This is a genomic window from Herbaspirillum sp. SJZ107, assembly GCF_006715485.1.
Taxonomy (GTDB): Bacteria; Pseudomonadota; Gammaproteobacteria; order Burkholderiales; family Burkholderiaceae_D; genus Telluria.
The window spans coordinates 1,426,709-1,482,910 of record NZ_VFNH01000002.1 but is presented as its reverse complement, the minus strand read 5'-3'; the positions used below and the strand labels follow the sequence as shown (position 1 = coordinate 1,482,910).

Annotated in this window: 49 protein-coding genes and 4 tRNA genes; 13 read left to right on the top strand and 40 right to left on the bottom strand. The window is 65.6% G+C overall.

The features are described 5' to 3' along the window. Window positions 1-80: 80 nt before the first annotated feature. Entirely contained in the window at window positions 81-668 is a 588-nt protein-coding gene (locus FBX97_RS16345) for an AAA family ATPase (RefSeq protein WP_255517490.1), read from the bottom strand. A gap of 132 nt (window positions 669-800) precedes the next feature. Between FBX97_RS16345 and FBX97_RS16340 the strand changes: the two genes are divergently transcribed. Beyond that, on the top strand, window positions 801-1,373 hold the full coding sequence (locus FBX97_RS16340; protein ID WP_141833366.1) for a GNAT family N-acetyltransferase: 573 nt from the start codon (window positions 801-803) through the stop codon (window positions 1,371-1,373). Here FBX97_RS16340 and FBX97_RS16335 read toward each other — a convergent pair. The 7 genes from FBX97_RS16335 to FBX97_RS16305 form a co-directional block, all read right to left on the bottom strand. Then, the gene (locus tag FBX97_RS16335; RefSeq protein WP_255517533.1) at window positions 1,330-2,463 is read right to left on the bottom strand and encodes a PA0069 family radical SAM protein; all 1,134 of its coding nucleotides are present in this window, start codon (window positions 2,461-2,463) and stop codon (window positions 1,330-1,332) included. The genes FBX97_RS16340 and FBX97_RS16335 overlap by 44 nt on opposite strands. Before the next feature lie 187 nt (window positions 2,464-2,650). Further along, window positions 2,651-3,310, bottom strand: a complete 660-nt coding sequence (locus tag FBX97_RS16330) for a tRNA-uridine aminocarboxypropyltransferase (RefSeq protein ID WP_141833364.1) — start codon at window positions 3,308-3,310, stop codon at window positions 2,651-2,653. Window positions 3,311-3,341: 31 nt separating this feature from the next. Then, window positions 3,342-3,965 carry an NADPH-dependent FMN reductase gene (locus FBX97_RS16325; RefSeq protein WP_141833362.1) on the bottom strand — a complete coding sequence of 208 codons (624 nt, stop codon included), beginning with the start codon at window positions 3,963-3,965 and terminating at the stop codon, window positions 3,342-3,344. Between the two features lie 74 nt (window positions 3,966-4,039). Next, window positions 4,040-5,452 carry an efflux transporter outer membrane subunit gene (locus FBX97_RS16320; RefSeq protein ID WP_255517489.1) on the bottom strand — a complete coding sequence of 471 codons (1,413 nt, stop codon included), beginning with the start codon at window positions 5,450-5,452 and terminating at the stop codon, window positions 4,040-4,042. Further along, the gene (locus FBX97_RS16315; protein WP_141833360.1) at window positions 5,449-6,609 is read right to left on the bottom strand and encodes an HlyD family secretion protein; all 1,161 of its coding nucleotides are present in this window, start codon (window positions 6,607-6,609) and stop codon (window positions 5,449-5,451) included. The genes FBX97_RS16320 and FBX97_RS16315 overlap by 4 nt, the downstream gene beginning before the upstream one ends. 33 nt (window positions 6,610-6,642) lie before the next feature. Further along, entirely contained in the window at window positions 6,643-8,385 is a 1,743-nt protein-coding gene (locus FBX97_RS16310; RefSeq protein WP_141833358.1) for an MFS transporter, read from the bottom strand. Then, entirely contained in the window at window positions 8,382-8,813 is a 432-nt protein-coding gene (locus FBX97_RS16305; protein ID WP_185748609.1) for a MarR family winged helix-turn-helix transcriptional regulator, read from the bottom strand. The genes FBX97_RS16310 and FBX97_RS16305 overlap by 4 nt, the downstream gene beginning before the upstream one ends. Window positions 8,814-9,057: 244 nt before the next feature. Between FBX97_RS16305 and FBX97_RS16300 the strand changes: the two genes are divergently transcribed. Continuing rightward, entirely contained in the window at window positions 9,058-10,272 is a 1,215-nt protein-coding gene (locus FBX97_RS16300; protein WP_255517488.1) for a dienelactone hydrolase family protein, read from the top strand. A 140-nt stretch (window positions 10,273-10,412) separates the two neighbouring features. Beyond that, the gene (locus FBX97_RS16295) at window positions 10,413-11,642 is read left to right on the top strand and encodes a triacylglycerol lipase (protein ID WP_185748607.1); all 1,230 of its coding nucleotides are present in this window, start codon (window positions 10,413-10,415) and stop codon (window positions 11,640-11,642) included. A gap of 5 nt (window positions 11,643-11,647) precedes the next feature. Here FBX97_RS16295 and FBX97_RS16290 read toward each other — a convergent pair whose 3' ends face one another. Further along, window positions 11,648-13,591 carry a PAS domain-containing sensor histidine kinase gene (locus tag FBX97_RS16290; protein ID WP_141833353.1) on the bottom strand — a complete coding sequence of 648 codons (1,944 nt, stop codon included), beginning with the start codon at window positions 13,589-13,591 and terminating at the stop codon, window positions 11,648-11,650. Between the two features lie 401 nt (window positions 13,592-13,992). On the opposite strand from FBX97_RS16290, the gene FBX97_RS16285 reads away from it, so the two are divergent. Continuing rightward, on the top strand, window positions 13,993-16,257 hold the full coding sequence (locus tag FBX97_RS16285; protein WP_141833351.1) for an ATP-binding protein: 2,265 nt from the start codon (window positions 13,993-13,995) through the stop codon (window positions 16,255-16,257). A 23-nt stretch (window positions 16,258-16,280) separates the two neighbouring features. Further along, window positions 16,281-16,739 (top strand): response regulator, encoded by a 459-nt coding sequence (locus FBX97_RS16280; protein WP_141833349.1) that lies wholly within the window; start codon window positions 16,281-16,283, stop codon window positions 16,737-16,739. 96 nt (window positions 16,740-16,835) lie between these two features. On the opposite strand, the gene FBX97_RS16275 is transcribed toward FBX97_RS16280, so the two are convergent. From FBX97_RS16275 to FBX97_RS16250, 6 genes are all read right to left on the bottom strand, one after another. Next, window positions 16,836-18,461 carry a response regulator gene (locus FBX97_RS16275; RefSeq protein WP_141833347.1) on the bottom strand — a complete coding sequence of 542 codons (1,626 nt, stop codon included), beginning with the start codon at window positions 18,459-18,461 and terminating at the stop codon, window positions 16,836-16,838. 210 nt (window positions 18,462-18,671) lie between these two features. Then, entirely contained in the window at window positions 18,672-19,004 is a 333-nt protein-coding gene (locus FBX97_RS16270; RefSeq protein WP_141833345.1) for an HNH endonuclease, read from the bottom strand. Window positions 19,005-19,071: 67 nt separating this feature from the next. Further along, window positions 19,072-20,484 carry an MFS transporter gene (locus FBX97_RS16265; protein WP_141833343.1) on the bottom strand — a complete coding sequence of 471 codons (1,413 nt, stop codon included), beginning with the start codon at window positions 20,482-20,484 and terminating at the stop codon, window positions 19,072-19,074. 167 nt (window positions 20,485-20,651) lie between these two features. Then, a tRNA-Asn gene (locus FBX97_RS16260) sits at window positions 20,652-20,727 on the bottom strand. Window positions 20,728-20,781: 54 nt separating this feature from the next. Then, window positions 20,782-21,885: an acyl-CoA dehydrogenase family protein gene (locus tag FBX97_RS16255; RefSeq protein WP_141833340.1), complete on the bottom strand. Its 1,104-nt coding sequence runs from the start codon at window positions 21,883-21,885 to the stop codon at window positions 20,782-20,784. A gap of 82 nt (window positions 21,886-21,967) precedes the next feature. Further along, window positions 21,968-22,043: transfer RNA gene (locus tag FBX97_RS16250), tRNA-Asn, on the bottom strand. 157 nt (window positions 22,044-22,200) lie between these two features. Between FBX97_RS16250 and purT the strand changes: the two genes are divergently transcribed. Continuing rightward, the gene (gene purT / locus FBX97_RS16245) at window positions 22,201-23,427 is read left to right on the top strand and encodes a formate-dependent phosphoribosylglycinamide formyltransferase (protein WP_141833338.1); all 1,227 of its coding nucleotides are present in this window, start codon (window positions 22,201-22,203) and stop codon (window positions 23,425-23,427) included. Between the two features lie 104 nt (window positions 23,428-23,531). Next, complete coding sequence (locus tag FBX97_RS16240; RefSeq protein WP_141833336.1) at window positions 23,532-25,586, top strand: ATP-binding protein; 2,055 nt, start codon at window positions 23,532-23,534, stop codon at window positions 25,584-25,586. Here the strand turns inward: FBX97_RS16240 and FBX97_RS16235 are convergent. The 5 genes from FBX97_RS16235 to FBX97_RS16215 all read right to left on the bottom strand — a co-directional run bounded on the left by FBX97_RS16235 (window position 25,583) and on the right by FBX97_RS16215 (window position 28,271). Beyond that, complete coding sequence (locus FBX97_RS16235; protein ID WP_141833334.1) at window positions 25,583-26,056, bottom strand: RES family NAD+ phosphorylase; 474 nt, start codon at window positions 26,054-26,056, stop codon at window positions 25,583-25,585. The genes FBX97_RS16240 and FBX97_RS16235 overlap by 4 nt on opposite strands. Further along, on the bottom strand, window positions 26,053-26,499 hold the full coding sequence (locus FBX97_RS16230) for an antitoxin Xre/MbcA/ParS toxin-binding domain-containing protein (protein ID WP_141833332.1): 447 nt from the start codon (window positions 26,497-26,499) through the stop codon (window positions 26,053-26,055). Before FBX97_RS16230 ends, FBX97_RS16235 begins: the two co-directional genes overlap by 4 nt. 276 nt (window positions 26,500-26,775) lie before the next feature. Then, a tRNA-Asn gene (locus FBX97_RS16225) sits at window positions 26,776-26,851 on the bottom strand. An 86-nt stretch (window positions 26,852-26,937) separates the two neighbouring features. Continuing rightward, a tRNA-Asn gene (locus FBX97_RS16220) sits at window positions 26,938-27,013 on the bottom strand. A 46-nt stretch (window positions 27,014-27,059) separates the two neighbouring features. Next, on the bottom strand, window positions 27,060-28,271 hold the full coding sequence (locus tag FBX97_RS16215; RefSeq protein WP_141833331.1) for an amino acid aminotransferase: 1,212 nt from the start codon (window positions 28,269-28,271) through the stop codon (window positions 27,060-27,062). 106 nt (window positions 28,272-28,377) lie between these two features. Here FBX97_RS16215 and uvrB point away from each other — a divergent pair, with 106 nt between their 5' ends. Further along, a complete protein-coding gene (gene uvrB, locus FBX97_RS16210; protein WP_141833329.1) occupies window positions 28,378-30,474 on the top strand; it encodes an excinuclease ABC subunit UvrB in 2,097 nt (698 codons plus the stop codon). A gap of 107 nt (window positions 30,475-30,581) precedes the next feature. Here uvrB and FBX97_RS16205 read toward each other — a convergent pair whose 3' ends face one another. Continuing rightward, a complete protein-coding gene (locus FBX97_RS16205; RefSeq protein WP_141833327.1) occupies window positions 30,582-31,169 on the bottom strand; it encodes an NF038129 family PEP-CTERM protein in 588 nt (195 codons plus the stop codon). 21 nt (window positions 31,170-31,190) lie between these two features. Beyond that, window positions 31,191-32,732: an endo-1,4-beta-xylanase gene (locus FBX97_RS16200; protein WP_221631814.1), complete on the bottom strand. Its 1,542-nt coding sequence runs from the start codon at window positions 32,730-32,732 to the stop codon at window positions 31,191-31,193. Between the two features lie 372 nt (window positions 32,733-33,104). On the opposite strand from FBX97_RS16200, the gene FBX97_RS16195 reads away from it, so the two are divergent. Next, entirely contained in the window at window positions 33,105-33,599 is a 495-nt protein-coding gene (locus tag FBX97_RS16195) for an RICIN domain-containing protein (RefSeq protein ID WP_185748606.1), read from the top strand. Between the two features lie 18 nt (window positions 33,600-33,617). On the opposite strand, the gene FBX97_RS16190 is transcribed toward FBX97_RS16195, so the two are convergent. Continuing rightward, window positions 33,618-34,139, bottom strand: coding sequence for an FKBP-type peptidyl-prolyl cis-trans isomerase (locus FBX97_RS16190; protein WP_141833323.1), 522 nt, complete (start codon window positions 34,137-34,139; stop codon window positions 33,618-33,620). A gap of 46 nt (window positions 34,140-34,185) precedes the next feature. Next, window positions 34,186-34,782 (bottom strand): MarC family protein, encoded by a 597-nt coding sequence (locus FBX97_RS16185; RefSeq protein WP_141833321.1) that lies wholly within the window; start codon window positions 34,780-34,782, stop codon window positions 34,186-34,188. Window positions 34,783-34,874: 92 nt separating this feature from the next. Here FBX97_RS16185 and FBX97_RS16180 point away from each other — a divergent pair, with 92 nt between their 5' ends. Then, entirely contained in the window at window positions 34,875-35,441 is a 567-nt protein-coding gene (locus FBX97_RS16180; protein ID WP_141833319.1) for a hypothetical protein, read from the top strand. A gap of 126 nt (window positions 35,442-35,567) precedes the next feature. Here FBX97_RS16180 and FBX97_RS16175 read toward each other — a convergent pair whose 3' ends face one another. From FBX97_RS16175 to ndk, 16 genes are all read right to left on the bottom strand, one after another. After that, window positions 35,568-36,110 carry a phosphoribosyltransferase gene (locus FBX97_RS16175; protein ID WP_141833317.1) on the bottom strand — a complete coding sequence of 181 codons (543 nt, stop codon included), beginning with the start codon at window positions 36,108-36,110 and terminating at the stop codon, window positions 35,568-35,570. A 93-nt stretch (window positions 36,111-36,203) separates the two neighbouring features. After that, entirely contained in the window at window positions 36,204-37,514 is a 1,311-nt protein-coding gene (locus FBX97_RS16170; RefSeq protein ID WP_141833315.1) for an adenylosuccinate synthase, read from the bottom strand. A 3-nt stretch (window positions 37,515-37,517) separates the two neighbouring features. After that, window positions 37,518-38,672: an ATP phosphoribosyltransferase regulatory subunit gene (locus FBX97_RS16165; RefSeq protein ID WP_141833313.1), complete on the bottom strand. Its 1,155-nt coding sequence runs from the start codon at window positions 38,670-38,672 to the stop codon at window positions 37,518-37,520. A gap of 197 nt (window positions 38,673-38,869) precedes the next feature. Beyond that, a complete protein-coding gene (gene hflC, locus FBX97_RS16160; RefSeq protein ID WP_141833311.1) occupies window positions 38,870-39,748 on the bottom strand; it encodes a protease modulator HflC in 879 nt (292 codons plus the stop codon). Next, a complete protein-coding gene (gene hflK / locus FBX97_RS16155) occupies window positions 39,748-41,145 on the bottom strand; it encodes an FtsH protease activity modulator HflK (RefSeq protein WP_141833309.1) in 1,398 nt (465 codons plus the stop codon). Before hflK ends, hflC begins: the two co-directional genes overlap by 1 nt. Before the next feature lie 7 nt (window positions 41,146-41,152). Continuing rightward, entirely contained in the window at window positions 41,153-42,334 is a 1,182-nt protein-coding gene (gene hflX / locus FBX97_RS16150) for a GTPase HflX (RefSeq protein ID WP_141834571.1), read from the bottom strand. Window positions 42,335-42,366: 32 nt separating this feature from the next. Next, on the bottom strand, window positions 42,367-42,603 hold the full coding sequence (gene hfq / locus FBX97_RS16145) for an RNA chaperone Hfq (RefSeq protein ID WP_036168820.1): 237 nt from the start codon (window positions 42,601-42,603) through the stop codon (window positions 42,367-42,369). A gap of 167 nt (window positions 42,604-42,770) precedes the next feature. Then, the gene (gene der, locus FBX97_RS16140; protein WP_141833307.1) at window positions 42,771-44,114 is read right to left on the bottom strand and encodes a ribosome biogenesis GTPase Der; all 1,344 of its coding nucleotides are present in this window, start codon (window positions 44,112-44,114) and stop codon (window positions 42,771-42,773) included. A gap of 9 nt (window positions 44,115-44,123) precedes the next feature. Then, window positions 44,124-45,278 (bottom strand): outer membrane protein assembly factor BamB, encoded by a 1,155-nt coding sequence (gene bamB / locus FBX97_RS16135; RefSeq protein WP_141833305.1) that lies wholly within the window; start codon window positions 45,276-45,278, stop codon window positions 44,124-44,126. 165 nt (window positions 45,279-45,443) lie between these two features. Continuing rightward, window positions 45,444-46,109, bottom strand: a complete 666-nt coding sequence (locus tag FBX97_RS16130; RefSeq protein ID WP_141833303.1) for a tetratricopeptide repeat protein — start codon at window positions 46,107-46,109, stop codon at window positions 45,444-45,446. 34 nt (window positions 46,110-46,143) lie between these two features. Further along, window positions 46,144-47,490: a histidine--tRNA ligase gene (gene hisS, locus FBX97_RS16125; protein ID WP_141833301.1), complete on the bottom strand. Its 1,347-nt coding sequence runs from the start codon at window positions 47,488-47,490 to the stop codon at window positions 46,144-46,146. A 176-nt stretch (window positions 47,491-47,666) separates the two neighbouring features. Beyond that, window positions 47,667-48,938, bottom strand: a complete 1,272-nt coding sequence (gene ispG / locus FBX97_RS16120) for a flavodoxin-dependent (E)-4-hydroxy-3-methylbut-2-enyl-diphosphate synthase (protein ID WP_141833299.1) — start codon at window positions 48,936-48,938, stop codon at window positions 47,667-47,669. Window positions 48,939-48,963: 25 nt separating this feature from the next. Further along, the gene (locus FBX97_RS16115) at window positions 48,964-50,010 is read right to left on the bottom strand and encodes a helix-turn-helix domain-containing protein (protein ID WP_141833297.1); all 1,047 of its coding nucleotides are present in this window, start codon (window positions 50,008-50,010) and stop codon (window positions 48,964-48,966) included. A gap of 10 nt (window positions 50,011-50,020) precedes the next feature. Further along, on the bottom strand, window positions 50,021-50,836 hold the full coding sequence (gene pilW / locus FBX97_RS16110; RefSeq protein WP_141833295.1) for a type IV pilus biogenesis/stability protein PilW: 816 nt from the start codon (window positions 50,834-50,836) through the stop codon (window positions 50,021-50,023). Beyond that, on the bottom strand, window positions 50,836-52,005 hold the full coding sequence (rlmN, locus tag FBX97_RS16105) for a 23S rRNA (adenine(2503)-C(2))-methyltransferase RlmN (protein ID WP_141833293.1): 1,170 nt from the start codon (window positions 52,003-52,005) through the stop codon (window positions 50,836-50,838). Before rlmN ends, pilW begins: the two co-directional genes overlap by 1 nt. Window positions 52,006-52,124: 119 nt before the next feature. Beyond that, window positions 52,125-52,550 carry a nucleoside-diphosphate kinase gene (gene ndk / locus FBX97_RS16100; RefSeq protein WP_141833291.1) on the bottom strand — a complete coding sequence of 142 codons (426 nt, stop codon included), beginning with the start codon at window positions 52,548-52,550 and terminating at the stop codon, window positions 52,125-52,127. Window positions 52,551-52,795: 245 nt separating this feature from the next. On the opposite strand from ndk, the gene FBX97_RS16095 reads away from it, so the two are divergent. The 3 genes from FBX97_RS16095 to FBX97_RS16085 all read left to right on the top strand — a co-directional run bounded on the left by FBX97_RS16095 (window position 52,796) and on the right by FBX97_RS16085 (window position 56,062). Further along, window positions 52,796-53,479 (top strand): Bax inhibitor-1/YccA family protein, encoded by a 684-nt coding sequence (locus tag FBX97_RS16095; RefSeq protein WP_141833289.1) that lies wholly within the window; start codon window positions 52,796-52,798, stop codon window positions 53,477-53,479. Window positions 53,480-53,598: 119 nt separating this feature from the next. Then, on the top strand, window positions 53,599-53,934 hold the full coding sequence (locus FBX97_RS16090; protein ID WP_141833287.1) for a hypothetical protein: 336 nt from the start codon (window positions 53,599-53,601) through the stop codon (window positions 53,932-53,934). A gap of 94 nt (window positions 53,935-54,028) precedes the next feature. Beyond that, window positions 54,029-56,062, top strand: coding sequence for a TonB-dependent receptor (locus FBX97_RS16085; RefSeq protein ID WP_141833285.1), 2,034 nt, complete (start codon window positions 54,029-54,031; stop codon window positions 56,060-56,062). The last annotated feature ends 140 nt before the right edge of the window (window positions 56,063-56,202 follow it).

Below are 56,202 nucleotides of genomic sequence, written 5' to 3'. Positions count from 1 at the left end.
TTATATCGTAAGATACATCTTAAGATATACTTGGAACTCGATGAAGTCAAGCGCCTGTCGCGCCGCGTGCGCTGTCCGCGTCAGGCGCTACTGCCCTTCAGCACGCGCCGCACCTGCGCCGCCCGCTGCTCGACGCTGCCGCGCACGACGGTATGGAGAATGCCGCGCGCCTGCAGGTCCTCGATGACCAGCCGCTGGATGCGGCCGCGCCACGCTTCGTTCTCGCGCACGTCCTGTTCTTCATAAGGGATGTCGTCGGCGCAGACGAAGGTGTGCGCGTAGCGGGTGCGGCAATCGTCGGCGCAGCGCAGCAGCTCGGCCGGCGGCGGATCGCCGACCTGGCGGAACTGGATGCCGAGTAGCAGCGTGGTGAGTGCATTGGTATCGACGAACAGCCAGCGGCGCGCATGCGGCAAGGCGGCGTCTTCGGCCTGGCGGTGCTTGACGGCGATCTCGACATAGTCGCCGGCATCCAGCCTGCCCTGCTTTTCTTCCCAGATGAAGCGGCCGATCTCGGGAACGGAGACGGTGCCGTAGGCGCGCGCCAGGTACTCCGACAAGGTCGATTTGCCGGTCGACTCGGCGCCGACGAAGACCACGCGCTGCGCTTCCCGTGTTTCTGCTTGTTGTACCTGCTCCACCATAGTGCCGTCCGAAGATGAAAACACGCATCCTAGCCGACGCTACAGCCACAGACAACTCGGCATTTACAGCTCAGCAATCATGTCGCGGTGCTACACCGCAGTGCTACACTCGTGTGACCGCCACCATTGCCGGTGTCATGCCGGCAAGCCGCCACCATGACCGAACTGACCAGCGCCGGCTTCGTGCTCCGTTCCTTCCTTGCCGACGACGCCCCTGCCTTTGCCGCCGCGGTGCAGGAATCGATGGCGACGCTCGCCCCGTGGATGCCCTGGGCCGAGTCCGGCTTCGACGAAGCGCAAGCCCTGGCCTGGTTTGCCGCCTGCGACGCCGCCCGCGCGGACGGCAGCAGTCACGAGTTCGGCATCTTCCGCAAAGGCGTGTTTGTCGGCGGCGCCGGCCTGAACCAGCTTAATCCGGCGCACGCCCTGTGCAACCTCGGTTACTGGGTGCGCACCTCGGCACAGCGGCAAGGCGCTGCCTCCGCCGCGGTAGTGGCGCTGGCGCAGCATGCCTTTCGCGACCTGCACCAGACGCGGGTGGAAATCGTCGTCGCCGAAGGCAACGATGCCAGCCTCGGCGTGGCGCGCAAGGCCGGTGCCGTCCACGAATGCCTGGCGCGCAATCGCCTGGTGCTGCACGGCGCGCCGGTGGCCGCCCACGTCTTTTCCCTCGTGCCGGGCGATCTCAGAACAGATCCATCTGCGCTGCCGCAGCCGCGGTCGGCTTGACCGCCGGCTTCGGCACCACCAGCGGGCGCCGGAACTGCGAACCGTCGAGCTGGCTGAAGCGGCCGGTATAGCCATCCATGCCGAGGCGCTTGATGGCCTTGGTGAAGCGCTGGCGGATCAGGTCGGCCCAGATGCCTTCGCCATGCATGCGCTTGGCGAAATCGCTGTCGTATTCCTTGCCGCCGCGGATGTCCTTGATGCGGTTCATCACGCGCTGGGCGCGGTCCGGGAAGTGGGTGTGCAGCCATTGCTGGAACAGCGGGTTGACTTCCCAGGGCATGCGCAGGATCGTGTAGTGGGCGCCGACGGCGCCGGCGTCCTTGGCCGCTTCCAGGATGCGCTCGATTTCCGGTTCGGTGACGAAGGGGATGATCGGCGCCACGCTGACGCTGACCGGGATGCCGGCCTCGGTCAGCGTGCGGATCGCGCGCAGGCGGCGCGACGGCGCGGCGGCGCGCGGCTCGAGCGTGCGGGCGATCTCGCCGTCGAGCGTGGTCAGCGTGATGGCGGCGCAGGCCAGGCCTTTCTCGGCCATCGGCGCGATCAGGTCGATGTCGCGCTCGATCAGCGCCGACTTGGTGATCAGGCCGTAGGGGTGCTGGCATTCCTTCAGCACTTCCAGCACTTCGCGCGTGATGCGGCGGTCCCGTTCGCACGGCTGATAAGCGTCGGTGTTGACGCCGATCGCGATGTTTTCGGGCACGTAGCCGGGCCGCGCCAGTTCCTGGCGCAACAGGTCGGCCGCATTCACCTTGGCGAAGATGCGGCTTTCGAAGTCCAGGCCCGGCGACAGGCCGAGGTAGCTGTGCGAAGGCCGCGCGAAGCAATAGATGCAGCCGTGCTCGCACCCGCGGTACGGGTTCAGCGACACGCCGAAGGGAATGTCGGGCGAGTTGTTGCGGGTGAGGATGCTTTTTGCGAACTCCTCGCTGACCACGGTCTTGGGCGGCGCATCGTTGCCGGAAGCGGCGCCGGCGCCGGCGCCGGGCACGCTCCAGCCGTCGTCGAAGCGCTCGCGCGCATTGACTTCGTAGCGGCCCTGCATGTTGCTGACGGCGCCGCGCCCCTTGAAAGCGACAGTCTGGACCATCGGCCGGGCAACGGTCTCCACCCCTGCTCCGGGCCGGGCCGGCGACGGCCGGGACGGCATCTTCGGTGGCCTGACGGGCAACAGCGGCAACATCACTTGCCCTTCCATACGGCTCACGCTGGCTTTTTGACGATTCACGCGGCGCTCCTATAAATACTGTATGTTTATACAGTATAGTACGCCGATGTCATTCAGGGTTCAAGTGCGATGTAACTTGTTGTATGCACGCGGCTTGTTGTTGCACAAATCCGTCAAACGCTGCCAGCAGAGGCCGGTAATAGAGAGGGTTTTCTTCCAGTTGAGCAAGCGCATGGACGGCCGCCTCGAACGACGACAGCTGGTGCGGGGCATGCGCCTTGCGAATCCGATAAGCGCTCGGCGGCGCATCCTGCAAGGCCAGCCGCGGCAGGCACTGCAGCGCCGGGTTCAGGTACAGCATCTTGCGGCTCTTGCGCCAGGTGGCGTCCAGCACGACCAGGCGCAGGCGTTCCGGATGCAGGAAAGATTCGGATGGCAACAGCGGTGGCGGCGCGATGCCGAGCGAGGCGTCGCCCGGTGTCTCGGGATACAGCAGCAGCGGCGTGCGCCCGTCCGCATGCAGCAGGGCGTCCAGTGCCTTCGCGGAAAAGGTTTCGCCCACCTCGAGCCGGCTGCCGGCCAGGCTCAGGTGCAGCAGGCGCGCGCTGTTCTTGGCGTTGCGCACTTCGAGCGGATGTTGCAGGACCAGCAGTTCGACGCGGCTGGCGAGCGGCACGATCCAGCGGCAGATGCAGGCGCTTTGCGCGCGCAGGCAGGCCGGGCAGACGGCCCGGCGCGGCGCAGCGGGTAGATAAGTGGAGAGAGTCATGGGCGGCGATTCTAGCGCCGCCCGCGAAAGATTACATGCTGCCCACGCGGCGGCCGTGCGGCGGCGCCCCTTCCGGCTCATCCGCCGCCGACGCCACCGGCGCCCGCAAGCGCTTCAGCGCGTCGCTCCACTGCACCACCTGGTCGAGCATGGCATCGACCGCCTGCTCGTGGTGCTCGCGCGGATTGAACTTGGTGTACTGTTCCCAATCGTCGTGCAGGGTCAGCATGGCCTGGGCACGCACGTCGGCCACCATCAGCTCGCCCATCACCAGGCGCAGGTTCTCGATCGCGCGCGCGCCGCCGATGCTGCCGTAGCCGACGAAGCCGGCGGCCTTGTTGTTCCATTCCTTGAACAGGAAATCGATGGCGTTCTTCAGCGCGCCCGAGGTCGCGTGGTTGTACTCGGGCGTGACGAACACGAAGCCGTCGAACTCGGCGATGCGCGCGGCCCAGGCCAGCGTGTGCGGCTGCGAGTACTGGCCCATCGACGGCGGCACCGGTTCGTCCAGCAGCGGCAGGTTGAAATCCTGGATGTCGACCAGTTCGAATATGGCGTCGCCGCGCATGCCGGCGATGTCCAGCACCCAGTTGGCCACGTCCAGCGCCTTGCGGCCGGGGCGCGTGCTCCCGACGATGACTCCTATCTTGATCATATGCGTCTCCAGTATGCAGGATTGATAATTCTAATAAGCCGATAAAGCAGTGGGCGCCCGATTCAGGGCGCGCATTACGGCACCGGGGCCCAGCCGCCGCCGAGCGCCCGGTACAGGTCGACGTGCGCCGCCAGGTAACTCGCGCGCAGCTGCAGCACGTTGTTCTCGGCGGTGAAGGCATTGCGCTGCGCGTCCAGTTCTTCCAGATACGAGGAATAGCCGTTGCGGTAGCGGTTGTGGGCGATGCGCAGCACCTCGGCGGTGGCGACGCGGCGCGCCTCGGCCTGCTCCAGCTGTTCGCGCAGGCGCTGCACCGCCGTCAGGGCGTTCTCGGTCTCGGCCAGGGCATTGCGCACCACCGTTTCGTAGGCGAACACGGCGCGGTCGCGCAGCGAGGCCGAGATCTCGGCCTGGGCGCGCAGGCGGCCGGCGTCGAAGATCGGCGCCAGGATGCTGCCGCCGACGCTCCACAGCGTGGTGCCGGCGCCCAGCAGGTCGGGCACGTTGTGCGCGTAGCCGCCGACCGAGGCGGTCAGGCGCAGCGCCGGCAGCATCTGGTCGCGCGCCACCGCCAGGCTGGCGTCGGCCGCCGCCACCGCGCGCTCGGCCTGGGCGATGTCGGGGCGGCGCCGCAGCAGTGCCGAGGGCAACCCGGGCTGGATCGCCGGTACGCGCAGCGCCCCGAAGTCGCCACCGCGTGCAACCGGGCCGGGACTGGCGCCGAGCAGCACGGCCAGTGCATTTTCCTGCTGGGTGATGGAACGCTCCAGCTGCGGCACCACGGCCGCCGTGGTGCGGTATTCGGCTTCGGCCTGCGACAGTTCCAGGCGCGAGCTGTAGCCGACTTCGAACTGGCGCCGCGCCAGCTCGAGCGAGCGTACGCGCGACTGCAGCGTGGCGCGCGCCAGTGCCAGCTGGGCGTCGAGGCCGCGCAGGTTCAGGTAACCGGAGGCCGTATTCGCCGCCACCGACAGCGCCACCGCGTCCGCCGCTGCTTGCTGCGAGGCGTAATCGAAGCGCGCCGCCTGGGTGGCATTCTCCAGGCGCCCGAAGGGATCGAGTTCGTAGGCGGCCTGCAGGTTGCCCTGCACCGAGGTCGATTCGATCGGCGTGCCGAGCGGCCCGATCGCACGCGCACGGCCCGGGGTGATGCCGGCCGTCAGCGTCGGTTCCTGGGCCGAGCGTGCGACCCGGATGCGCGCCTGGTATTCCTGCAGGCGCGAACGCGCAGTGCGGATGTCGCCGTTATTCGCCAGCGCCTGCGCCACCAGCGCATCCAGCGCCGGGTCGCCGAAGGCGCGCCACCAGCCGGCTTCGACCGCCGCGTTGGCGTTGGGACCGACCTCGGCAGGTACGGGCGACGCCTGGCCGCGCCACGCCGGCGGCACGTTCAGGGTGGAGGCCGGCGGCGGCGGCACCGCGATCCGGCAGCCGCCCAGCGCCAGCATGGCCAGCACAGCCGGCACATGGTAAAACGCCCCCCTCATCGCGCCTGCCCCTGCGTCGGCGCCTGCGCTGGTGCCTGCTGCGCTGGTGCCTGCTGCGCTGGTGCCTGCTGCACCGGTGCCTGCCGCGCAGCAGGCACTACGCGCGTATCGATGCTGGGCACCACCGACATCCCCGGCCGCAAGCGCTGCGCCAGCGGCTGGTTCGGCTCGATGGCGATGCGCACCGGGATGCGCTGGGCGATCTTGACGAAGTTGCCGGTGGCGTTGTCGGGCTGGATGACGGAGAACTCGGAGCCGGTGGCCGGGGCGATTTCCTCGACATGGCCGCGCAACTTGGCGTGGTTGAGCGCATCGACGGTGAAGGTGACCGGCTGGCCCAGGCGCACGTCGGCCATCTGCGTTTCCTTCATGTTGGCCACCACCCACATGGTCTGGGGCACCAGCGCCGTCAGCTGGGTGCCGGCGTTGACGAAGGCGCCCAGGCGCACGCTGACCTGGCCCAGCTGGCCGTCGCGCGGCGCCAGGATGCGGGTGTTGGCGAGGTCGATCTCGGCCAGTTTCACGGCCGCTTCGGCATTCGCCACCGCCGCTTCCAGGGCGGCGCGGTTGACGTCCACGGTGCGCAGGTTCTGGCGCGAGATCTCGAGTGCGGCACGCGCCTGCTCGGTGGCCGCCACGGTCTGGGCGCGGGTGGCGCGGGCAGCGTCGCGTTCGCGCGCGGACAGCGAGCCGTCGGCCGCCAGTTCTTCGACCCGGCGCAGGTCGGCGTTGGCGCGCACTGCCTGCGCCGCCGCGTTCTGCACCGCCGCCTGGTTCTGGGCGATGGTGGCGCGCGCCGTGCCCTGGCTCTGGGCGAAGTTGCTGAGGGCCGCGCGCTGGCTGGCCAACTGGGCGCGCGCCTGTTCCAGCCGCTGGTTGTAGATGCGGTCGTCGATGCGCATCAGGAGCTGGCCCTGGCGTACCGTCTGGAAATCCTGGACCTGGACGTCGACGATGTAGCCCGACAGCTGGGGACTGATGATGGTGACCTGGCCGCGCACGGTGGCGTTCTCGGTGGTCTCGACGGTGCTGCGGAACGGCGGCAGGTCCCAGGCATACAGGACGATCAGCACGCCGATCAGCGCGACCGTCGCGAACAGCACGCCGCTGACGATCACCTTGCGGTTGGATTTTTCTTGTGTCGGAGTCTCGGCCATTATCGTTTTCGGTGAATGTCAATCAACTGGGTTTCAGCGCGGGGTGGGGTCGGCCACCGGCTCGGGCGGCTGGCCGGCGGCGGTGGACACCGGCGAATCGGTGGCGCCGTCGCGCGCCGACACCTGGGGCGGCGGCGCCGGCGCGGCGGGCACCGCCTTCGGCGCCACGTAGTCGATCCACAGCGCGCGCGCGAATATCCAGAGCGCGAGCAGGGTCGCCAGCACCGCGATCGCCAGGAATACGTCGTTGTAGGCCAGGATGTTGGCTTCGCGCGTCTGGGTCTGGGTCAGCAGCGCAATGCCCTGGCGCGTGCGCGAAGCCGGGTCGGTCAGCACGCGGCCATAGGCGGCGCCGTACTGCTGGATACGCGCGGCCACCAGCGGGTCGAGGCTGCTGAGCGAGTCGGCCAGCTGGGATGAGTGGAATTTTTCGCGCGACACCTGCCAGGTGCCGAGTACCGAGGAGCCGAGCAGGCCGCCCAGGTTCTGGGTCAGGCCGAACAGCACCGAAAAGGTGATCAGGTTGCCGGGATTCGCGATCACCGAGCCCATCAGCGTCAGCAGCAGCGGCCCCAGGAACATCACGCCGCCAAAGGCGAGCAGGCCCTGGCTGACGTACATCTGTTCCGGACGCGTCGCGCTGGTGGCATGCGAATCGATCCAGGCGCCGCAGGCCATGATCAGCAGCGCCACCACCTGCGGCGCCATCATGCGCGCCGGATTGAAGGTCAGCGCCGAAAACACGATGCCGGCGATGGTACTCAGCAGCACCACCGCGAACAGGGACGTCAGCTGGTCGTTGTTCAGGCCCACCAGGCGCAGGAAGCCGACCGCGCCCACGCTCTGCTCGGACAGCACCACGCGCACCAGCACCATGGCGATGAACACGCGCGCGATCATCCCGTTGGTCAGCCAGCGCAGGTTCAGCAGCGGATTCTTGCGGTTGTGCTCGACGGCGATCGCCGCCACGATCAGCACGATGGACAGCGCCAGCGCCACGCCGACCCAGGGTGCCGAGGTCCACCACAGCACGCGCCCGAAGGTGAGCGCGGCGCACAGCAGCGCCATACCCGGCGCGAACAGCGCGAAGGTGACGAAGTCGGTCGGGCGGAAGGCCTTGAAGCGGTCGCCCGGCGGCAGCTTGAGCCACAGCACGGCGCCCAGCGTGACCAGGGTCAGGCCCAGCTCGAACAGGTACAGGCCGCGCCATTCGGCCAGTTCCAGCAGGCGGCTCGAGAACAGGTAGGCGATCGGCTGCGCCAGCTGCGAGACGCCGGTCGAGATGATGATGCCGCGCGGCCGCCATGCCTTGGTAAAGGCTTGCAGCGTGTAGTACAGGCCGAGCGTCGACAGCGCCGCGCCGACCATGCCGTGGGCGGCGCGCACCGCGATCGCCGAGCCGAGGTCGTTGACGAACAGGTGGGCGAAGGTCACCAGCGCGTACAGCACCAGGAAGGCTTCCGTGAACGCGCGCAGGCCGAACTGCTGGCGGAATTTCACCAGCAGCAGGTTCATCGACACGTTGGTCATGACGTAGGCGGCCGGCAGCCAGTTGACCTCGGCCGAAAACGCGCCGAGCGTGCCCTGCAGGTTGACCAGGTTGACCGTTACCAGCGCGTTGCCGAGGCCGCCGGTCAGGGTGACCAGGGTGCCGACCAGGAAGAAGGCCAGGCGGCGCGGGTTCGAGTGGGCGGGAAAGGACGGCCCGCCCGGCATGGTCGGGCGTTCGTCGGGATGCCAGTTGCGTGGGGCGTATTTGTCGGCGTTGTCGCTCATGCGCCTTCCAGGACCTGTTGCAGCTCTTCCAGTACCTCGGATGCCGTTGCCATGCGGGCGGCATCGATGCGCGCCGCGATCGACCGGCGCAGCAGCGCGGCCTGCTCGCCAACCTTGGCCGCCAGCGCCCTGCCCTCCGTGGTCAGCACGACCAGCTTGACGCGGCGGTCGTGCGGGCTCGGCATGCGCTCGGCCAGGCCGCCGGCCACCAGGCGGTCGATGGTGGCGACCAGGGTCGCGCCATCCACGCCCAGCTGCTCGGCCAACTGGCGCTGCGACGGCGCCTGGGCTGCACCGGCGACCGCCGCGAGCGCATTCCAGCCTGCCGGCGTGATGCCGCAGGACTTCAGGTAGCGCTCGAGGGCGGCGCGCCAGGCGCGTGCTCCGCCTTGCAGCGCCTGCGTGAAGCGTTCGTCGACAGGAACCATGGATGACCCAATCATTGGCTGTACGGATTATCTGCCTGTTCTGGCAAATGTGGCCACACGCGTAGATTTAATTCGAGAATTGGTTAATCGGATATTGCTCTGAAAAATCACAGTGCTTAAAATCAATTTATTCCGCTAAGCAATCAGTTCCCTCCAGGATATTTTCAGAGGGTCCTGTCGACACTGAGGTTCCAGAGTTTCCATGTTTAGAGCACGTCCTTCTGTTCGCAAACTTACGTCCGCATTGATTGTCTGCCTCGGCATGCTGCCGGGCCTGGCCATCGAGCAGGAGCTGCAACTCGACTACCGGATCAACGAACACATCGTGCTGATCCCGGCGGGCAAGCATCATCAGGCGCGCCTGGAAACGACGGTGTTCCAGCCCAACGGACAGGGTCCCTTCCCGCTGATCGTCATCAACCACGGCAAGGACCCGGGTCACCCGAACATGCAGCCGCGCGACCGCTTCTATCACATGGCGCACGCCTTCGTGGAGCGCGGCTACGCCGTGATGGTGCCGATGCGCCAGGGCTTCGCCAACTCGACCGGGCGCTACCAGGACCACGGCTGCGACATGACGGCCAACGGCTACGCCCAGGCCGAGGACATCCAGGATACGCTCGACTTTGCCCGCAGCCAGAAGTGGATCGACGCCGACCGCATGGTGGTGGCCGGCCAGTCCTACGGTGGCCTGGCCACGATGGCGCTCGGTACCCAGGACCTGCAGGGCGTGCGCGGCCTGATCAATTTCGCCGGCGGCCTGCGCGACGACAGCAACGGCTGCGGCTGGCGCTCGTCGCTGGTGGCGGCGTTTGCCGAGTACGGCTCCCAGAACAAGCTGCCCAGCCTGTGGATGTACGGCCAGAACGATTCGCTGTTCGGCCCGGACCTGGTGGCGCGCATGCACGAGGCCTTCGAGCAGAACGGCGGCAGCGCCCAGCTGGTCGAATACGCGCCCTTCAAGCGCGATTCGCACGGCATGCTGGCCAGCCGCGACGGCGAAAAAGTCTGGTTGAAGGACACCATGGCCTTCCTGGACAAGGTCGGCATGCCGACCAAGGTCCTGTACAAGGTGCCGGAACCGCCGGTGCCGCAGCCGACCAATTTTGCCACCATCGACAATGTCGATGCGGTTCCTTTCCTGAGCGAAAACGGCAAGCGTGCCTACCAGGAATACCTGACCAAGATGACACCGCGCGCCTTTGCCATCTCGCCCACCGGCGGCTGGTGCTGGGCCGAGGAAGGCGAGGATCCGGAAGCGCGTGCGCTGGCGGCCTGCTCGGCCAAGAGCGACCAGCCGTGCCGCCTGTATTCGGTGGACGAGCACATCGTGTGGAATCCGGACCTGGCCGAGAAGGCGGCCGTGACCGCCTCGAACACGCCGGCACCGGTGCCGGCAGTCACCGGTGGTGGCGGCGGCAGCCCCTCGCTGGGCGGGACGGTGGCGCTGACGAACTGAGGCGCTTCGGTGGCGTGGCGAAAATGGTGCGCAGCAACATTTTTTAGCCCGCCACCTGCCGGCTTCAAGAGCTAGCACAAACCCGCCGCCAGATACCAAACCGACAATGTGATGTCTTTTTCCATCCGCTGGAGACTCACATGCTGCGCCCGGTACTGCGCGCATTGCCGCGCTTGTTGTCCTCTTCGCTGGTCTCGTTCGTGCTGGCCCTCGGCGCCCTGCTGCCGGCCGCACCCGCCCTTGCCGCCAACAATTATCCCGTGGTGCTGGTCCACGGCTTCCTCGGCTTCGGCCCGGACAGCTATCCCGGCAGCGGTTTCCTCTACTGGGGCGGCTACAACAACATCGCCGCCCACATGCAGCTGTACCACGGCCCGCACACGGTGTACGCGGCCGGCGTCGCCGCCATCGGTTCCAACTGGGATGATGCGGCCGAGCTGTATGCCCAGATCAAGGGCGGCTGCACCGACTACGGCGCCATCCATGTGGCCCGCTACGGCTACCCGGGCCAGGTGCAAAAACCGCCGGGCAAGTGCTGGGCCGCCGATCCGAACAACAACCCGAACGACTACCCGCTCGCGCTCTACCCGCAATGGGACGCCGCGCACCCGCTCCACCTGATCGGCCACAGCCAGGGCGGCACCACGATCCGCGCCCTGATCCAGCTGCTCGAGCACGGCTCACCCTACGGCGACGAAGGCGGCGGCGAGTTGTACAAGGGCGGCAAGGTCGGCTGGGTGCGCAGCGTGGTCACGCTGTCGACGCCGCACAACGGCACCACGCTGCGCGACGCCGTGCTCGACATCCTGCCGCAATTGCGCAGCCCGCTGCGCGATTACCTCGACAGCAAGCTGACCTCCTGGGAACTGTCGCCGGACGGCGCGCGCGAATTCAACCGCTGGGCCCTGACCTCGCCCGCCGTCTATTATTTTTCAGTGGGTACGGTGGCCACCGAGCGTGGCGCCTGGTGCTGCAATGGCACCGACCGCACCGTGGCGCCCATCCAGAGCAGCAATTTCCAGTACCCGCGCGCCGACATGTTCCAGTACTACAAATACTTTGCGGGGGAATGGATCGTGCCGTCGCTGGCCCAGCGCGGCATCGGCTCGTACACCCAGTCGGCCACGGACCGGGTGCGCATCGACAGCGAATGGTTCGCCAACGACGGCGTGGTCAACACGATCAGCATGCGTGCGCCGAGCGGGCAGCCGGTGCGCGACTACGACGGCACGGCGGTGCGCGGCAGCTGGAACTTCCTCGGCAACCAGCGCGGCTTCGACCATTTCGATATCCTGAACTGGCCGAACGGCGGGCCGTCGGCAGACCCGGTCTACGAGCGCATCAGCGACATCATTTTTTCGTTGGAGTAATCACCCTACATTGCCGAGCGCAGCGTGCGCGCCAGATCCGACAAGCGATACGGCTTGTTGACGAACGCAAACTCGCTCAAGTCCTTGCCGTGCCGCTGCTTCAGCGCCGGCAGCGGATAGCCGGACGCCAGCATGATCTTGGTCCGCGGATAGTGCTCACGCGTATAGCTGGCCAGTTCGATGCCGTTCATCCCGTTCGCCATGACGACGTCGGTGAACAGGATGTCGACATCCTGGCGCTCCAGCACGTCGATCGCCTCGCGTCCGCTGGCGGCAGTCACCACGTCGTAACCCATGCTGGTGAACAGCGAGGCGGCGACGTCCATCAGGTCGGGCTCGTCCTCGACGATCAGCACGCGCTCGGTGTGGGCGTCCCCTCCCTCCGGCGCGGTCTCGACGACGGCCGGCAGGTAGATCGAGATCGCGGTGCCTTCACCCGGCTTGCTGTCGATGACGACATCGCCGCCGGACTGCTTGATGAAGCCGTACACCTGCGACAGCCCCAGGCCGGTCCCCTTGCCGACTTCCTTGGTCGTGAAGAAGGGTTCGAAGGCACGCGCCACCACCTCGGGCGGCATGCCGGTGCCGCTGTCGAGCACCGTCACTTTCACGTACTCGCCCGGCGCCAGCGCCGTCGTGTTCGGCGTGGCGCCGTCGGCGGCGAAGCTCACGTTGGCACTGGTAATGGCAAGGCGTCCGCCCTCGGGCATGGCGTCGCGCGCATTCACGACCAGGTTCAGCAGCGCCGATTCGAAGCGCGCACTGTCGATCACGGCGCTGTGCGCCTTGGGGTCGAGCTCGATGACGAACTCGATGTTCGGATTGACGGCGCGCCGCAGCACGGTCTCGAAGCCGTTGATGATGCGGTTCAGGTTGCGCGTTTCCGCCTGCAGCGGCTGCTGGCGCGCGAAAGCCAGCAACTGCTGGGTCAGGCGGGCGCCGCGGTCGATCGCGCGGCGCATGCTTTCCAGGGTGCGCACGTCGGCGCCGCTCGGGCTACCGTCCTTGCCGTCCTTGCGTTGCATCGACAGCACTTCCAGGCCGCTCGACAGCACCGACAGCAGGTTGTTGAAGTCATGCGCCACGCCGCCGGTGAGCTGGCCGATCGACTCCATCTTCTGGGCCTGGAACAGCGCCACGTTGGCGGCTTCCAGCGCCTCGGCCGCCTTTTTCTTTTCGGTGAGGTCGCGCGTGATCTTGGCAAAGCCGACCAGCCTGCCTGTATCGTCGTGGATCGCGTCGATGATCACGTGGGCCCAGAAGCGCGAGCCGTCCTTGCGCACGCGCCAGCCCTCGGCCTCGAAGCGGCCGGTCCCGGCTGCCGTCGACAGCGCCCGCACCGGCACGCCGGCGACCCGGTCTTCCTCGGTATAGAAATGCGAGAAATGGTTGCCGACGATCTCGCTCTCGCTATAGCCCTTGATCCGCTCCGCGCCGGAATTCCAGTTGGTGACCACGCCTTCCGGCGACAGCATGTACAGCGCGTAGTCGGTCACGCCCTGCACCAGCAGGCGAAAGCGCTGCTCGCTCTCGCGCAGGGCCTCTTCGGCCTGCTTGCGCTCGGTGACGTCGCGCGTCACCTTGGCGAAGCCCAGCAGCGTGCCTTCCTCGTTGTAGATCGGATCGATCACGACGTGGGCCCAGAAGCGCGAACCGTCCTTGCGCACGCGCCAGCCTTCGGATTCGTACTTGCCCTGGGCGAGCGCGGTCTCGAGGGCGCGCCTGGGCAAGTCGGTTGCCCGGTCTTCGGGGGTGTAGAAACGCGAGAAATGCTGGCCGAGGATTTCCTCTGCCAGATAACCCTTGAAGCGGTTGGCGCCGGTGTTCCAGCTGCTGACATGCCCGCTCGGATCGAGCATGTAGATGGCGTAATCCCTGATGCCGGAAATCAGGTACTGGTAACGCCGCTCTTCCGGAAAGGATTTCTTGGGCTGGGTCTGGTCGTTCATGGCGTACTGCGGCTCTTGGTACAGTGACAATATATTTATACAAAACCAGCGCATGATACACCGGCACCAGGCGTGCCGTGCACCCGCTGCGGCTTGTCAAACCCATTCGAAATGATGATAAACAGTGACGGCCAAGGCTGTGACTTCACTGGATGCGCGTCAGATTAGCATAAAAACAAGATGAAGCCCGCTCGGCTCGCCATGCTCAGTTTTGTCGTTTTATATAGAAATAGCTGCCTTCTCCCAATAAAATTTATCGAAACCACGGCGATGTTATTTTAAAATGTTGCAATATTGCTGCATCTTTAAGTCGACCGGCGGACGCCTTCCTGGTCGATGAAAACGTGTTTCATTGTAAAATAGCGACCTTGCAATCCACCGCCAGCTCCCGCACAGAACACATGACTCCGGTTTCCGCCGCCCCTGCCATCGACCTGTCGACTTGTGACAGGGAGCCGATTCACATGCCCGGCAGCATCCAGCCGCATGGCTTCCTGCTCACCCTGTCCGACAACCTCGAAGTGCTGCAGGCCAGCGCCAACCTGGGCGACTGGACCGGCTGCGGCCTGCGCGAGGCGCTCGGCCGTCCGCTGGCCGAGGTCGTCGGCGAAGCGGCCGCGCTGGTGCTGGCACCGGAACTGGCTGCCCCGCTCGGCCAGCGTCCGTATTACGTGGGCACGATCACCACCGGCAATGGCCGCCACTTCGACGCGCTGGCCCACAAGTGGGACGGCGTGACCGTCCTCGAGTGCGAGCCGGTAGACCGCGCCGGCGCGGCCGACTTCCGCCAGCTGTATTCGCTGATCGGCGATTTCCTGCTGAAGGTGAACGAAGCGGCCAGCATCGAGGCGCTGGCCGAACGGGCCTGCCATCATGTCCGCTCGGTCACTGGTTTCGGCCGCGTGCTCGTATACAAGTTCGACGGCGACGGCCATGGCCACGTGATGGCGGAAGCCAAGCAGGACGACTATGCCTCTTACATGGGCCAGCACTTCCCGGCGTCGGACATCCCGGCCCAGGCGCGCCGGATGTACAAGCAGTCGCGCATCCGCCTGATCCAGGACGCCAATTATCATCCGGCGCCGCTGGTGCCGGCGCTGAACCCGGTTACCGGCAAGCCCAATGACCTGTCCTTTGCCACGCTGCGCAGCGTGTCGCCGGTGCACCTGCAATACATGCGCAACATGCACACGATGGCATCGATGTCGGTGTCGCTGATGGTCAAGGGCGAGCTGTGGGGGCTGATCTCCTGCCACAACGAGGACGCCAAGGCGGTCGGCTTCGAAAAGCGCACCGCCTGCGAACAGCTGAGCGAGATCCTGGCCCTGTGCATCGAGTCGCGCGAGGACGCCGCCGACCTCCAGTTCCGCCTCGACGTGCGGCGCACGATGGTGTCGACCCTCGCCGGCCTGACCCAGGGCAGCGACTTCATCGAGAACCTGTCGAACGTGTTCCCCGAGCTGCTGCGCTTTGCGCGCGCCACCGGGGTTGCGGTGGTGGTCGACGAACGCATCCTGACCTTCGGCGACACCCCGGAGCAGGACGACATCCAGGACCTGGTCGACTGGCTCACCCAGCACGACCATGGCGACGTGTTCCACACCGATAACCTGTCATCTAGCTATCCACTCGGCGGGCGCATCATCCGCAATGCCAGCGGCCTGCTGGCGGTGCCGATCTCGCGCATCCACAAGCATTACCTGCTGTGGTTCCGCCCCGAGTACGTGCGCACCATCGAATGGGCCGGCAATCCGCACGACAAGCTCGTGCAGGCGGCCGCCGCCGGCGTCACCCTGAACCTGTCGCCGCGCACCAGTTTCGCCGCCTGGCGCGAAACCATCCACGGCACCAGCCTGCCGTGGCACCCCGGCGAGATCGAACTGACGCTGGAATTCCGCACCGCCCTGCTCGGCCTCGCGCTCGAGCGCGCCGAACAGATGGCCGCGCTGGCCGGTGAGCTGACGCGCTCCAACAAAGAGCTGGAAGCTTTTTCGTATTCGGTGTCGCACGACCTGCGCGCGCCGCTGCGCCACATCGTCGGCTTCGCCGACCTCCTGATCGAATCGAGCGGCAGCGAAGACGCCCAGATGCGCCAGCGCTTCCTGAAGAACATCAAGGAAGCGGCGCGCCTGGCCGGCAAGCTGGTCGACGACCTGCTGTCGTTCTCCCAGATGGGCCGCGCGGCGCTGCGCCCGACCACGGTCGACATGAACGACCTGGTCGCCGCCTGCGTCGACAAGCTGTCCACGGAAACGCGCGGTCGCAACATCGAATGGGACGTGGCCGACCTGCCCAAGGTCCAGGCCGACCCGACCTTCCTGCACCTGGCCATGTTCAACCTGCTGTCGAATGCCGTGAAGTTCACCGGCCAGCGCGATCCGGCGGTGATCCGGGTTACCGCCGAGGACCATCCGCAGGAGACGGTATTCCACGTCGCCGACAACGGCGCCGGCTTCAACATGGATTACGTGCACAAGCTGTTCGGCGTATTCCAGCGCCTGCACCGCATGGAAGACTTCCAGGGCACCGGCATCGGCCTGGCCAACGTGCGCCGCATCGTCGAGCGCCACAACGGCCGCGTATGGGCCAACTCCACGCTCGGGGAAAGCGCGACCTTCTCGTTCGCGCTCCCGAAACCGAACACGAATACCAATACCAATACCTAATTATCCAGGATTAGAAAGAACGCATGCTCAAGCCCATCCTTCTGGTCGAAGACAATCCCAACGACCTCGAGCTGACGCTGATCGCACTGTCGAAGAGCCAGCTCGCCAACCAGGTCATCGTCGTGCGCGACGGTGCCGAGGCGCTCGACTACCTGCACCGCCGCGGCGACCACGCCGAACGTGCTGCCGGCAACCCGGCGGTGGTGTTGCTCGACCTTAAACTGCCCAAGGTCGACGGCCTCGAGGTCCTGAAAGACATCCGCGACACCGACGGCCTGAAGCCGCTGCCGGTGGTGATGCTGACGTCGTCGAAGGAAGAACAGGACCTGGTCCGCAGCTACGAGCTGGGCGTGAATGCCTACGTAGTCAAGCCGGTGGATTTCACCGAATTCGTGCGTGCAATCTCGGATCTCGGCATCTTCTGGGCCGTGCTCAACGAACCGCCGCCAGGCTCGCAGCGCTACATCAAACCCAGCAAGTAGGGTGGGCGCGGACGGCTAGTCGGCTCGGCCGTCGCGTGTGAAAGAAGGCAGCGTCAACGCCGCCCACGCGTAACGCCCGCAGACCGGCTGCCCACGTCAGGCAGTCCCGCTGAACGCCGGCTTCTGATGCCGACGCCGCAACAGATGGCGGATCCGGGCGCTGAGCGCGTCCGGATGATAAGGTTTCTGCAACAGGTTCACCGTCGCTTCCAGCTTGCCCTCGTGCGCCAGCACGCCTTCCGCATACCCCGATGTGTACAGGATTTCCGCCAGCGGCAGCCGGTCGCGCACCGCTTCGGCCAGCTGCAGGCTACTGACCGGCCCCGGCATGATCACGTCGGTGAACACCAGGTCGATCGCCTGGCCGCTCTCCACGATCGCCATCGCAGCGGCCGCGTCGGGCGCTTCCAGCACGCGATAGCCGAGCGCGGACAGGATGGCGCAAGTGGTGCTGCGCACGTCTTCCTCGTCTTCCACCACCAGGATGGTTTCCAGGCCGCCCAGCAGCGGTCCGTCGGCGACGGCTTCCGGCTGCGCCGCTTCGGCGTCGCTGCGCGGCAGGTAGATGCGTACGCTGGTGCCCTTGCCCGGCGTACTCTTGAGCACGATCTCGCCGCCCGACTGCTTGACGAAGCCGTAGGCCATCGACAGACCGAGTCCCGTGCCCTGCCCGGTCGGCTTGGTGGTGAAGAAGGGTTCGAAGGCGCGCGCCAGCACCTCGGGCGGCATGCCGGCGCCGGTGTCCGCCACCTCGATCAGGACATAGCGGCCGGACAGCACCTCGCTCGCGCTGAGCGAGTCCGGCTCGACGTTGGTGGCGCGGATGGTCAGGGTACCGCTGCCGGCCATGGCGTCGCGCGCATTGATGGCCAGGTTCAGCAGCACGTTGTGCAGCTGGTGCGGGTCGACCATCGTGCTGCCCAGGCTATGGTCGATCTCGGTGACCACGCGCGCGCGCGGGCCCAGCACGCGGCGCATCATCTCGTCCATCTCGCGCAGCAGGTGGCCCGGATTGACGACCACTTCCTGCAGCGGCTGGCGCCGTGCGAAGGCCAGCAGGTGCGACGACAGCTTGGCGCCGCGCTCGACGCCGGCCAGCGCCATGTCGACACGGGCGCGCCCGGCATCGTTCAGGTCGCCGATGAGCTTCAGGAGCTGCAGGTTGCCGCCGACGATCTGCAGCACGTTGTTGAAGTCGTGCGCGACGCCGCCGGTGAGCTGGCCGATCGCTTCCATCTTCTGCGCCTGCTGCAGTGCCGACTGGCTGGCTTCCAGCTGTTCCTGGCTGCGCCGCAGCGACACGAAGGCGGCGTCGCGCTGGCGCCGTGCGATGTAGGCATCGTTGTGGTAGCGCACGCGCGCCACCAGCTCGCGCGGATCGGGCCATTTGACGAGGTAGTCGTTGGCGCCGGCGGCAAAGGCCTTGGCCTTGATGTCGGCGTCATCTTCCGACGACAGCATGATGACCGGGACGCTTTCGGTGTCCTTGTCGGCACGCAGGCGGCGCGTCACCTCGAAGCCGTCGATTTCCGGCATGCGCAAGTCGACCAGCACCACGGTGGCATCGATTTCCCTGGCCAGCTCGACGGCCATTGACGGCTGGCTGGCGTAGCGCAGGGTGTGCGCCACGCAGCCCTTCAAGCCATGCGAAATGATGTCTTCCGCAAAAGACTCGTCGTCGATCAGCAGGATCGAGCACGACCCGGTTTCGTTTTGATTCATTGCACCTGTGACAAAATCGGCATGGAAGTGTCCGGAATTGCAAAATATTAAGGACTGATTTTAACATCAAGCGTAAGCGCAATGCGCCAGTAATCTTTGCCTGAAAATCAAAAAATTCACGCAAATCTTAGTAAATAACTATGTAAATACGTGCTTTTAGTGTAATAACTACACCAAAAAATACCGATACTGGTTATTTACTACGCCGCATTACCGGGTTTTTTTCTTGTTCGACGTGAAAGTACGAGTATAGAAACCGGACGGCTTTTTTGCCACCCATTCGATGAAGGCGGCGATGTCGGCATTGCCCTTGAGCGCGTCCCAAGTGTGGTAGGCATGCAGCAGCTCGCGCTCCGAAAACGTCGCGTGGATCTTGCGGTGGCAGATCTTATGGATCGGGAATTGCTCCCTGCCCTTGAGCGATTTCGGAATCAGGTGGTGGCGGTCGATGTTCTCGCTGCCCAGCGGGCGTCCACAGAGTGGACACAGGGCTTCGACGGCGGGAGCGTCGTGCAGTTCGGGAATGTACAGGTGGCGCGCCATATTCCCCATATCGAGGCGCGCGCCACCATTTAAAGACCGGGCCGCCGGGCGCGGCCCCATCCGATCCTCAGCGTACCGGCGCCGCGACCACCAGGCGCGAGAAACTGGCCACGCTGGCGGCAAAGGCAAAGGCGGCGGCCAGGCCGAGCGCATACCAGCTGCCGCGTCCGATGGAAATCGTCAGGCAGAAGGCGACCAGCGCGGCGCCCGTCGATTGCCCGATCAGGCGCGCGGTGGCAACCATGCCGCTGGCGCTGCCGGCGCGCTGCGGCGGCGCGCTGCCCATGATCGCCTTCAGGTTGGGCGCCTGGAAGAAGCCGAAACCGACGCCGCACACCGCCATGCGCCAGCCGATGTCGAGTGCCGACGGGTCGTGCGGCATGCCCAGCAGCGCCACCAGGCCGGCGCCGAGGATCAGCAGGCCCAGGCCGCCGAGCAGGCCCGGCGAATAGCGGTCGCTCAGGCGCCCCGCCACCGGGGCCATCACACCCACCATCACCGGCCACGGCGTCATCAGGAAGCCGGTCTCGATCGGCGAGCGCCCCAGCGCGCTTTCGAAATAGAACGGCAGCGAGACAAAGGCCAGCGCCTGCGCCGCGAAGGTGCAGATCGAGGTCATGACCGACAGCGAGAACAGCGGACGCCGGAACAGGTCGACCGGCAGCAGCGGCGCCGGATGCCCCTTCTGGCGCCGCACCAGCAGCACGAAGAACAGCAGCGCAATGAAGGCTTCCGGCAGCAGCGTGCGCAGGCCGACGCGGTGCGCCGCATCGCCCAGCGCCAGCACCGCCATGCTGAAGGCGATCACGTTGAAGATGCCGGCCACGCCGTCGACGCGGTGGCCCGAGCGCGGCGATTCCGGCAGCGCCCGGCGTGCGATGAAGAAGGCAGCGATGCCGGGAATGACGTTGATCCCGAACAGCCACTCCCACGAGGACACCGCCAGGATCAGCGACGCCAGGCTCGGGCCGAGAGCGAAGCCGATCGCCACCACCAGCGCATTGTTGCCGAAGCCGCGTCCGTGCAGCTTGGCCGGATAGACGGTGCGCAGCAGCGCCGTGTTCACGCCCATCAGCGCAGCCGCACCCAGGCCCTGGAACAGGCGCGCCACGATCAGCGCCGGCAGCGACCAGGCCAGGGCGCAGCCGAGCGAGGCCAGCGTGAACAGCGCCATGCCGGCAACGTACACGCGGCGGTAGCCGACGGTCTCGCCGAGCGCCGCGATCGGCAGCAGCGTCGCGACCATCGCCAGCTGGTAGGCATTCACGATCCAGACCGAATCGGCCGGCGTGGCGTGCAGTTGCGCGGCCATGGCAGGCAGCGCGGTGTTGGCGATGGCGGTGTCGAGCGAAGACATGCCGACGCCCAGGGACAGGGCCACGATGGCCCAGATGCGTTCGTTCGGCGGCAGGCCGTCCCGGGCCTGGATGGCGTGCGCGGCGTCCTGCCCGGCGCTGGGGGTATTGGCTGATGGCTGCATGGGTCGACCCGGATGCGAAAGGGTCCATTATAAAAAGCCGGAACTACCTCTGCGGGCGTGGAAACAAAAGCGCAACAATCGCAATGACGGGCAGAACAAAAGCAAAAAGCCCGCTTCAATGAAGCGGGCTTTTGACGATGTTACTGCTGCTTATCGGTACTGAATTCTGGCTCCCCGACCTGGACTCGAACCAGGGACCTGCGGATTAACAGTCCGTCGCTCTACCGACTGAGCTATCAGGGAATTGAGGCTCGAATTATAACGGCTGAGTTGCGATTTGACCAGCCTTGCATGAAATCAAGCGTGCGGCATCAACAAGGCGTGCTGGGATGCCGTATGGAAGTCGCGCCAGACCCGGTTGACCGGGCTGTCGGCGCGCGCCGCATACAGGCCGCAGTACGGGTACAGGGTGTCGACCGCATGGCGCGACGCAGCCACCCAGGCCATCGACAAGGCCTGCAGTTCGGCGGCGTCGGCTGCCGCCACCCTGCCCTCGGCCAGCACGCCTTCCCAGCTGGCGTCGAGCCGTGCATAGAAGCGGCTGCGCGCCGCGTCGAAGCGGGCGCGGCATTCGGCCAGCACCGCCTGCACCGCCGGCACCTCGATCAGCGCCTCGCTCTCGCCGAAGCGATTGCGGCGGTGGCGCAGGCATTCTTCCGCCAGCGCGATGAAATGGCCCGCCATGCCGGCCACGTTGGCGCTCAGGGTCACGAAGGCAAAGGCAAGGAAGGGAAAGCGGTACAGCGGCCCCTGCTCCCTGGCCTTGTCGGGATCGATGTCGAAGCCGTGGTCGCGACCGATCCACTGGCCGCGTACCCGATACCCGTGCGAGGCGGTGGCGCGCAGGCCGATGCTGCGCCAGTTCGGCACGATCTCCACCAGCGCCGCCGGCACCACGAAGGCTTTCATGCGCGGGTGGCCAGCGGCGTCGAGCAGCGGCTGGCCGTGTTCGCGCAGGATGGCGTTGAAGGTGAAGTGGGTGGCCATCGGCGCGCCGCTGGCATAGTCCCAGTGGCCGTCGATGCGGTAGCCCTCGCCCTCGGCATCGGCATGGCCGGTCGGGGCGCCGCTGCCGGCCAGGCAGACGCGTTTCGTCGCCAGGACGTCGCGCGCCAGGGCGGGCGGCAGGAAGCCGGCGAACCAGCCGGCGCCGGCGCACAGGGTGAGCGTCCAGCCCATGCTGCCGTCGATGGCGGCGATGCTTTCCTCCAGCCGCACCACCGCGGGCAGCGCCAGCTCGGCGCCGCCGAGCGCGCGCGGCGCCAGCATGCGCAGCCAGCCGCGCCGGTGCAGCAGCGCCTGCTGGACCGGGTGCAGCCAGCCGGCCGTGTCGGCATCGGCGGCGTAGTGGGCGATGCGGCTGGCGTCGCGATCGGACAGCTGGCCTGGGTGAACTGGCATTTTTATGCTCCCGAAACGAAAAAGCCCGCTTCAACGAAGCGGGCTTTTGACGATTTTACTGCTGCTTATTGGTACTAAATTCTGGCTCCCCGACCTGGACTCGAACCAGGGACCTGCGGATTAACAGTCCGTCGCTCTACCGACTGAGCTATCAGGGAATTGAGGCCGCATTATAACCGCCCGAGACGTTCTGGCAATAGTTTTTTATGGAAACGTGTGCGCGGCATCGTTCAAGGTCTGATAATGCGCCAATCAGCACGCCCGCCGGCGGTTTGCTATAGTCGCAAATTCTCTCTCAGCACAGCCCTCACTTTCATGAACACACCCCGCACCCTCGGCACCCCGCTCTCCCCGTCCGCCACCAAGGTCATGCTTCTCGGTTCCGGCGAGCTCGGCAAGGAAGTCATCATCGCCCTGCAGCGCCTCGGCGTGGAGACCATCGCGGTCGACCGCTATCCGGATGCGCCCGGCCACCAGGTCGCGCACCGCGCCCACGTGATCGACATGACCGACGGCGACGCGCTGGCCGCGCTGATCGCCCGGGAGCAGCCCGACCTGGTCGTGCCCGAGATCGAGGCGATCGCCACCGCCAAGCTGGCCGAGCTGGAAGCCGCAGGCACCATCACCTGCATTCCGACCGCGCGCGCGGCGCTGCTGACCATGAACCGCGAAGGCATCCGCCGCCTGGCCGCCGAAGAGCTGGGCCTGGCGACCTCGCCCTACCGCTTCGCGTCCAGCCTGGACGAACTGCAGGCGGCCTGCGCCGAAATCGGTTTTCCGTGCGTGGTGAAGCCGGTGATGTCGTCCTCGGGCAAGGGCCAGTCCAGGCTGGACAGCGCCGCGGACGTCGAGAACGCCTGGAACTACGCGGCCGCCGGCGGCCGTGTCGATGCCGGCCGCGTGATCGTCGAGGGTTTCATCGACTTCGACTACGAAATCACGCTGCTGACCGTGCGCGCCAACGGCGCGGGCAGCAACGGCGCGGGCGAGATCGAGACCGTGTTCTGCGAACCGATCGGCCACAAGCAGGTACAGGGCGACTACGTCGAATCGTGGCAGCCGCAGCCGATGAGCCCGCGCGCGCTGGACAATGCGCGCGACATCGCCGCCAAGGTCACCGCCAACCTGGGCGGGCGCGGCGTGTTCGGGGTCGAGCTGTTCGTGAAGGGCGACATGGTGTGGTTCTCGGAAGTCAGCCCGCGTCCGCACGACACCGGCATGGTCACCATGGCCACCCAGGTGCAGAGCGAATTCGAGCTGCACGCCAAGGCCATCCTCGGCCTGCCGGTGAATCCGCTGCTGCGCGCATCGGGGGCCTCGGCCGTGATCTACGGCGGGCTGGAACAAGCCGGCATCGCCTTCGAGGGCGTGGCCGAGGCCCTGCAGGTGCCGGAATCGGACATCCGCCTGTTCGGCAAGCCGGAATCCTTCGCGCGCCGCCGCATGGGCGTGGCGCTGGCGACCGCGGTCGACGTCGATACGGCGCGCCAGCGCGCCCTGGAAGCGGCCTCGCGCGTAAAACCGGTCTCGAACAAGGCCTGAACGCAGGACGGAACCCGGGCCGGCGCCGCGCACGCCGGCCGTTTGCACTCCCGCCGCGAAGCTGCTAAGGTCAAACGCTGACACCCAGCGTCGAGGAGGTTGCCATGCGCCACATCGACGACGAGCCGTGCACGCTTGCCGCCGACAGCTTCGAATTGCTGGCCAGGCTGTGTCCCGATGGCGTGCTCATCATTGTCGACGACCGCATCGTCTACGCCTGCCCCGCCGCCGATACCATCCTGTCGCCCGCCGCACCGGGCGGCCTGCCCGGACGCGCACCCCTGAGCCTGGTCCTGCCGGCGCACCACGCGCGCGTGCGCGAACGCTGGGCCCAGGCCGCGGCAGGCGCTTTCCTGGCCCCGGAGGAAATCGGCTTGTGCGGCGTCGGCGGACGCTGCTTTGACGCCGAACTCAGCTGCGGCCCCTTCGTCTGGCACGGCCGCCCGGCGCTGCAGATGCTGGTACGCGACATTTCTGAACGCAAGGCGATGCTGACCCAGCTGCACGCCACCGAGAGCCGGCTCGCGGCCGAACTCGAGGAAATGACGCGCCTGCACCAGCTCAGCAGCCGGCTGCTGGCCACGCGCGACCTCTCTAGCGCGCTCGACGAAGTCCTGGATGCCGCCATCGCCCTGCTCGGGGCCGATTTCGGCAACATCCAGCTCTACAACCCGCAAAAGAAGGGACTGGAAATCGTGGTGCAGCGCGGCTTCCCGCAAGCCTTTCTCGATACCTTCAGGCTGGTCCGCATCGACAACGACAGCGCCTGCGCGCGGGCGCTGCGTAGCGGCGAAGCGGTGATCGTCGAGGACGTGCTGCTCGACCCGTCCTATGCCGCGTTCCGCGCCATCGCGGCCCAGTGCGGCTACCGCGCGGTGCACTCGATTCCGCTGCGGATTCCCGGCGGCGAAATGCTCGGCATGCTGTCGACCTGTTTCCGTGCACCGCACCGCGCTTCCACGCACCAGTTGCGCGTGCTGGAATTGTACGGGCGCCAGGCGGTGGACCTGATCGACCGCCTGCGCGCCGAACAGGCCCTGCGCGACGCCGACCGCCGCAAGGACGAATTCCTCGCCACCCTGGCCCACGAGCTGCGCAACCCGCTGGCGCCGATCAGCAATGCGATGATCCTGCTCAGGCCGAACGGCGACCAGCGGCGCCGCGCCGATCACCTGATCGGGATGGTGCAGCGCCAGGTGCGCCATATCGTGCGCCTGGTCGACGATCTGCTCGAAGTCTCGCGCATCACGCGCGGCAAGATCGAACTGCGGCGCGCGCCGGCGCTGCTGGCCGACATCCTGCATGCGGCGCTCGAGACCAGCCGCCCGCTGATCGATCAGGCCGGCCACCGCCTGCATGCGGACCTGCCCGACGAACCGCTGGTACTGGATGCCGACAGCGTGCGCCTGACCCAGGTGTTCTCGAACCTGCTCAACAACGCGGCCAAGTACACGCTGCCCGGCGGCGACATCACGCTGGCGGCACGCCGCGATGGCGCCGAGGCCGAGGTCAGCGTGCGCGACAACGGCATCGGCATTCCAACCGCCATGCTGGGGCGCGTATTCGACATCTTCGTGCAGGGCGATGAAAACGGCAACGGCAGCAATGGCGGACTCGGGATCGGGCTGACGATGGCGCGCAGCCTGGTCGAGTTGCACGCGGGCCGTATCGAGGCGCGCAGCGACGGACCGGGGCTCGGCAGCGAATTCGTGGTGCGCCTGCCGCTGCTGCTGCGCACGCCTGCCGATGGGCCGGCGGCGGACGTGGAATGCGCCCCGCTGTCGGGCCGGCGGCTGCTGATCGTCGACGACAACCGCGACGCCGCCGACAGCCTGGCGCTGCTGCTGTCGAGCAGCGGCGCCGAGGTGCGGGTCGGCTATGGCGCCGAGGAAGCGCTGGCGGCAATCGCCGGCTGGGCTCCGGACGCGGCCATCATCGACCTCGGCATGCCGGGCATCGACGGCTGCCAGCTGGCCGGCATGCTGCGCGCCGACCTGCGCTACCGCGGCATGCTGCTGGTGGCGCTGACCGGCTGGGGTCAGCGCGCCGACCGCGAGCGCTCGCGCGCCTGCGGCTTCGACGCCCACCTGACCAAGCCGGCCGAGATCGCGGCGCTGACGGCCTGCCTGGCCGCGGACGGGTCCGCCGCCCGCGGCTAGCGGCGCACCAGGCGCGGATCGTAACTCCATTTGCGGACCTTGCGCGCCTTGATGGCGGCGGCGTCCGGGTGCATCGGATTGACCAGCACGTTCCACTCTTCCTGCACGATGACCGACGGTACGATCATCAGCGCGCTGCGGTTTGCCTTGAGCCAGCGGTCGCCTTCGTCGAGGCTGACCTTGCCGGTCGGGATCGCATCCCAGCCGACCGGCGGCGCGTGCAGGGTGATGGCGCGTTGCCACACGTCGTCGGGGATGGCCAGCTCGACCAGGTAACGGTTGAGCGGCAAGCCGCCGGCGCCGAGGTGGATGAAGGTTTCGAGTACGGCGAGCGAGACGTTGCTGGCGCAGTAGAGCAGCGGACTGCCGGGGCGGTTCCAGCGGCCGCCGGAGATCTTGGCGCCGGCCCCGGTCAGGTCGTCGGCGGTGTAGCCGGGCGTATCGGTCGCGATCCGCCAGGCGCGGATCACGCGTAGGCCCCGGTCTGCATGGTGGCGAGCACCCGCGAGATCATTTCCTGGCCTTCGATGGTGTCCATGTAGTCGGCGGGGGCGGCGCCGCCCAGCGCCGGGATCGGCTCCTCCATCCAGTGGGCGAGCCATTTGGCGGCATCGAAGCCCTGCATGGCGTCGGGGTCGCCGGATTCCTCGAGCAGGGTTTCGACCTGGCCGATCAGCTTTGCCATGCCGACCACTTTTTCGCTGTCTTCCTGCGACAGCGCTTCGTTGCGGCTGGCCTTGCGGTTGACGGTGGCGGTGGCGATGTCCAGCATCAGGAAGATCTTTTCCTGCTGGATGTCGAGACGGCTGACGAAAAGCTTGAAGTCCGCGGCATTCACGCCTTTGCGGATCAGGGCGATCCGCTTGACCGGCGTGGACTGGAACACTTCGCGGAAATTGAGCCACTGGTTCATGCTGGCATCACCCCCCGCCGTTTGCCCATATGGCTCTATTTTTTCAGAAACTTTATATGACGCCGGTGCGGGCAGGTCCTGATTGTGACCGCTCGCCGCCTGTGCTCGCTTTGCAGTTGTCGCCATGATTTGCTCCTTTGAGTAGCCAGCGTAGATCAAATGAGCAGGGAATGCAAGCAAGCGCCGCCAGGACGCGCCAGAACGGCAAAACAAAAAAGCCCGCTTCAGGGAAGCGGGCTTTTAACGATTTTACTGCTGCTTATTGGTACTGAATTCTGGCTCCCCGACCTGGACTCGAACCAGGGACCTGCGGATTAACAGTCCGTCGCTCTACCGACTGAGCTATCAGGGAATGGATGTTGCTATTATAACCTCTCGCCAGGACATTGCACAGGACAAGCTGCCAACCGTGCATTGCCTTGCCAGAGGCATGAATTCTGGCTCCCCGACCTGGACTCGAACCAGGGACCTGCGGATTAACAGTCCGTCGCTCTACCGACTGAGCTATCAGGGATTAGATCTTCCGCTTCTGCTTGCGCCGAATTGGAAGAGCCAAGAGTTTAGAGAACTTTTGCGATGGCGTCAACGATCCGATCGATGTTCTTCGAATTCATCGCTGCGACACAGATGCGGCCCGTGTCCACGGCGTAGATCGATTCGGCGCGCAGCTGCTCGACCTGCTGCTTAGTCAGGCCCGAATACGAGAACATGCCGACCTGCTCGCGCACGAAGGCGAAGTCCTTGCCCGGGGCCTTGTCGGCCAGCTTCTTGACCAGCTCTTCACGCATTTCCTTGATGCGCACGCGCATGCCGGCCAGTTCCTCTTCCCACAGCTGGCGCAGTGCCGGCGTGGACAGGACGGTGGCGACCACCTTGCCGCCGTGGGTCGGCGGGTTCGAGTAGTTGGTGCGCACGATGCGCTTCAGCTGCGACAGCAGGCGCGATGCTTCTTCGGCCGAGGAGGCGACCACCGACAGCGCGCCGACGCGCTCGCCGTACAGCGAGAACGACTTCGAGAACGAGTTCGACACCAGCAGCGGGCCGCCGGCTTCGACGAAGCGGCGCACCACGGCGCCGTCTTCGGCGATGCCCGAACCGAAGCCCTGGTAGGCCATGTCCAGGAACGGGATCAGGCCGCCGGCCTGCACCGCGTCGATCACCTGGCCCCACTGCTCGGACGTCAGGTCGGCGCCGGTCGGGTTGTGGCAGCAGGCGTGCAGGACGACGATCGCGCCTTCCGGCATCGCCTTCAGGTCGGCCAGCATGCCGGCGAAGTCGACGCCGTGCGTGGCCGGGTCGTAGTACTTGTAATTGTTGACGGTGAAACCGGCGCTTTCGAACAGCGCGCGGTGGTTTTCCCAGCTCGGATCGCTGATGTAGACGCTCGAGCCCGGCGCAAAGCGCTTCAGGAAGTCGGCGCCGATCTTGAGTGCGCCGGTGCCGCCCAGTGCTTGCACGGTGATCGCACGCTTCTCTTGAATTACCGGGCTGTCGGCACCAAATACTAATTCTTGCACAGCCTTGTCATACGCACCCAGGCCTTCGATCGGCAGGTAGGTACGCGGTGCAGGCTGTTCCATCAACAGCGACTCCGCTTTGCGCACGCATTCCAGCAGCGGCACTTTACCATTGTCATCATAATAGACACCGACGCCCAGGTTGATCTTGGACGGGTTGGTATCTGCATTGAAGGCTTCGGTAATACCGAGGATGGGGTCGCGCGGGGCCATGGCGATGGCGCCGAAGATGCTGGCAGGAGCTGTGGAATTCATCGTGATAAACTGGGTTTGTCGCTGGGTTCGCAGCAGTTGTATAGACAGCGGCTTAAAACAATGTTTGGCCGCAGGCGGATTCTCATTCTAGCAAAGGTCTGAACACATGGCAGATTTATCGGTCGCAAATACCCCGGCACCCGAAGTCATCACTTTCCCGAATTCACCGTTCAAGCTGCACCAGCCCTTCCCGCCCGCCGGCGACCAGCCGACCGCGATCGAAGGCCTGGTGCAGGGCATCGACGACGGCCTGATGTACCAGACGCTGCTCGGCGTGACCGGTTCCGGCAAGACCTACACGATGGCCAACACCATCGCCCGGGCCGGCCGCCCGGCGATCGTGTTCGCCCCGAATAAAACCCTGGCGGCCCAGCTGTACGCGGAGTTCCGCGAATTCTTCCCGCAGAACGCGGTCGAGTACTTCGTCTCGTACTACGATTACTACCAGCCGGAAGCCTATGTGCCGCAGCGCGACCTGTTCATCGAAAAGGACTCGTCGATCAACGAGCACATCGAGCAGATGCGCCTGTCGTGCACCAAGTCGCTGATGGAACGGCGCGACGTCATCATCGTGGCGACCGTGTCGGCCATCTACGGTATCGGTAATCCGAACGAATACCACAAGATGATCCTGACGCTGCGCACCGGCGACAAGGTGGCGCAGCGCGACGTGATCGCGCGCCTGATCCAGATGCAGTACACGCGCAACGAAATGGATTTCGCCCGCGGCACCTTCCGCGTGCGCGGCGACACCATCGACATCTTCCCGGCCGAGCACGCCGAGCTGGCGATTCGCGTCGAGATGTTCGACGACGAGATCGAATCGCTGCAGCTGTTCGATCCGCTGACCGGCAAGGTGCGCCAGAAGATCCCGCGCTTCACCGTGTACCCGGGCTCGCACTACGTGACCGGCCGCGCCACGGTGCTGAAAGCGGTCGATTCGATCAAGGCCGAGCTGCGCCACCGCCTGGAAGAATTCCGCGAACAGGGCAAGCTGCTGGAAGAGCAGCGCCTCGAACAGCGTACCCGCTTCGACCTCGAGATGCTGGCCGAAGTCGGCTTCACGAAAGGCATCGAGAACTACTCGCGCCACCTGTCCGGCTCGATGCCGGGCGAACCGCCGCCGACCCTGATCGACTACCTGCCGAAGGATGCGCTCATGTTCATGGACGAGTCGCACGTGATGATCGGCCAGCTGAATGCCATGTACAACGGCGACCGCTCGCGCAAGGTCAACCTGGTCGACTACGGCTTCCGTTTGCCGTCGGCGCTGGACAACCGGCCGCTGAAGTTCACGGAATTCGAGAACAAGATGCGCCAGTGCATCTTCGTCTCGGCAACCCCGGCCGAGTACGAGAAGGAGCATGCCGACAACGTGGTCGAGCAGGTGGTGCGCCCGACCGGCCTGGTCGACCCGCAGATCATCGTGCGCCCTGCCCGTTCGCAGGTGGACGACCTGATGGGCGAGATCAACATCCGCATCGCCAAGGACGAGCGCGTGCTGGTGACCACGCTGACCAAGCGCATGGCGGAACAGTTGACGGAATACCTGGGCGACCACGGCATCAAGGTGCGCTACCTGCACAGCGACATCGATACCGTCGAGCGCGTGGAAATCCTGCGCGACCTGCGCCTGGGCACCTTTGACGTGCTGGTCGGCATCAACCTGCTGCGCGAGGGCCTGGACTTGCCGGAAGTGTCGCTGGTGGCCGTGCTTGACGCGGATAAAGAAGGCTTCCTGCGTTCGGAACGCTCGCTGATCCAGACCATCGGCCGCGCGGCACGTAACCTGAACGGCGTCGCCCTGCTCTACGCCGATCAGATGACCGACTCGATGAAGAAGGCGATCGACGAGACCGAACGCCGCCGCGCCAAGCAGATCGCCTTCAACGAAGCCAACGGCATCGTGCCGAAGGGCGTGAACAAGAAGATCAAGGACATGATCGACGGCGTCTACAGCGCGGCTGCGCAGAAAGCCATGCTGACCGACTTCGGCATGGCGGAAGATGCGGCCAAAGTCGAAGGCATGAGCGAGAAGCAGATTTCGAAAGAGATCAAGCGCCTCGAAAAGCTCATGGTCGACCACGCCAAGAACCTCGAGTTCGAGAAGGCGGCGCAGGTGCGCGACCAGCTGCATGTGCTCAAGCAGCAGGCCTTCGGGGCGCCGGGCGCGGACAACGTGGTGTCGATGCTGGGCAAATAAGCTTCCTGATGCGCCCCCTGGGGTTCCGCAAACGCGGGATCCCAATTCTTGAAAAAAGCCGCCTGCCCCGCTTGGGACAGGCGGCTTTTTCTCGCAGCGATGCCGGATCAGCGTGCGCGGCGGCGCAGACCGAAGCCCAGCAGGCCAAGGCCGGTGACCATGCTCAGCAGGGTCGAGGGTTCCGGGACGGCGGTGGCGCTGGCAAAGGCGTTGGCCGGCGAGACGACGTCGGCCTGGCCCGGCATCAGGTCGATCTGGACCAGTGGCGTGTCCATGCCCAGCGTGGCGCTGAAGTCCGCGTTGTACAGCATCGCGGTGAAGCTGGAGCCGTCGAGGCCGCCGGTGCCGACATCGAAGCTGAGGTCGAAGCTGAACAGCCCGCCCAGAATGATGCTCTGAAGCAGGCCGCTGTAGCCGGCGTCGTTCACCAGGCGCACGCTGCTGCCGATCGCACCGCTGGCGCTGCCGCTGAAGTCCGACGCGCCATACGCGCCCATGAAGTGGTTCAGCGTTGCCGTCACCGGGGCGGCGTTCCCCGTCAAGGCGCCCAGCTCGAGGTCGAGTACCGCGTTGCTGTTGCCCAGCGTGCTGGTGTCGATGGTGACGTGGTAGACCGGGGCGGCGAACACGCCGGCGCATGCACCCAGCGCCACGGCCAGCAGGGAGCCCGACAGGAATTTCTTGAGGTTCAACATGGCGATTCCTTTATGGATGACTTAGAACGAGCCGCTGATCAGCGTGGCGGTGTAGCCGATGCCGACCTTGCCCGGGTTCGAGAACGTGGTCGTCACCGTGGCACTGGCGCCCGGCGCCAGCGAGATGGCCGGCAGCGTCATGTACGGCGCGCCGTTCTGGGCGCCGCTGGCGTTATCCAGGGTCACGCCGGCAGTCAAGCCGTCGAGGCGGAACTGCAGCGGGCCGTTCAGGGTCGCGTTGGTGGTATTCGTGAAGGTGACGCTGCCCGTGGATTTCGAGGTGACGCGGTTCAGCGTCACGCCGGAACGCGCGATGTTCACGCTGCCGGTCGCATTGACGAACGCCAGATTCGTGCAAGGCTGCCCCGTCAGCGCATCCGCCACGCCGCGCAGCGCCGGCTTGCCCTGGTACTGCGCGTCGAACAGCAGCGGCCAGTCCTGGTGCCTGTTCTGGAACAGCTGCTGGATCAGCCAGCTGCTCGGATCGCTCACGCCCCACACGACGACGCCGCCGCGCTGGGCTGGCGGCACCACGTCCAGGTAGGCCTTGACCACTTCGCAATAGCGCTTTTTCTGGGCAAGGCCGAGGTCGAGCGTATAGACCGTCTTGATGTCGCCGGCCTGGTATTGCGGGCTGTACGGGTTGTTGATCGGGATGTCGAGCTCGGAGATCTTGACCTTCAGGCCGCGGTCCACGACCTTCTGCAGCGACGCCTTGATCTGGCTGGTGGACGGCCAGTCGATGTACACGTGCATCTGGAAACCGACCCCGTCGATCGGCACGCCGCGCGCCTTGAAGCCGTCCAGCATGCCGGTCATCGTGTTCATCTTGTTGGCGTCCGACTCGATGTTGTAGTCGTTGTAGTACAGGGTCGCGTTCGGGTCGGCCTCGCGCGCCGCGCGGAATGCCCGGTCGAGGTAGTCGGCGCCTGTCCTCTGGTAGAACAGCGACTGCCGGTAGCCGCCGCCGTCGTTGATCGCCTCGTTGACGACGTCCCAGCTCTGCACCTTGCCGGCGTAGTGCGTGGCGATCGTCTTCACGTGCTCGTCCAGCATCGCGAGGAACGCCGTCTTGTCGCCGCTGAAGTTCTTCATGAACGTCGGCACCTGGTAGTCCGAATGCCAGATCAACGCGTGCGCATGCACGCGCACGTCGTGCGCGGCCGCGTAGTTCACCAGTTCGTCCGCCTGCGCGAAGGTGTAGGTATTCCTGTCCGGGTGCAGGTAGCTCATCTTCATGATATTGCCCGGCGTAACCTGGCTGAAGTGCTGGTTGACGACTTGCTGCTCGGCCGGCGTGCTCACCAGGCTGCGCGCCTCCCAGCCGCCGTCGACGGCGACGCCGACCGGGAAAGCGGCGAGCGCCTTCAGGCTCGCCACCCCGGGGTTGTAGGCCGCAGGGCTGGCGACGATCGCCGCGCTGGCCTGATCCGGTTGCGCTGCCGCCATCTCGCCGGCGGTCTTCGTGGCGGCCGTATCGCCCGATCCGGGGCCGCATGCGGCAAGGGCCAGGCAGCAGGCAGCGCTCAAGACGCTGCGCTGGAACACAGGTGCTTTGTACATGGTTTGTCTCCGATGATTGTTGTTCCGGCCCATGTTGATGTTAAGCGCTAACAAGGCATGAACCAGGTGACTGTCAATGCTTTGTTAACAGTCTGAAATCAGTTTAGCCCTAGAAATGTGGTAAATACAAACACTTTTTAGCGTCAGCGTGGCAATTTCAAACACTGCCGCAACATTCGGCTAACATTTGTGATTGCGCTATCACGCTACGAACGGCGAGTTCGGGAAGGCGGCGCAGGTGTACGGCCAGCTGCATGTGCCGGGAGGAGCAGGCCTTCAGGGCGACGGGGCGAATAAAAAAGCGGCCTGCAGGCCGCTTTTCGTTTATTACCTGTGATAATGTTTGTTCAATATTATCCCAAAGGAATGATCATGCAGGTACCTGCTTTTGCTGTTGCTGCGCTCGCCATTCTGCACCTGGCGACCATGCCCGCCTTCGCCGCCACCGCCGACGCGAACTACCTGCAGAACGGCCTCGACGGCCGTGGCCATTGCCTGACGGCGGCCGACGGCAAGGTGGCCATGGGCACCTGCGCCAAGTCGGCGGATCAGCAGTGGGTGGTCAGCCAGGGGGATATTCCCGGTTTCAGCAAGGTGCATACGGTCGCGGGCGGCACGGCCATGTGCCTGACGGTGCATCCGGAGAATGGCAAGAACGTGCTGGCAATGGATAGCTGTGGCAATGCCGACAACCAGCAATGGCGTGTCAAGCGGGTGCAGACCGGCCCCTTCGTCCTGCCGCTCACCAACCGCGACACCGGCGCCACGCGCTGCCTGGAGGCGGTGCAGACCGGCCTCAAGATGACGCCTTGCAGCCGCCAGCAGCCGGGACACCGCTGGCAGAGCAATTACGAGCCGACGATGTGATCGTCGCGCCCCGTCGACTTATTTGACGTCCAGCAGCTCGACGTCAAAGATCAGATTCGCATTCGGCGGAATCGGACCCGCGCCATCCGCGCCGTAACCCAGGCTGGCCGGAATGATCAGGGTGCGCTTGCCGCCCACCTTCATGCCGGCCACGCCCTGGTCCCAGCCCGGGATCACGCCGCCCGAGCCGAGGCGGAAGCTGAACGGTTCACGGCCGACCGAGCTGTCGAACTGGGTGCCATGCTTGTCCGCCGCGTTCGGCGCCAGCAGCCAGCCGGTATAGTTGACGGTAACGGTCTTGCCGGCAGTCGCTTCCGCGCCGGTGCCGACGACGGCATCGATCTTCTGGAATTCCTGCGCCGACGTGTCGGCTTCAGTCTTGGCGGCAGCGACACCAGCCGACGATGCGGCCGGTGCAGCGGTCGATCCGGTGTCGGTCGATGGCTTGTTGCGGTTGCAGCCGCCCAGCACCAGCAGCGGCACGATGGCGGCGATGCAGAAGCCGTAGCCGAGCTTGCGGCCAATGAGTTTGCTTGTCATGGAATATCCAAACGATAAGTGATCAGAGGCCGCAGTATACATGCCGTCACAAAGTCTTGACGAAAGCGCGTATCCCGCTCAGCAGCATCTCGATCGACATCGCGGTCAGGATCAGGCCCATCAGGCGCTCGAAGGCCGTCATCACCTGCGCACCCAGCACCTGCTGCAGGCGCTCGGCGCCGAGGAATACGGCCAGCCAGATCACGAAGACAGATGCCAGCGCCGCCACGTGGACCATCACCTCCTCCGTCGTTTGCGAGCTGAACAGCAGCACCGTGGCCAGCGCCGACGGCCCGGCCAGCGCCGGAATCGCCAGGGGCACGATGAAGGGTTCGCCATGCTCGCTCTTGCCGAGTACGCCGTCCGGATGCGGGAAGATCATGCGGATCGCGATGATCAACAGGATCACGCTGCCACCGATGCGCAACGAAATATCGGTCAGCTGCAGCGCGGTCAGGAAATGCCGGCCGAAGAACATGAACAGCAGCAGCAGGCCGAACGCGATCGCACACTCGCGCACCACGATGCGCCCGCGCCGCGCCTGGGGCACGTCCTTCAGGGCGGTAACGAACAGGGGCACGTTGCCGAAGGGGTCGGTGACGAGCAGCAGCAGGATGAAGGTCTGGAAGAAACTTTGTGTCATGGACGGTCCCGTGTTTGAATTACAATCTTAACCGATTGGCACCCGGATCGGATGGGTCGGCCTTGTCGTGTATTTACATCGGAGGAAACCCCATGACGCGCACTATCCTGGCCGTGCTGGCCCTGCTATCGGGTTTCACTGCGCAAGCGGCCGACAAGGCACCGATGCCGGCGGCGCTGATGCACGAGATCGACGGTGTCTACAAGCATCGCTTCCAGAACACGATGGCCGTGCCGGGCCAGGCCGACCAGACCTACGAGTCCGAAGACATCGTCGAACTCCTGCCCTACGACGACAAACACCTGTACCTGCGCGCCCACCTGGAATTCGCCAACGGCCACACCTGCGACATCGCCGGCATGGCCGGCTACCAGCATGGCGCCTTCGTCTACCACGACCCGACACCGCCGCAGCCAGGCGAACGCGCTTGCGCGCTGCGGCTGCACGTGACGGACAAGAAGCTGGTGCTGACGGACCGGGAGACGCCGGATGCGGAAGCGACCTGCCGCGCGTATTGCGGGGCGCGCGGGGATCTGGATTACGAGATCGGGCGCGAGGCGCGCAGCGAGATCCGGTATGCGGAGCGCCTGAAGAAGTCGAAGGCGTACAGGCAGGCGGTGCAGGATCTGAAGGCGGCCGAGAGCAGCCAAGGCAGATAAACCTGAGCGGTCACGCAAAAGCGTCGCCCCTGCGCAGGCAGGGGCCCAGGTTTTGCACGCGCCATCCTCATGCGTGCAACTTGGGCCCCTGCCTTCGCAGGGGCGACGGCTTTACGGCTGACTGAATCAGTTCTTGTCGAACTTCTTCAACCAGGCCGACAGCTGATGCGGACGCAGGCCGTCATAGTCCTCGAACGGCTGGTGGATCCACGGATTGTGCGGCAGGTCTTCCAGGTGGTAATCCGGCACCAGCGACGAGGTGCCCTTCACCCAGATCACGGCCGAACGCACTTCGGTGACGTCCGGGTAGTTGGTGCGCAGGTGCTCGCCCACGCGCGCCAGGGTCACGCCGGAGTCGGCCAGGTCGTCGACCAGCAGGATCTTGCCGGCCAGCGGGCCCTTGGTCATGGTCATGTACTTGGCGATGTCGAGGTCGCCCTGCTTCTTGCCGGCTTCTTCGCGGTACGAGCTGGTCGACAGGATCGCCAGCGGCACGTCGAAGATGCGCGAGATCACGTCGCCCGGACGCACGCCGCCGCGCGCCAGGCACAGGACCATGTCGAACTTCCAGTTCGATTCATAGACTTTCAGCGCCAGGCGCTCGACCAGGCGGTTGTAGTCGTCCCAGGAGACCCACAGGTCCTTGTCGGTCGATGCAGGGGTATTCATGTTCAGGTTTTCCTTCTTCTGCTTATGGCTGAAGCCCGCGCGGCCATGGATGGGGCGGCGCGGGCTGCTTGCTGTGTTGCTTTTAAATAGTGATCAGGCGGCGAACGGGTGGCGCAGCACGATCGTTTCTTCGCGGTCCGGGCCGGTCGAGACCATGTCGACCGGAATACCGACCAGTTCTTCGATGCGCTTGATGTAGGCGCGGGCGTTGGCCGGCAGGTCGTCCATCGACTTGGCGCCGACGGTCGATTCGGTCCAGCCCGGCATCTCTTCGTACACCGGCACGCAGGCGGCGGCTTCTTCGGCGCCGACCGGGAAGATGTCGACGTCACGGCCGTCGATCTTGTAGCCGGTGCACAGCTTCAGCGACTCGATGCCGTCCAGCACGTCCAGCTTGGTCAGGCACATGCCCGACACGCCGTTGATCTGGACCGAGCGGCGCAGCAGCGCGGCGTCAAACCAGCCGCAGCGGCGGGCACGGCCGGTCACGGTGCCGAACTCGTGGCCCACGCGCGACAGGTGTTCGCCTACGCCTTCGGCGGTCGTCAGTTCCGACGGGAACGGACCCGAACCGACGCGGGTGGTGTAGGCCTTGGTGATGCCCATGATGTAGTGCAGCATGCCCGGACCGACGCCCGAACCGGCGGCGGCATTGCCGGCCACGCAGTTCGACGAGGTGACGAACGGGTAGGTGCCGTGGTCGACGTCCAGCAGCGAGCCTTGGGCGCCTTCGAACAGCAGGTTGCCGCCGGCTTTGTGGGCGGCGTACAGGGCGGAGGACACGTCGCCGACCATCGGGCGCAGGCGCGGCACCAGGGCCATGGCGTCGTCGAAGGTCTGCTGGAAGTCGATCGCTTCGGCGCCCAGGTAGCCGGTCAGCACGAAGTTGTGGTATTCCAGGTTTTCGCGCAGCTTCTCGGCGAAACGCTCTTCATTGAGCATGTCGGCGATGCGGATCGCGCGGCGCGCGACCTTGTCTTCGTAGGCCGGGCCGATGCCCTTGCCGGTGGTGCCGATCTTGTTCTCGCCGCGCTTGGCTTCGCGCGCCTTGTCGATGGCGACGTGGTACGGCAGGATGACCGGGCAGGCTTCCGAGATCTTCAGGCGCGAGGCGACTTCGACGCCGGCGGCCTGCAGCTTGTCGATTTCCCGCATCACGTCGGGCACGGACACCACGACGCCGTTGCCGATGTAGCAGGCCACGCCTTCGCGCATGATGCCCGACGGGATCAGTTGCAGCGCGGTCTTCTGGCCCTTGATCACCAGCGTGTGGCCGGCGTTGTGGCCGCCCTGGAAGCGCACCACGCCGGCGGCGTGGTCGGTCAGCCAGTCGACGATCTTACCCTTGCCTTCATCGCCCCACTGGGTGCCGATGACAACGACGTTCTTAGCAGTATTTGACATCACTTAACCTAAGTTTTTGAGAATCCAATTTCCTTGTTCGAGGACGAGCACGCGGTCGCACTCGAACTCATCCTGTACATTGTCGTGACCCGGCATGGACTGGATCACCACTTCGCCGCTCTTGCGCAGTTCGGCGATTTTCTCGCGCAGTTCGGGCGCATTGCCCCACGGCGCACGAATGGCGTGTTTGCGCTCGGCGGTCGGCAGCAGCCGGGCCAGTTCGCGCAGGTCGAGCGAGAAGCCGGTGGCCGGACGCGCGCGTCCGAAGGCTTCGCCGACGTGGTCGTAGCGGCCGCCGCGGGCCACCGCATTCGGCAGGCCCGGCACGTACAGCGCGAACATGGCGCCGCTTTCGTACTGGTAGCCGCGCAGGTCGGCCAGGTCGATCGCGACCTGCGCGCGGCCGAGGGCGGAGCCGGCCAGCGCAGCCAGTTCGGCCAGCGCGCGGGTGATGCCCGGCAGCGGCGGCAGGATCTGTCTTGCCTGCGCCAGCACGTCGATGTCGCCGTACAGGTTGGGCAGCGCCAGCAGCGCGGCGCGGGTGCCTGCGGCGTAGGCGGCGGTGATTTCTTCCAGGCCCGGGACGTCCTTCGAGCGCAGCAGCGCGTACAGCGCCTGCTCGTCGCGCTTGGCCAGCGGGTCCTCGGCCAGGATGGCGCGCAGCACGCCGACGTGCGACAGGTCGAGGCGCGGCTGCTCGAAGCCGGCCAGCGCCAGCGAAGCCAGTGCCAGTTCCTGGATCTCGGCGTCGGCTTCGAGGCCGGCATGGCCGTAGATCTCGGCGCCGATCTGCAGCGGCTCGCGGGTGGCGTGCAGGCCGGACGGTTGGGTGTGCAGCACGCTGCCGGCGTAGCACAGGCGGGTGACGGTGTCGCGGTTCAGCAGGTGCGCATCGATGCGCGCGACCTGGGTGGTCATGTCGGCGCGCAGGCCGAGCAGGCGGCCGCTCATCACGTCGATCAGCTTGAAGGTGCGGGAGTCGGTGTCCTGCCCTGCTCCGGCGAGCAGCGACTCGGTGTATTCGAGCAGCGGCGGCATCACCAGTTCGTAACCATAGGTGCGGAAGGTGTCGAGCATCAGGCGGCGCAACTCTTCGATCTTGCGCGCTTCGGACGGCAGGACGTCGGCGATATTCTCGGGCAGGAGCCAGGTAGGCATGGGCAAAGCGAATCGGGAGTTATTAAAAATCGGGCAACAGTTTACTGACTTGGAAGCGGCTTTGCACGCATTCCTTGCGCCGAATCGACGATTTTAACCGAAAACGTAGACGGTTTGGCAGCTAAGATGAGGCAATCAATGGAAAAAACGCGTCGCGCATCGGATGCGCAACGCGTTTCTGCGAAGCCGGCAATTGTTTATTTGCCGCTGCCGGGGTTCTTGAAGTACTTGAAGAATTCGGAATTCGAATCCAGCACCAGGATATCGTTACGTCCCTTGAAGGTTGCCTTGTAGGCTTCCATCGAACGGTAGAAACGGTAGAACTCCGGGTTCTTGCCGAACGACTGCGCATAGATCTGCGACGCCTTCGCATCGCCGTCGCCGCGGATCGATTCGGCGTCGCGCTGGGCTTCGGCCAGCAATTCGCTGCGCTGGCGCTCGGCATCGCCGCGGATCTGCTCGGCTTCGGCGGTGCCGGTGGCGCGGGTGGCGGCGGCCACGCGCACGCGCTCGGCCTTCATGCGCTCGATCACGGCGGTATTTCCCCCCTCGGGGAAACCGATGCGCTTCAGGCGCACGTCGGCGACCTCGATGCCGAGCTGGCGCGCATCGCCGGCGACACGCTGGCGTACGGCATCGGCCACAGCGCCGCGCTGGCCGCCGATCAGGTCGGCAACCTCATGCCCGGCGATTTCGGCGTTCAACGCCAGGCGCACCAGCTGCGCCATCTTTTCGCTGCCGCGGTCGGCATTGGCGCCGGCCAGGGCGATCAGGTACTGGCGCGCGTCGACGATCTTCCATTTGACGAAGGCGTCGACCACCAGCTCGCGCTTGTCACGGGTGGCGAAACGCTCGCCGTCGGCGGTATCCAGCGTCTGCAGGCGCTTGTCGAGGTAGACCACGTTCTGCAGCGGCGACGGCAGCTTGACATGCAGTCCCGGCTCGGTGACGACCTGGCGCGGTTCGCCGACGCCGTCGAGCACGCCGAAGCGGTGCTGGTCGACCACGAAGGTGCTCGATTTGGCGAGCGCCACCACGGCGACCGTGGCGACGAGATAGGCAATCAGGCGGCTCATCAGCGGCTCTCCCGTTCGCGCGAATGCTCGCGGCTGCGCAGGTCGTGGCGGTGCGGGTCGCCCTGCTCCGCCGTGGCGGCCGGGGCCGTCGCCTGTTCGCTCGTCGCAGCGGGCACATCGGGCTGCGCGGCTTGCGCCTGGGCCGGCGCCTGCTGCTGGACCTGGGCCTGCGCAGGTGCCTGCGCCGGGTTCTGCTGGCCATTTTGCTGCGGCGGCGCCATGACCGGCCCCGAGCGGCTGCCGATCGCGGCGTCATTGGCCACCGAGCGCGACAGCATCTGGTCGAGCGGCAGCACGACCTGGTTGGTGCCGGTCTTGGCGTCGATCATGATTTTACTGGTGCTGGAAAAAACCTGCTGCATGGTGTCGAAATACATGCGGTCGCGGGTGACGCCCGGCGCCTTGGCGTATTCGGCCACGACCTTGTCGAAGCGCGCCGCGATGCCGGTGGCCTTGCTCTCGGTCTCGGCGCGGTAGCCTTCGGCATCCTGGCGCAGGCGGTCGGCCCTGGCCTTGGCCTGCGGCAGGATGTCGTCGGCGTACGCCTGGGCTTCGCCGCGGGCGCGGTTGCGGTCTTCCTGGGCACGGGCGGCGTCCTCGAAGACGGCCGCGACCTGGTCCGGCGGCGCGACCTGCTGCACCGTCACGCCGACGATCTCGGCGCCCAGGCGGTAGCGTTCGACCATCTGCTGGATGCGGTTGCGCGCTTCGAGCGCCACCTGGTCGCGGTTGGGCGACAGCAGCGTGTCCATCTTGTTCTGGCCGACCAGTTCGCGCACCACGGTCTCGGCGGCGTCGCGCACGGTCTCGACCTGGTCGCGGTTGTTGAACAGCCAGGCGATCGGTTCCTTGATCTTGTACTGCACCGAGAACTGGACGTCGACGATGTTCTGGTCGCCGGTCAGCATCAACGCTTCGGCCGGCTGCTTGTTGCGGATGTTGGCGCGATAGCCGATCTCGGCGGTCTGCACCTGGGAGGTGTTGACGGTCTCGACGGCCTGGATCGGCGCCGGCCAGCGCCAGCTGAAGCCCGGCGATACCGTATGCGACAGCTGGCCGAAGGTGGTGACCACCCCGACCTGGCCGTCCGGCACGATGAAGGCGCCGCTGGCCAGCCAGATCAGCGCGGCGATGCCGGTGACGACGCCCACGGTGATGCCAACGCCGCGGGCGTCGGGGCGGTAAGGGCCGCCACCGCCGCCTTCGTTGCGCTTGTTGAAGATGCGGTTCAGGCGCTGGTTGAAGTCACGCCACAATTGATCGAGATCAGGCGGGCCGTCGTTGTTGCCAGGACGCTTGTTCTCCTGGGCCTTGCGTCCGGCGTTGGGGTCGTGGCCCCAACGGGGATCGTTCAGCGAGAGCTTCACGCCGAGACGCTTGATGAATGAAACGGGCATAGATGGCTTAGTGTGGGCCGGCTGGGGTGGTTATGGGAATACCATCGGCCGCCGTCGACGCCACGTCGTGCGAAATACCGCGCACGTCGTCGTCTTGCCCGTCAGCCGACGTCAGTCCAGGCTCGGACTTGGCCGCCTCGACGATGGCGTCGCGCAGCAGGTCCAGGCCGGCGCCACTGTGGGCGCTGATAAAAACGCGGCTGATTTTATCATATTCATCACGTTCCACTCCGGGCTCCAGCCCGGCCGCATCGATTTTGTTCCATACCAAAATCTGCGGAATATGGTCGGCGCCGATTTCGCGCAGCACCTCGTTGACCTGCTCGATCTGCTCCATCCGTACCGGCGACGAGCCGTCGACCACGTGCAGCAGCAGGTCGGCATGGATGGTTTCCTCGAGGGTCGCGCGGAAGGCGGCGACCAGCTGGTGCGGCAGTTCGCGCACGAAGCCAACGGTATCGGACATCACCACGCTGCCGGCTTCCTCGCCGAGGTAGAGCCGGCGGCTGGTGGTGTCCAGGGTCGCGAACAGCTGGTTCGCGACGTACACCCCGGCCTTGGTCAGGGTGTTGAACAGGGTCGACTTGCCGGCATTCGTATAGCCGACCAGCGACACCGAGAATGTCTTGTTGCGGCCGCGGGCACGGCGCTGGGTTTCATGCTGCTTGCGCAGCTTGGCGAGGCGGGTGCGCAGCATCTTGACGCGCTCGCCGATCAGGCGGCGGTCGGTCTCGAGCTGGGTTTCGCCGGGACCGCGCAGGCCGATACCACCCTTTTGACGTTCCAGGTGGGTCCAGCCGCGGATCAGGCGCGTGGCCAGGTGCTGCAACTGCGCCAGCTCGACCTGCAGCTTGCCCTCGTGGCTTTGGGCACGCTGGGCGAAGATGTCGAGGATCAGGCTGGTGCGGTCGACCACGCGCACGTTGAGGCGCTTTTCCAGGTTACGCTGCTGGGCGGGCGACAGGGCGTGGTTGAAGATGACGATGTCGATCTTGTCGGCCAGGCAAGCCTGGGCGATTTCGTCGGCCTTGCCGCTGCCGACGAAATGGGCCGGATCGGGACTGCTGCGTTTGGCGGTGATGGTGGTGACCGGCTCGGCGCCGGCGGAACGCGCCAGCAGCGCCAGTTCTTCCAGGCTGGCAGAAAAGTCGCCAGCCCCGAAGTCGATACCGACCAATGCCGCGCGCATGGTGGGGGTGCCTTGAGCGTCAGCCATCGACCTCACTCGGCGTCTTGCTCGAGATTGAGATTGACCGCACGGGCCGGCACCACGGTCGAGATTGCATGCTTGTAAACCATCTGGGTCACTGTGTTGCGCAGCAAAACCACGTATTGGTCGAACGACTCGATATGTCCCTGCAGCTTGATGCCGTTGACCAGGTAAATCGAGACGGGGACATGCTCCTTGCGCAAGGCATTCAGGAATGGGTCTTGTAACAGTTGCCCTTTATTGCTCATAACAGCTCCGATATGTTGTGTTGTTTTTAAATTGAGGCGCTATGCCGGTTTTCAAGTGTGTCTGGAAGAACATTCTCAAGTTGTGAATGATCTCCCAAGCCTACTGTAACCTGTTTTGACGATTTTTGTCGTACTGCTAGCGGCAGAAGCCGGTAGCTAAGGCGCTTTTAAGCCTCGCCCTTGGCGAACGGATTCTTGCCGCTGCGCAGTTCGATCCGCAGCGGAGTGCCGATCAGGTCGAAGGTATCGCGGAAATGCTTCTCGAGGTAACGCTTGTACGGCTCGGTGATGCCGTCCAGCGCATTGCCGTGGATGACGATGATCGGCGGGTTCTGGCCGCCCTGGTGGGCGTAGCGCATCTTCGGACGGGTGCTGCCCTTGCGCTTCGGTTCCTGCTTCTCCACGGCTTCCTGCAGCGCCCGGGTCAGGCGCGGCGTCGAGAGCTTGGCGGTGGCCGCGGCATAGGCCGTGTCGACCGACTTCAGCAGTTGCGGGATGCCGGTGCCCTTCAGCGCCGAGATGAACTTGGTCTCGGCAAAGCCCAGGAAGTCGAGCTTGCGGTCGATGTCGTTCTTGACCTGGTCGCGCTTGTCGCTGGTCAGGCCGTCCCACTTGTTGACGGCGACCACCAGCGCCCTGCCCGACTCCAGGATGAAGCCGGCGATGTGGGCGTCCGACTCGGCGATGTCCTGCTGGGCGTCGAGCATCAGCACGACCACGTTGGCTTCCGAGATCGACTGCAGGGTCTTGACGACCGAGAATTTTTCGACGGCCTCGAAGATCTTGCCGCGGCGGCGGATACCGGCGGTGTCGATCAGCGTGTAGTGCTTGCCGTTCTTCTCGAACGGGACTTCGATCGAGTCGCGGGTGGTGCCCGGCATGTCGAAGGCGATCACGCGCTGCTCACCGACCAGGGTGTTGATCAGGGTCGACTTGCCGACGTTCGGACGGCCGATCAGCGCGATCTTGACGCCGAAGTCGGCCGGATCGAATTCGGGCTCCTCGTGCGGGCGCAGGGTCGCGGCCTGGTCGATCGCTTCGTTGACCAGGTCGAGCACGCCATCGCCGTGGGCGGCGGAAATGACGTAGGGATCGCCCATGCCGAGCTCGTAGAACTCGGCGGTGACCGAGGTGTACTTCATGCCCTCGGACTTGTTCACCACCAGCATGACCTTGCGGCCGGACTTGCGCAGGAAGTCGGTGATGGTCTTGTCGTGGGGCGTCAGGCCCTGGCGGCCGTCGACGATGAACATCACGACGTCGGCCTCGGCCACGGCCTGCTTCGTCTGCAGCGCCATTTCATGCATGATGCCTTCCTTGGCAACCGGCTCGAAACCACCGGTGTCGATGACCAGGAAGGGGCGCTCGCCCATGCGGCCTTCACCGTAGTGGCGGTCGCGCGTAAGGCCGGGCAAGTCCGCCACCAGCGCGTCACGCGAGCGGGTCATGCGGTTGAAAAGGGTCGACTTCCCGACGTTCGGGCGACCAACGAGTGCGATTACCGGCTTCATGTAGTTATTCTATTCGACCGCGATGGCGGTCACAGTTCCATTTTGTGTTTGAAAAATCAGGTTCGAACCCACCACCAGCGGGGTCGAAACGATGGCGCTGCCGTCGGTGGCGGCGCGCGCCAGGAAGGCGCCGTCCTCGCGCGACAGGAAGTGCACGTAGCCCTGGTAGTCGCCGACCGCCACTGCGCGGCCGTAGGACACCGGGGTCGACAGGCGGCGATAGGACAGCTTGTCGTTCTTCCAGGCGCTGGCGCCGCCTTCGCGGTTGAAGGCGTACAGCGCGCCCTTGTCGTCGGGGGCGAACACGAAGCGCTGGTCGACCGCGACGCCGGCTTCCGACGACAGGTCGCGCGTCCAGCGGGCACTGCCGGTGGCGATGTCGAAGCAGCCGACACGGCCCTGGTAGGCCACCGCGCAGACGTCGTTCTCGAAGATCACCGGCACGCCGCCGATATCGGTCACGCGCTCCAGTTCGGTGGCGCCGCGGGCGATGCCGACTTCGATTTCCCAGCGCGGCGCGCCGGTGGCCGCGATCAGCGCCAGCAGCTTGCCGCCCGGCTGGGCGACGATCACGTCGGTGCCGTGCACCACCATGCCCGGCGCCAGGCGCAGGGTCAGCGGCGGCGCGGTGCGCTGCACGGTCCACTTCTTCTGGCCCGTCTTGGCATCGAAGCCGACAATGCGGTTGTCGATGCTGCGCGCCACCACGATGCCCTGGGCAATCGCCGGCGCCGACAGGATCTCGCTCGACAGCTGGGCTTTCCACAGCTGCTTGCCGTCCATGTCGAAGGCCAGCAGCTGGCCCTTGGTGCCGCCGACCACGATCAGCTCGCCGTCGGTGCCGACGCCGGCGGTCAGGTCGGTACCGGCCTTGACGCGCCACATCTGGCGGCCGCTGGCGGCGTCGACGCGCACCAGGGTGCCGTCGGCGCCGGCCGCAACCACGGTATTGCCGGCCAGCGCCGGCGAGAACATGGCGTTCTGCGACTTGCCGACTTCGACCTTCCACGCGGTGCGCACCGCCATCGAGGCTTTCAGCTCGACCAGCGGCGCGGGCTGGTTGCCCTTGGATTTCGATGCGAACGGATTGAGCGAACTAATCGTCGAGCAGCCCGTCATCAGGGCGAGGATACCGACACCAACCAGCTTCCGGGAAATACGCATGTTCTTTTTACCTTGTTCTGAAGATCAGCTTCTTGCACCGTCGCCCCTGCGCAGGCAGGGGTCCAAGTTCTGCATGCATCACGGCAGCTCGTGCAACTTGGGTCCCTGCCTTCGCAGGGACGACGTAGTGGTTATTTCGCTGCCGCGGGTGATCGCGGGTAATAATTAAGCAGCCGGCTTGACCGCCACCTGCGCCGTCACCGGCGCCCCGCCGATCGCATCCAGCTTGATCTGCACGATCTGGCGGCCCGGATGCTTCTTGTCCATCTTGTCGAGCGCGGCCTGGTAGGCGGTGCGCGCGTCCGGCAGCTTGTTCTGCGCGACCAGCACGTCGCCCTTGCGGTCGGCGACTTCGGCGGCAAACTGGGCCGGGAATTCGCCGTTCAGCAGGGCCAGCGCCTTGTCGTAGGCCTTTTCGTCGAGCAGCACGCCGGCCAGGCGCAGGCGCGCCACCGACTTGTACTCGTCGTTGCCGTGGTCGATCGCCCACTGCAGCTGCGCCTTGGCGGTGGCCAGGTCGTTGGCGTCGAAGGCGGCCTTGGCGGCGGTCAGGGCGGCCATCTGGGCGTACAGGGTCGCGTCGAACTTGCTTTCGATGTCGGCCGCGATGCGCTTGACCTTGGCCTGGTCCTTGGCCTGGGCCGAATTCACGAGCTCGTCATACAGGCCGGAGGCTTCGACTGCCTTGCCGCGCTGCTGCGAGTTCCAGTAGTTATAGCCGGCGTAGCCGAGCAGCGCGATGATCAGCACCCACATGATCGGGTTGCCAAAGCGGTCCCAGAAAGCTTTGAAATTGGCTATCTGTTCCTGTTCTTCGAGATCGTATGCCATGGACGTCAGTTCTAGTTATGAGTGTTGGTGGGGATTACGGGTGGTAGTGCACGTGATCGTGGTCGTGATCATGATCGTGGGCGCCGGTGATCTGGTCGACCAGGTAGTCGACCGCTTCGTCGAAGGGCACGCTGGCCTGCTGCTGGGCAGCATCCGCCTCGCGCATGGCCTTGATGGCGACCACGTTGTTGCTCACTTCGTTCTCGCCGATGATCACGGCAAAGGCGGCGCCGGCGCCGTCGGCCTTCTTCATCTGGCTCTTGAAGCTGCCGGCACCGGCCGGGGTGGCGCAGTGCAGGACCACGTCCAGGCCGGCGTCGCGGATGCGTTCGGCCAGGACGAACGCCTGCATCTGGGCGCCTTCGCCCTGGTGCACCATATACACGTCGCACTGGCTCGGCGCGGCCGGCTCGCCCTGCTCCTTCATCAGCTCGACCAGGCGTTCGATGCCCATCGCGAAGCCGATACCCGGGGTCGGCTTGCCGCCGAAGGTCTCGATCAGCGGGTCGTAGCGGCCGCCGGCGCACACGGTGCCCTGCGAGCCGAGCGAGTCGGTGACCCACTCGAACACGGTACGGTTGTAGTAGTCGAGGCCGCGTACCAGGCGCGGATTGACCGTGTACTGGACGTTGTTGGCGTCCAGGATCTTCTTGAGGCCTTCGAAGTGGGCCAGCGACTCCTCGCCGAGGTAGTCCAGCAGCTTCGGTGCGGCGTTGACCAGGTCCTGCATCGCCGGGTTCTTGGTGTCCAGGATGCGCAGCGGATTGGCGTGCAGGCGGCGCTGGGCTTCGGCATCCAGCACGCCGGCATTGGCTTCGAAATAGGCGATCAGGTCGGCGCGGTGGCGCTGGCGCTCTTCGGCGTTGCCGATCGAGTTCAGTTCGAGGCGGATGCCGTCCAGGCCGAGGTCGTCCCACAGGCGGCGGCACAGCATGATCAGTTCGGCATCGATGTCCGGACCCGAGAAGCCGATCGCTTCGGCGCCGAACTGGAAGAACTGGCGGTAGCGGCCGCGCTGCGGGCGCTCGTGGCGGAACATCGGGCCCTTGTACCACAGGCGCTTCGGACCGTCGTAGGCCATGTTGTGCTCGATCACGGCGCGCACCACGCCGGCCGTGCCTTCCGGGCGCAGGGTCAGCTGGTCGCCGTTCATCGAGTCTTCGAAGGAATACATTTCCTTCTCGACGATGTCGGTGACGGCGCCGATGGCGCGCGCGAACAGGCCGGTTTCCTCGACGATCGGGGTGACGATCTTCTGGTAGCCGTAGCTCTTCAGGACCGATTCCGCGGTGTTTTCGAACAGTTCCCACAGCGGCGCATCGGCCGGCAGGATGTCGTTCATGCCTTTGATGGCGGTGATTTTTTCTTTTTTGTCGGACATTCTATTTCTTCCTTCTGGGTGCCGGTCCATACCCGCACCCGTGAGACCGTCGCCCCTGACCTGGCCGGTCGCCTTGGCAGGGGCCCAAGTTTTACGAGCCGTCGTAACGCGTGCAAATTGGACCCCTGCCAAGGCGACCGGCCAGGTCAGGGGCGACGTTTTACGCACGTAGCCGTTTAAACGGTTTCGGGCTGCTTCCCGTAATTCTTCTTTACATAGTCGAGCACGATCGTCTGGAACTCATCCACGATCCGCTCGCCCCGCAGTGTAGCGACCTTTTGCCCATCCACAAAGACCGGGGCCGCCGGCGACTCGCCGGTACCCGGCAGCGAGATGCCGATGTTGGCGTGCTTCGATTCGCCCGGACCGTTGACGATACAGCCCATCACGGCCACGTTCATCGCTTCCACGCCCGGATAGGTCTTCTTCCATTCCGGCATCTGCTCGCGCAGGAAGGTCTGGATGTTGTCGGCCAGTTCCTGGAATACGGTCGAGGTGGTGCGGCCGCAGCCCGGGCAGGCGATCACCATCGGGGTGAACTTGCGCAGGCCCATGGTCTGCAGGATTTCCTGGCCCACGACCACCTCTTTCGTGCGGTCGCCGCCCGGTTCCGGGGTCAGCGAGATGCGGATGGTGTCGCCGATGCCTTCCTGCAGCAGCACCGACAGCGCCGCGGTCGAGGCCACGATGCCCTTGCTGCCCATGCCGGCCTCGGTCAGGCCCAGGTGCAAGGCATAGTCGCAGCGCTTGGCCAGTTCGCGGTAGACGGCGATCAGGTCCTGCACGCCGGAGACCTTGCACGACAGGACGATCTGGTCGCGCCGCATGCCGATTTCCTCGGCGCGCTGGGCGTTCTCGATGGCCGAGGTGATCAGCGCTTCGTACATGACGGCCTGGGCGGTCCACGGCTGGGCGCGCGCGGCGTTCTCGTCCATGATGCGCGCCAGCAGCGACTGGTCCAGGCTGCCCCAGTTGACGCCGATGCGCACCGGCTTGTCGTAGCGGATCGCGGTCTCGATCATCTGGGCGAACTGGGTGTCGCGCTTGGCGCCCTGTCCCACGTTGCCCGGGTTGATGCGGTATTTCGACAGCGCCTGCGCGCACTCCGGGTAGTCGCGCAGCAGCAGGTGGCCGTTGTAGTGGAAGTCGCCGACCAGCGGCACATCGACCTCCATGCGGTCGAGCTGTTCGCGGATGTGCGGCACGGCGGCGGCGGCGGCCGGGGTGTCCACCGTGATGCGCACGATCTCGGAACCGGCGCGCGCCAGCTCCTTGACCTGGATCGCGGTGCCGATCGCGTCGGCGGTGTCGGTATTCGTCATCGATTGCACGACGACCGGGGCATTGCCGCCGACCCAGACCTTGCGCGCGCCGTGCTGGACCAGCACGCCGCGGCTTTCGCGGCGCAGCAGCGGGCCCGAGGGGATGGGCGTGTTGGAAGAATTCATAGTACGTATTCCGCTTGTTTGCTCGTTATTGCAGGTTCACACGGGCCAGGGTCTTGCCCGGCACGGCCGGCAGCGACACCGCAGTGCCGCGCAGGGTGGCAGACACGCCGCCCGGATTGCCGACGGTCAAGCGCACCGGACCGGCAACATTGACGGTTTCCGTGCTGCCGCCCTTGACCAGGCGCGAAAACAGCGGCGCGCCGCCTTTGGCCGGCCGTACTTCGATCCACGAATCCTCGCGTACGTTCAATACCAGCGCGTTGGCGCCGGCAGCTGCCGGGGCCGCCACGGCGGCCGGCGCGGCGACGGCCGCCGTGGCCGGGGCCTGGGTGGCCGCCGGGGTCGCGGGCGCGGCCGGCACCGTGGTCGGCGGCGCGCCGGTGGCGCTGGTATTCGGCACGTTGACGACCGGGCCGGCGGCCGGTGCCGCGGCGGCCGGTGCAGCGGTGGCCTGTGCAGCGCTGTTCGGCGACGGCACCGAAATCAGCGGCACCGAAGGGTTCTGCAGGGTTTCGACGGTGCTGCCGTTGGCGCTGTCAGTGGCGACGCCGGTGGCGACCGTTGCGCTGGCGCCATTGGTGCCGTTGGCTGCCGGCGCCGCCTGCTCGCTATTGCGCATCGGCACCACGCCGAAATGCCAGGCCGCCACGGCGGCGGCCACCACCACGACTGCGCCGGCGATCCAGCCCAGCGGCAGCGACGAGCGCTTGCCGTGCAGCGGGAAGCGCGATTCGGAGAACGAGGCCGGGGCCGGACGGCGCGTCGCCGCCGTATTGGCGCTGAGATCGGCGGCGGCCGGGACGTCCATCTCGATCTGGGCCACCAGCGGCACCGGATCCAGCTTCATCAGCTTGGCGTAGGCACGCACGAAACCGCGCGTCACGGCCGGACTCGGCAGCGACCCGTAGTCGCCGGCTTCCAGCGCCACCACCTGGCGCACGGCCAGTTTCAGTTGATCGGCGACCTGCTCCACCGACCAGCCCATGGCTTCGCGATGCGCGGCCAGGGTCTTGCCCGGGATGCCATGCTGGTTGTCGGGCGTCGTTGGCTGTTCTGCACGCTCGGAACTCATTGTCGTTGTCTCACTCATTAAATGCACCGCGCTCGAACGCCGCGTATTCAGGCGAGCCGGGGAAGCGCTTGCGCAGCTGGGCCGCGAGCGACGCTTCCGAATCCCGCTCGCCCACCATGCGCTTGACCCGGATGGCCAGCCACAGTTCGTCGGCCGACAGCGTGTCGAGCTTGGCTGTCTCCGTCAGGCGGTTGATGAAAAACCCGGCGCGATTGCGGTCGCGCCGCTCGAAATAGACCCGGGCCAGGCCGGCATTGGTGGCCGCCAGGTCGGGTTCGTAACGCAGCGCATCGAGCAGGTAGCGCTCGGCCGCGTCGACATTCTTCATCTTCAGGCTGCAGTTGCCGGCATTTACCATGGCCTTGACCGGCGAGCCGTACGCCGGATGCTTCAGCGCGGTCTCGAAATAGATCATGGCCTGGGCCGGCTTGCCGCCGGCTCCGCACAGGAACAGCCCGTAGTTGTTGGACAGGTCCGGGTTGCGCGGCGCCAGGCGCAGCGCATGCCGGTAGTTTTCATCGGCCAGGGCGTTCTCGCCCATGGCGGCATAGATCAGTGCGCGGAAGCCGTAGGCGTCGGCATAGTTCGGGTCGGCGGCGAGCGCCTGCTTGACCTCGTCCAGCGCGATCTCGTACTTGCGGTCCTGGTAATAGCCGACCGCGAGCTGCAGACGGATCTGGGCGCGCTTTTCGGTGGCGGTCTGGTCGGACGCCGTCTTCAGCTCGCGTGGCGACTCGCCCGCCGGGCTGCCGGCGCACGCCGACAGCAGGGTCAGGGCCAGTGCGGCCAGCGATGCGGAAGCGATACGTCCGGCCAGCGCTGCCATCAGGAAGTGATCTCCACGATCTTGCCGAAGTTGGCGCCGAACTTTTGCTGGTACTCGGCCATCTTGCTCATGCGCTCGGCGACACGGGTGCGGTCCTGCACTTCGCCGGCCAGCTGGCCGCAGGCGGCGTCGATGTCGTCGCCGCGCGTCTTGCGGATGGTGGTGACCAGGCCGGCATCCATCAGGATCTGGGCGAAGGCCTTGATGCGCGGGTTCTTGGAGCGCAGCAGGCCCGATTCCGGGAACGGGTTGAACGGAATCAGGTTGAACTTGCAGTTCAAGCCGACCACCGGATCGTTGACCAGCGCGATCAGTTCGCGCGCATGCTCGTCGGTGTCGTTGACGCCGTCCAGCATGCAGTATTCGAAGGTGATGAAGTCGCGCGGCGCGAATTCCAGGTAGCGCTTGCACGCCGCCATCAGTTCGCGCAGCGGGTATTTCTTGTTCAGCGGCACCAGGCCGTCGCGCAGCGGATCGTTCGACGCGTGCACCGACACCGCCAGCGCCACCGGGCATTCCTGGCTCAGCTTGTCCATCATCGGCACCACGCCCGAGGTCGAGACGGTCACGCGGCGGCGCGACAGGCCGTAGGCGTTATCGTCCAGCATCAGCTTGAGCGCGGTGACGGTCGGGTCGAAGTTCAGCAGCGGTTCGCCCATGCCCATCATGACCACGTTGGTGATCTGGCGCTCGCCCTTCGGGCCCGGCTCGATGCCCTTGGTGCGGCGCAGCTCGAACTCGGCCATCCACAACTGGCCGATAATCTCGGCCACGGTCAGGTTGCGGTTGAAGCCCTGCTTGCCGGTCGAGCAGAAGCGGCAGTTGACGGCGCAGCCGGCCTGGGTGCTGATGCACAGCGTGCCGCGCGTCTCTTCCGGGATGAACACGGTTTCGACGGCGTTGCCGTTGCCAACGTCGACCAGCCACTTGCGGGTGCCGTCGCTCGAGGTGTTGTCGCTGATGATGCTCGGTCCGCGCACTTCGGCGCGGGTTTTCAGTTTCTCGCGCAGCGACTTGGCCAGGTCGGTCATGTCGTCGAAATTCGCCACGCCGAACTGGTGGATCCAGCGCTGCAGCTGTTTGGCACGGAAAGGCTTCTCCCCCAACTCGGCGCAATAGGCGACGAGCTGCGCGGGATCGAAGTCCAGCAAGTTGGTGAGAGTTGCCATTTTCGAATCCTGTATCTTCAAAATAAGTTCCGCCCGCCGGGCTCTGCGAGCATGGGCGAGCGGGATAGTGCGATGTTAAGCCAGCCAGGGCCGGCCAACAAAAAAAGTTTGTTACCAGATTAACGCGAGTAGACGTTCAGTGCCGGGAAGTAGTAGGCGATTTCGACGGCTGCGGTTTCAGCAGCGTCCGAACCGTGCACGGCGTTGGCATCGATGGAGTCGGCGAAATCGGCGCGGATGGTGCCCGGCGCGGCTTTCTTCGGATCGGTCGCGCCCATCAGGTCGCGGTGAGCGGCAATCGCGTTTTCGCCTTCCAGCACCTGGATCATGACCGGACCCGAGATCATGAAGTTGACCAGGTCTTTGAAGAACGGACGTGCCGAGTGCACAGCGTAGAAGCCTTCGGCTTCGGCTTGCGACAGCTGGGCCATGCGGGCAGCGACGATCTTCAGGCCAGCGCCTTCGAAGCGGCTGTAGATTTGACCGATCACGTTCTTTGCGACGGCGTCAGGTTTGATGATCGACAGGGTGCGTTCGATTGCCATGTGTGAAAACTCCAATAAAAAGAAAGGTTTAAATCTTGAATTGAGGACTCAATCAACCTTCTATTTTAGCATAGTTCGACTACTTGACCGATATTGCGCTGCTTCTGCCCGAGATGTTAGAGTGGCATCGGTAAATACCCCGCGTACAGATGCTTAGACCAGACTTAATCGTTTGCCCATGCACTGTTGATGGCGGGGTCAGTCCCCATATGGGGTGCAAAGCGAATCTTCCAACGGAGGCATCAATGATTCCTAGCCTGCAAAAACCGTACGGCGGCGTAGCCACCCAGGCCGCGCGCAACCGTGTCGTCCGCAACACCTACTGGCTGCTGGCGCTGTCGATGATACCGACCGTGTTCGGTGCCTATCTCGGCGTGACCAGCGGGCTGTTCATGCCGCGCGGCGTCATGGGCATGCTGCTGTTCTTCGCCGTCGCGTTCGGCTTCATCTTCGCGATCGAAAAGACCAAGAACTCGGCCGCCGGCATACCGGTGCTGCTCGGCTTCACCTTCTTCATGGGCCTGATGCTGGCCCCGCTGCTGCGTCACACCCTCGGCTTTGCCAACGGTCCGGCGCTGATCATGGGCGCCTTTGCCGGCACCTCGGCGGTGTTCGGCGTGATGGCGACGATCGCCACCGTGTCCAAGCGCGATTTCTCGGGCATGGGCAGCTGGCTGTTCGCCGGCACCATCGTGGTGCTGCTGGCCATGGTCGCCAACGTGTTCCTGCAGATCCCGGCCCTGCACCTGGCCCTGCTGGTGATGGTCGTCGGCATCTTCTCGGCCTGGCTGCTGTTCGACGTGCAGCGCGTGGTGAATGGCGGCGAGACCAACTACATCACGGCCACGCTGTCGATCTACCTCGACATCTACAATATCTTCACCGCCCTGCTGCAGTTGCTGGGTATCGGTTTCGGGAATCGCGACTAAGCGCGACGGGGCGTTCCGACGCTGATCATGAAGCCGGCTTTCGAGCCGGCTTTTTTATTTCATTGTCAGAATCCAACCACCCTGCGTAGAATAGCCGCTTGCCCATCCTCCCGACCTGAATGCCGCGTAGCCTTGTCCACCTGCTGCTGTCGCTGCTGCTGCTCGTTTCGCAGCAGTTGTCGCTCGGTCACGGCTATACGCACTGGTCGGAATTCCGCGAGACGCTGGCCCAGTCAGAAGACGGCCAGCGCGACGGCAAGCCGCAGAAACCCGGCCTGCACGACCTGTGCGGCCAGTGCGCCGCCAGTGCCCAGGTCGCGTTCGCGCTGCCGACCACGGTGCGCCGTTTCATTCCCGCCGAGCTGGCGTATGCCGCCCCCTCGCTGCCGCCCACCGCCGGCGTCTGCCTGCTGACCGAGTGCGCCTTCCAGCCGCGCGGTCCACCCCGAGCCTGATAACCCTGCATCCCTTTTAAAAGTTTGCTCCTCCACGCTGCCCGCCCGATGCGGGTGGCGCGGGCCGTTATCCATTTGCTCGAGGTTCATCAACATGAAGATTCAACGCACGCTGCTCGCCAGCGCGATCCTGCTCGCCTTCCAACCGCTGGCTTTCGCAGCCGACCCCGCCGCTGACGCCGATCCGCAGACGCACACCGTCAGCGAAGGCAAGATCCAGCAGGTCGTCGTCACCGCCAATCCTCTTCGCAACGGCGAAGGCGACCAGATCCTGACCCCGGCCAAGGTGCTGGCCGGCGACGAACTGCGCGACAAGGTCGGCAGCTCGCTCGGCGAAACCCTGCAGGGCGAGCTCGGGGTCTCGGCCTCCGCCTTCGGCGCCGGCGCCTCGCGCCCGATCATCCGCGGCATGGAAGGCTCGCGCGTAAAGATGCTGGAAAACGGCATGGCGACCTCGGACGTCTCCGGCCTGTCGAACGACCACGCGGTCGCCTCCGAAGGCGCGGTCGCGCGCCAGATCGAGATCCTGCGCGGCCCGGCCGCCCTGCTGTACGGCTCGGGCGCCATCGGCGGCCTGGTCAACGTCGTCAACGAGCGCATCCCCACCGAGCTGGAAGACAAGCCGATCGGCCAGGTCGAGAGCCGCTACAGCACGGTCGACAACGGCCGCAACCTGTCCGGCTCGATGGACGGCGCGGTCGGCAAGCTCGGCCTGCATATCGACGGCAACTGGCGCGATACCAACGACTACAAGATCCCGGGCAACCGCGTGCTGGACGACCCGGCAACGAGCATGGGCCGCCTGCCGAATTCCGCAACCCGCAACCGCAGCATCGGCGCCGGCGCCTCCTGGATCGACGACTGGGGCTACGCCGGCTTCTCGGCCTCGCACCTGTCGAACCTGTACGGCATCCCGACCGAGGAAGGCTCGCGCATCGACCAGCGCCAGAACCGCTACGACTTCGACACCCTGGTGCACAACCCGCTGCAGGGCCTGGAAAGCGCTCGCTTCAAGGCCGGCTTCACCGATTACCGCCACGCCGAACTGGAAGACGACGGCACGCCGGAAGTCAACTTCACCAACCGCTCGTTCGAATCGCGCCTGGAACTGACCCACAAGCCGTTCAGCCTCGGCGGCATGAACCTGCACGGCACCTTCGGCGTACAGACCGAGAACACCCATTTCTCGGCCCTCAGCGCAGAAGGCGGTCCGGACACGGTGCCGGTCACCCACTCGACCTCGCAGGCGGCCTTCCTGGTCGAAGAAAGCGCCATCGGGCCGGTACGCCTGAACGCCGGCGTACGCTATGAAAACGTCAATCGCGAACCAGTCGGCAACCGCGAGCGCAGCTTCGACCTGGGCTCCGGCTCGGTCGGCGCGCTGTGGCCCTTCATGCCGGGCTACAGCGTGGGCGCGACCCTGTCCTACGCCCAGCGCGCCCCGGCCACCGACGAGCTGTACTCGGGCGGCCCGCACGACGCCACCCTCACCTTCGACGTCGGCGACCCCGGCCTCAAGAAGGAAGTCTCGCGCAACATCGAACTGTCGATGCAGAAGACGACCGGCCTGGTGCGCTGGAAGGCGAACCTGTTCCGCAACAATGTGGCGGACTTCATCTATGGCCACGTCACCAGTGCGTTGCTGGACGAGGACGGCAACGCCGGCGGCGAATTCCGCCAGCGCATTTTTGAGCAGGCCAAGGCCCACGTGCAGGGCGGCGAAGCCGAGCTGACCTATAACGAAGTTGGCATGGGCTGGAACGGCCGCCTGTTCGCCGACACTTCGCGCGGCCAGCTCGACGAGGGCGGCAGCCTGCCGCTGCAGCCGGCCGACCGCATTGGCGCTGCCGTCGGCTACCGCCAGGCCGACTGGCGCGCCGGCCTCAGCTGGACCCACGCGCGCGGCCAGGACCGCCTGGCCGCCTTCGAGGGCACGCCGACGCCGGCCTACAACCTGGTCGACGCCAACCTGTCGTATACCCAGCACTTGGCGCAGGCCGACCTGACGTGGTTCCTGCTGGCGAAAAACCTGCTGAACCAGGACATCCGCCTGTCGACTTCGCTGCTCAAGGATATTTCGCCGCTGCCGGGACGGAATTTCGTGTTCGGCGTACGCGCAAAGTTCTAAATATGTGGCATGATCGGCATGTCGAGTTGCCAATCATGTTGTCTTAAACACCAGAAAATTGTCATGACCGCTTGTTCGCCCGAGGCATGTTTTATTCCTCGGGCGGCATCGGCAATTCTTGCGTGGCAAATGTATATTTT

What these genes read in the sequence shown, in the direction of transcription:
- FBX97_RS16340 (WP_141833366.1), top strand. Translation starts at nt 801, where the DNA reads ATGACCGAACTGACCAGCGCCGGCTTCGTGCTCCGTTCCTTCCTTGCC.
- FBX97_RS16335 (WP_255517533.1), bottom strand. Translation starts at nt 2,463, where the DNA reads ATGGTCCAGACTGTCGCTTTCAAGGGGCGCGGCGCCGTCAGCAACATG.
- FBX97_RS16330 (WP_141833364.1), bottom strand. Translation starts at nt 3,310, where the DNA reads ATGACTCTCTCCACTTATCTACCCGCTGCGCCGCGCCGGGCCGTCTGC.
- FBX97_RS16325 (WP_141833362.1), bottom strand. Translation starts at nt 3,965, where the DNA reads ATGATCAAGATAGGAGTCATCGTCGGGAGCACGCGCCCCGGCCGCAAG.
- FBX97_RS16320 (WP_255517489.1), bottom strand. Translation starts at nt 5,452, where the DNA reads ATGAGGGGGGCGTTTTACCATGTGCCGGCTGTGCTGGCCATGCTGGCG.
- FBX97_RS16315 (WP_141833360.1), bottom strand. Translation starts at nt 6,609, where the DNA reads ATGGCCGAGACTCCGACACAAGAAAAATCCAACCGCAAGGTGATCGTC.
- FBX97_RS16310 (WP_141833358.1), bottom strand. Translation starts at nt 8,385, where the DNA reads ATGAGCGACAACGCCGACAAATACGCCCCACGCAACTGGCATCCCGAC.
- FBX97_RS16305 (WP_185748609.1), bottom strand. Translation starts at nt 8,813, where the DNA reads ATGGTTCCTGTCGACGAACGCTTCACGCAGGCGCTGCAAGGCGGAGCA.
- FBX97_RS16295 (WP_185748607.1), top strand. Translation starts at nt 10,413, where the DNA reads ATGCTGCGCCCGGTACTGCGCGCATTGCCGCGCTTGTTGTCCTCTTCG.
- FBX97_RS16290 (WP_141833353.1), bottom strand. Translation starts at nt 13,591, where the DNA reads ATGAACGACCAGACCCAGCCCAAGAAATCCTTTCCGGAAGAGCGGCGT.
- FBX97_RS16285 (WP_141833351.1), top strand. Translation starts at nt 13,993, where the DNA reads ATGACTCCGGTTTCCGCCGCCCCTGCCATCGACCTGTCGACTTGTGAC.
- FBX97_RS16280 (WP_141833349.1), top strand. Translation starts at nt 16,281, where the DNA reads ATGCTCAAGCCCATCCTTCTGGTCGAAGACAATCCCAACGACCTCGAG.
- FBX97_RS16275 (WP_141833347.1), bottom strand. Translation starts at nt 18,461, where the DNA reads ATGAATCAAAACGAAACCGGGTCGTGCTCGATCCTGCTGATCGACGAC.
- FBX97_RS16270 (WP_141833345.1), bottom strand. Translation starts at nt 19,004, where the DNA reads ATGGCGCGCCACCTGTACATTCCCGAACTGCACGACGCTCCCGCCGTC.
- FBX97_RS16265 (WP_141833343.1), bottom strand. Translation starts at nt 20,484, where the DNA reads ATGCAGCCATCAGCCAATACCCCCAGCGCCGGGCAGGACGCCGCGCAC.
- FBX97_RS16255 (WP_141833340.1), bottom strand. Translation starts at nt 21,885, where the DNA reads ATGCCAGTTCACCCAGGCCAGCTGTCCGATCGCGACGCCAGCCGCATC.
- purT (WP_141833338.1), top strand. Translation starts at nt 22,201, where the DNA reads ATGAACACACCCCGCACCCTCGGCACCCCGCTCTCCCCGTCCGCCACC.
- FBX97_RS16240 (WP_141833336.1), top strand. Translation starts at nt 23,532, where the DNA reads ATGCGCCACATCGACGACGAGCCGTGCACGCTTGCCGCCGACAGCTTC.
- FBX97_RS16230 (WP_141833332.1), bottom strand. Translation starts at nt 26,499, where the DNA reads ATGAACCAGTGGCTCAATTTCCGCGAAGTGTTCCAGTCCACGCCGGTC.
- FBX97_RS16215 (WP_141833331.1), bottom strand. Translation starts at nt 28,271, where the DNA reads ATGAATTCCACAGCTCCTGCCAGCATCTTCGGCGCCATCGCCATGGCC.
- uvrB (WP_141833329.1), top strand. Translation starts at nt 28,378, where the DNA reads ATGGCAGATTTATCGGTCGCAAATACCCCGGCACCCGAAGTCATCACT.
- FBX97_RS16205 (WP_141833327.1), bottom strand. Translation starts at nt 31,169, where the DNA reads ATGTTGAACCTCAAGAAATTCCTGTCGGGCTCCCTGCTGGCCGTGGCG.
- FBX97_RS16200 (WP_221631814.1), bottom strand. Translation starts at nt 32,732, where the DNA reads ATGTACAAAGCACCTGTGTTCCAGCGCAGCGTCTTGAGCGCTGCCTGC.
- FBX97_RS16195 (WP_185748606.1), top strand. Translation starts at nt 33,105, where the DNA reads ATGCAGGTACCTGCTTTTGCTGTTGCTGCGCTCGCCATTCTGCACCTG.
- FBX97_RS16190 (WP_141833323.1), bottom strand. Translation starts at nt 34,139, where the DNA reads ATGACAAGCAAACTCATTGGCCGCAAGCTCGGCTACGGCTTCTGCATC.
- FBX97_RS16185 (WP_141833321.1), bottom strand. Translation starts at nt 34,782, where the DNA reads ATGACACAAAGTTTCTTCCAGACCTTCATCCTGCTGCTGCTCGTCACC.
- FBX97_RS16180 (WP_141833319.1), top strand. Translation starts at nt 34,875, where the DNA reads ATGACGCGCACTATCCTGGCCGTGCTGGCCCTGCTATCGGGTTTCACT.
- FBX97_RS16175 (WP_141833317.1), bottom strand. Translation starts at nt 36,110, where the DNA reads ATGAATACCCCTGCATCGACCGACAAGGACCTGTGGGTCTCCTGGGAC.
- FBX97_RS16170 (WP_141833315.1), bottom strand. Translation starts at nt 37,514, where the DNA reads ATGTCAAATACTGCTAAGAACGTCGTTGTCATCGGCACCCAGTGGGGC.
- FBX97_RS16165 (WP_141833313.1), bottom strand. Translation starts at nt 38,672, where the DNA reads ATGCCTACCTGGCTCCTGCCCGAGAATATCGCCGACGTCCTGCCGTCC.
- hflC (WP_141833311.1), bottom strand. Translation starts at nt 39,748, where the DNA reads ATGAGCCGCCTGATTGCCTATCTCGTCGCCACGGTCGCCGTGGTGGCG.
- hflK (WP_141833309.1), bottom strand. Translation starts at nt 41,145, where the DNA reads ATGCCCGTTTCATTCATCAAGCGTCTCGGCGTGAAGCTCTCGCTGAAC.
- hflX (WP_141834571.1), bottom strand. Translation starts at nt 42,334, where the DNA reads ATGCGCGCGGCATTGGTCGGTATCGACTTCGGGGCTGGCGACTTTTCT.
- hfq (WP_036168820.1), bottom strand. Translation starts at nt 42,603, where the DNA reads ATGAGCAATAAAGGGCAACTGTTACAAGACCCATTCCTGAATGCCTTG.
- der (WP_141833307.1), bottom strand. Translation starts at nt 44,114, where the DNA reads ATGAAGCCGGTAATCGCACTCGTTGGTCGCCCGAACGTCGGGAAGTCG.
- bamB (WP_141833305.1), bottom strand. Translation starts at nt 45,278, where the DNA reads ATGCGTATTTCCCGGAAGCTGGTTGGTGTCGGTATCCTCGCCCTGATG.
- FBX97_RS16130 (WP_141833303.1), bottom strand. Translation starts at nt 46,109, where the DNA reads ATGGCATACGATCTCGAAGAACAGGAACAGATAGCCAATTTCAAAGCT.
- hisS (WP_141833301.1), bottom strand. Translation starts at nt 47,490, where the DNA reads ATGTCCGACAAAAAAGAAAAAATCACCGCCATCAAAGGCATGAACGAC.
- ispG (WP_141833299.1), bottom strand. Translation starts at nt 48,938, where the DNA reads ATGAATTCTTCCAACACGCCCATCCCCTCGGGCCCGCTGCTGCGCCGC.
- FBX97_RS16115 (WP_141833297.1), bottom strand. Translation starts at nt 50,010, where the DNA reads ATGAGTTCCGAGCGTGCAGAACAGCCAACGACGCCCGACAACCAGCAT.
- pilW (WP_141833295.1), bottom strand. Translation starts at nt 50,836, where the DNA reads ATGGCAGCGCTGGCCGGACGTATCGCTTCCGCATCGCTGGCCGCACTG.
- rlmN (WP_141833293.1), bottom strand. Translation starts at nt 52,005, where the DNA reads ATGGCAACTCTCACCAACTTGCTGGACTTCGATCCCGCGCAGCTCGTC.
- ndk (WP_141833291.1), bottom strand. Translation starts at nt 52,550, where the DNA reads ATGGCAATCGAACGCACCCTGTCGATCATCAAACCTGACGCCGTCGCA.
- FBX97_RS16095 (WP_141833289.1), top strand. Translation starts at nt 52,796, where the DNA reads ATGATTCCTAGCCTGCAAAAACCGTACGGCGGCGTAGCCACCCAGGCC.
- FBX97_RS16090 (WP_141833287.1), top strand. Translation starts at nt 53,599, where the DNA reads ATGCCGCGTAGCCTTGTCCACCTGCTGCTGTCGCTGCTGCTGCTCGTT.
- FBX97_RS16085 (WP_141833285.1), top strand. Translation starts at nt 54,029, where the DNA reads ATGAAGATTCAACGCACGCTGCTCGCCAGCGCGATCCTGCTCGCCTTC.